We start from the raw sequence: 57,671 nt of genomic DNA on the forward strand, positions 1-57,671 counted from the left end.
CCGGACTGGATTTAGGAGAAGTCTGCCTGTTGATCGGGAATAACGGTGTTGGAAAAACCACTTTAATTAAATCTATTTTACGCCAGGTTCCGCTCCTTAAAGGTAACATTTTCATCAATCATAAAAATATTAAAGAATTTTCGGCAAAAGAAATTGCAGAGCAAGTTGCTGTTGTTTTTTCAAATTCGGTGGTTTCGCAGAATTACACCGTTGAGGATTTAATTTCACTGGGAAAATATATTTATTATCCTTTTTATTTTGAGCTTAAAAAAGAAGACCGGGACGAAGTCGCACATATTATCGAAGCACTGGATTTGGTTCAGTATAAAAATACGCCCCTCAAAAATCTTTCAGATGGAAACCTTCAAAAAACATTTATCGGGAGGGCCATTACCCAAAACGCACCCATTATTATTCTTGATGAACCGACCACCCATCTTGATGAAAAAAATAAAATTATCATTCTTAAAACCCTCCGTTCTTTAGCCAAAGAATATCGTAAAATTATTCTCTTTTCTTCTCACGACTGGAGGCTTGCTAAAGAATTTGCCGATAAAATATGGTATGTAAAAGAGGAAAATTTGTATGCCGGTATGGTGGAAGATATTCTTTTGCAGCATGAAGAATTGACGCGTGCTACGCTTTTTGAGATCAATCCGGATTATATCCCGCCCCATATTATAGCTCCCGAAGTTTACAAGGAAATGCTGTTTTCATTACTTCAGAAAAATTTCAGGAAAGATCTTTCTTATCTTACTTTTGAGTGGAATGATAAACAATGGACTTTATCCGGACTTGGCAATATTTACCAATGCGAATCTTTTGAGGAAATTATTATTCTATTGAAAACCATTCATTAACAAATAGGGTTTATTATTAAATTGATATACTATGCATGCATAATATTATGCTCGTCATATCAATTAAGTTTTTTATTATCAATCTGTTAACAAATTTTAACGTAAATAAATACTATGCATGCATAATATTTACTATATTTGATTAAACCTTGATATAAAAAATGATGGATAATAAGAAAGACAAAATAGAAAATGTTGATCTGATTCTTAAACAAACCTGGCTTGCCGTTTCCAAAATGTATACTGAAATGGCTCAGGAACACGATTCTACCGCTGTTCAGGCGCTCACTCTTCTTAAAATTGATCCTAAAGAAGGAACAAGAAGCACAAATCTTGGACCTAAAATGGCTATTGAGCCTACATCTTTAACAAGAATTATTAAACTTCTTGAGGATAATGGATATATCTATAAAGAGAAAACCACGACTGATAAAAGAGAAGTAATCATCAAACTTACCGACAAAGGCTTACAGTCAAGAAATATGTCTAAAGAAGTGGTGGTGAATTTCAATAAGAAAATCATGGAAAAAATTGCTCCCGAAAAGCTTGAAACTTTCAAGGAAGTAATGAACGAAATTATGAAAATCGCTACCGATTTAAATAGAAAATAAACTGATGATAATTTAGATAAGAATTTAAATAGTTAACAGGAAGCTTTCACAATCAAATTAATAGTAGATTAAAACAATTACAAATAATAAATCAAATGAAAAGAAGAATCAAACACGTTACAGTTCTTGGTTCAGGAATTATGGGAAGCGGTATTGCTGCGCACTTTGCCAATATTGGTGTTCAGGTGTCGTTGCTGGATATTGTTCCTTTTGAACTCACTGAAGCAGAACAGAAAAAAGGTTTGACCAAAGATGATAAGGCGGTAAGAAACAGAATCGCTGCGGAAAACTTTGAAAAACTTAAGAAAGCAAGTCCGGCTCTGCTCTATTCACCGAAATTTGCAGACAGAATAAAGATCGGGAATTTTGATGATGATTTATCAAAAATAAAAAATACCGACTGGATCATTGAGGTTGTTGTTGAAAAACTTGACATTAAAAAATCTGTTTACGAAAAAATCGAACAGTTCAGAAAACCGGGAACATTAATATCTTCCAATACTTCAGGGATTCCGATTCACCTTTTAACAGAAGGAAGGAGTGAAGATTTCAAACATTATTTTGCAGGAACACACTTTTTCAATCCTGTAAGATACCTTCCGCTTTTAGAAATTATTCCAACAAAAGATACACTTCCGGAAGTTATTGACTTTTACATGAATTATGGAGCGAAATTTTTAGGAAAAACAACAGTTTTAGCAAAAGATACTCCGGCATTTATTGCTAACAGAATCGGGGTTTTCTCTATGATGGATTTGCTTCATAATGTCCAGAAATTAGGCTTAACCGTTTCTGAAGTTGATAAATTGACAGGCCCTGTAATCGGTCGTCCGAAGTCGGCAACGTTCAGAACTGCTGATGTTGTAGGTTTGGACACTCTGGTAATGGTTGCCAACGGTGTTCGTCAAAGCGGTGCGGAAGCCAATGACTTTAACAATGTTTTTGCTCTCCCGGATTACATCCAGAAAATGGTTGATAACAAATGGTTAGGTTCAAAAACGGAGCAGGGTTTCTATAAAAAAGTTAAAAATTCAGATGGAAAATCTGAAATTCATGGATTGAACCTTGATACTTTAGAATATGAGCTTCAGGGCAAATCTTCTTTCGCAACTTTAGAATTAACCAAGACTATCGACAAACCAATTGACCGGTTTAAAGTGTTAATAGGCGGAAAAGATAAAGCCGGAGAGTTATACAGAAAATCATTGGGAGCATTATTTGCTTATGTTTCCCACAAAGTTCCTGAAATCTCAGATGAAGTTTATAAAATCGATGATGCGATGAGAGCCGGTTTCGGTTGGGAAAACGGTCCGTTTGAAATCTGGGATGCCGTTGGCGTTCAGAAAGGTATTGAACTGGCTAAAGAGGCAGGGTACGAAGTTTCGGAATGGGTTAAAAATGTAGAAACTTTCTACAAAGTTAATGAAGAAGGACAAAGCATTTACGTTGATAAGAATTCCGGTGAATACAATAATATTCCTGGACAGGATGCTTTTATTATTTTAGATAATATAAGAAAAAATAAAACACTTTGGAGTAACTCCGGTGCTGCAATTGAAGATCTTGGCGACGGAATTATCAACTTTGAGATCCGTTCTAAAATGAACTCTTTAGGCGGCGAAGTTTTGGATGGTTTAAACAGAGCCATTGATTTGGCTGAAAAAGAATACGATGGCTTAGTAATCGGAAATCAGGGTTCGAATTTCTCTGTAGGCGCCAATTTAGCCATGATTCTCATGATGGCAATTGAGCAGGATTGGGATGATCTGAATATGGCCATTGCTTATTTCCAGAAATCTATGATGAGGGTTCGCTATTCCTCTATTCCTGTAGTTGTTGCTCCTCACGGAATGACTTTAGGAGGCGGTTGCGAAATGACAATGCATGCTGACCGGGTGGTTGCCGCAGCAGAAACCTATATTGGACTCGTGGAAACCGGAGTGGGTGTAATTCCGGGCGGTGGAGGAACGAAAGAACTAACGTTAAGAACTTCCAGAGAATTTCATAACGATGATGTAAAAAATAACAGACTTCGCGAAGCTTTTATGAATATTGCAATGGGTAAAGTAGCCACTTCTGCATACGAAGCCTACGACATGGGAATTCTTGAACATGGTAAAGATATCGTAGCGGTTGATAAAAGAACGCAGATTAAAACAGCAAAAATGCTGGCTAAAAGCTTAGCGGAACACGGTTATACACAGCCTATCGAACAGAAGGTAAAAGTATTGGGTAAAGATGCTTTAGGAATGTTCTACGTAGGAACCGACCAGATGCTAACCGGAAATTACATTTCCGAACACGATAAGAAAATTGCTGATAAGCTTGCCTATGTCATGGTGGGAGGAAATCTTTCCGAGCCAACCGTTGTAACTGAACAATATTTGCTGAACCTTGAAAGAGAAACGTTCTTACAGCTTTGCGGAGAGAGAAAAACGTTGGAGAGAATTCAGTATATGTTACAGAATGGTAAACCATTGAGAAACTAGTAGGAGCTCCGTAGGAGCGAACTGTTAATAGCAGAATAATCTATAATATTGTTGAGAGCTAAAGTTTTTGAGCCCTGAAAGGGCGAAATAAAATAGCATCGGGTGAAACCCGGTGCAAAATCCAAAATAATTTAAACAAATGAAAACAGCATATATCGTAAAGGGTTTCAGAACGGCCGTTGGGAAAGCACCAAAAGGAAGTTTAAGATTCACAAGACCCGATGTCATGGCGGCAACCGTAATTGAAAAATTAATGGCTGAACTTCCGCAATTAGATAAAAACAGAATCGACGACCTGATCGTAGGAAATGCAATGCCCGAAGCCGAACAAGGCTTAAACGTGGCTCGTTTGATTTCCCTGATGGGTCTTAATACAGACAAAGTTCCCGGAGTTACGGTGAACAGATACTGCGCATCTGGAAGTGAGGCGATTGCCATTGCTTCTGCAAAAATTCAGGCGGGAATGGCAGATTGTATCATTGCCGGTGGTACAGAATCCATGTCCTATATTCCAATGGGAGGTTACAAGCCGGTTCCGGAAACAGATATCGCCAAAACAAACCCAGACTATTATTGGGGAATGGGATATACCGCAGAAGAAGTTGCTAAACAATATAAAATCACAAGAGAAGAACAGGATCAGTTTGCTTTTGAATCTCATATGAAAGCCTTAAAAGCGAATCAGGAAGGAAGATTTGCCAGCCAGATTGTTCCAATTCCTGTGGAATATAATTTCCTGGATGAAAACCAAAAAATGCAGACTAAAAAATTTGATTTTTCTGTGGATGAAGGTCCAAGAGCAGACACTTCCCTGGAAGGATTAGCTAAGCTAAGACCCGTATTCGCCAACGGAGGAAGCGTAACTGCCGGAAATTCTTCTCAGATGAGTGACGGAGCCGCTTTCGTGATGGTAATGAGTGAGGAAATGGTGAAAGAATTAGGTCTTGAACCGGAAGCAAGACTGGTTGCTTATGCAGCTGCCGGACTGGAGCCAAGAATCATGGGAATGGGACCGATTTATGCGATTCCAAAAGCGTTAAAGCAGGCAGGTTTGGAATTAAAAGATATTGAATTAATTGAATTAAATGAAGCTTTCGCATCACAATCTGTGGCGATCAAAAAAGAATTAGATCTGAATCCTGAGATTCTAAATGTTAACGGAGGAGCAATTGCTTTGGGGCACCCACTTGGATGTACCGGTACAAAATTAACCGTTCAGCTTCTTGATGAAATGAAAAAACGCGGAAACAAGTACGGAATGGTTTCTATGTGTGTGGGGACAGGACAGGGAGCGGCGAGTATTTTTGAGCTTTTATAACTGATAAAAACTAAACCTTCAAGGTTTTTAAAACCTTGAAGGTTTCCTTAAATAAAAAAATCAAGTATTAAATGGGAAATATAGTAAAAGGTGGAGAATTTTTAATCAAAGAAATTCCTGCAAACGAAATCTTCAGTCTTGAAGAGCTGAATGAAGAACAGAAAATGCTTCGCGATTCTGCGAAAGAATTTATAGACAGAGAAGTGGTTCCGCAAAAAGAACGTTTCGAGAAAAAAGATTATGCGTTTACAGAAGAAGTAATGCGTAAGCTTGGCGAAATGGGAATGCTGGGAATTGCTGTTCCTGAAGAATACGGAGGCCTCGGAATGGGCTTTGTAACAACGATGCTGGCCTGCGATTATCTTTCCGGAGTTACGGGCTCCCTGGCAACAGCCTACGGAGCACATACCGGAATCGGAACCCTTCCGATTGTGTTGTACGGAACCGAAGCGCAGAAACAAAAATATCTTCCGGACTTAGCAATGGGGACAAAATTCGGGGCCTATTGCCTTACCGAGCCGGATGCAGGTTCTGATGCCAATTCTGGGAAAACACGAGCAAAGCTTTCTGAAGACGGAAAACATTACATCATTAACGGACAGAAAATGTGGATTTCAAACGCCGGTTTTGCAGATACATTTACATTATTTGCGAAAATTGATGATGATAAAAACATTACAGGTTTCGTCATCAACCGTTCGGAGCTTGAAAATACTGAAAGCTTAACTTTCGGTGAGGAAGAACATAAATTAGGTATTCGTGCCTCTTCTACCCGTCAGGTTTTCTTTAATGATATGAAAATCCCTGCGGAAAATCTTTTAGGAGAAAGAAACAACGGATTTAAAATAGCTTTAAACGCCCTAAATGTAGGACGTATTAAATTGGCTGCGGCCTGCCTTGATGCCCAGAGAAGGATTTTAAACCACTCTATTCAGTATTCAAACGAAAGAAAACAATTCGGTGTTTCAATTTCTACATTTGGAGCTATCAGAAAGAAAATTGCTGAAATGGCAACCGGGGTTTTTGTAAGCGAAGCAGGATCATATCGTGCGGCAAAAAATATTCAGGATAAAATTGATGAGCTGGTTGCCGGTGGAATGAACCATCAGGAAGCAGAATTAAAAGGTGTTGAAGAATTTGCAGTGGAATGTTCTATTCTTAAAGTTTTCGTTTCAGATTTAGCGCAGCATACCGCAGATGAAGGAATTCAGGTGTACGGCGGAATGGGATTCTCTGAAGACACCCCGATGGAAGCTGCATGGAGAGATTCAAGAATTTCAAGAATTTATGAAGGAACCAATGAGATCAACAGGTTACTTTCCGTGGGAATGCTGATCAAAAGAGCAATGAAAGGAGAATTAGACTTATTGTCTCCTGCAATGGCGATCAGCAAAGAGCTGATGGGAATTCCTTCATTCGACGTTCCGGATTATTCGGCTTTCATGAGTGAAGAAAAAGCAATTATTGCCAATCTGAAAAAAGTATTCTTAATGGTTTCCGGAGCTGCGCTTCAGAAATATATGATGGATATTGAAAAACAGCAGCACTTGCTATTGAATGCCTCAGAAATCCTTAACCAAATCTACATGGCGGAATCTACCGTATTGAGAGCTGAAAAACATTTCTCACCGGATTCTGTAGAAGCGGCGATGGCTCAGCTGAACCTATACAAAGCCGTTGAAAAAATCATTACCGCTGCCAAAGAAGGAATTGTTTCTTTCGCAGAAGGAGATGAGCAGAGAATGATGCTTTCAGGATTAAGAAGATTTACAAAATATACCAATCATCCAAATGTGGTGGCACTCACTGAAAAAATTGCTGCTCATTATATCGAAAAAGGAGCTTATTAGTCTTTTATATATAAATTTGATTTCAAAGCGTCTCGATTTTATCGGGACGTTTTTGTTTTATTTCAGAAAAATTAAATTTAAAAATGTAATAAAGCTCAGGTTTAAGTTGTTTTTTATTAAAGACTGTTCTAACCTAAAATTGTACTGATGAAAATACTAATTCCGATGATAATGATTTCTGCTACCATTTCGGCGCAGCAAAAGGAAAAACTGCCTATCCCTCAAGGTTCGGAAAAAGAGAAAAAAATTCAGTTGCCAGATAAAGAGTTGAAATTTGGCGATATGCAAAATAAAATGTATAAAATGCCTTGCGCAAAAGCAGATGAATCTGTTTATTCCAGCCTTAAAGACAAAAGAAAAGATTCTACGGATTATAAAATCCTTATGCTGTAATTCCTCAACGGCATTTTAAAAGCAAATAATTCTTTTAAATTTTAAATGATAGTTGAAAATAAAGATTAAAATATTTCAGTTAATCACCGGGTGTTACTCAAAATTATTATTAAAAATTGTCTCAGATATTGGGGCATTTTTTATTTTTGTACTCTACTTACTCAAGATGACAAAAGAAGAGCTGCTCAACAGGGCAATAAAGATAGCCGACAAGGCACATAAAGGACAGACAGATAAATACCACGCACCCTATATAGCCCACGTTATGCGTGTAATGGAATATGGAAAAACAATGGATGAAAAAATCGTAGGCGTTCTTCACGATGTCGTTGAAGATCATCCCCAGGAATTCAGCCTCGATTATCTTAGAGGCGAAGGATTTCCGGAATACATCATTTTTGCCATCAGCTGCCTTACCAAATTTGATCCCGAGGAAGAATACGATGATTTCGTAAGAAGAACCGAACGCTCTCCCCTCGCTGTAGCCGTAAAACTGAATGATTTACGAGACAATATGGATCTTCGAAGAGTAAACCGCGAACTTACACCTAAAGATATCAAAAGATTTAATAAATATCTTAAAGCCTATCATTATCTGATCGAAAAATATTGATACCAATGACTAATAACCTGCCTCCTGTTTCTAATGCTTACCAATATAAGCTTATTTCTGCAATTGCATCCATTTCTATATTTTTTATAATATATTTCCTGCTGATTCTGGTATCTCTGGGATTAATATTCCTGCTAGGGTATGGTGCTGTAAAGATTATTGCATTGCATGCCAATTATCTCACTGTGGTTCTTGCGTTAGGATTATTCAGTATCGGGCTTGTTGTATTTTATTTCCTTATAAAATTTATCTTCATCAAAAACGGTTACAGCACGCGGCACCTCATTGAGGTTGACCGTAGAAACCAGCCGGAACTATTTGCGATTATTGATGAAATTGTTGCAGAAACAGCAGTTAAAATGCCGGGAAAAGTATTTCTCTCTCCGGACGTGAACGCCAGCGTAAGCTATAATTCTCTTTTCTGGAGTATGTTTTTACCTGTTAAAAAAAATCTTACAATCGGTGTAGGATTGATCAATTCTACAACAGTGGGAGAGCTTAAAGCAGTTTTAGCCCATGAATTCGGACATTTTTCACAGAAGAGTATGAAAATCGGAGGATATGTCAATCAGGCTGAAAAAATTATTTTTGATACCGTGTACAATAACAGAGAATATGAGCAGACTATTAAAAACGGTTCCGGATACTGGGCATTTCAGCTTTCAGGAATGATTTCCGTAGGATTCATCAGTGTCTTTCAGTACATTCTTAAATTCTTTTCAGATTTTATCTTTAAAAACAATGCCTCTCTCAGAAGAGAAATGGAATTTCACGCCGATGCCGTTGCAACGTATGTTACCAATCCTAAAGAGCAGATTTCTTCCCTGCTGAGACTTGACATCAGCAATGCGGCATTCAACAGCGCTTTTCTTTTCTATACCGAAAGTAACGGGAAATATCTTCCCGAAAATCTTTTTGAAAACCAGTCTGCTTTACTGAAACTTTTCAGTGAAAGAAATAATCATCCGTATGAGAATAGTTTACCCATAATTGAAGAGGCTGATTTTACACGGTACAACAGGACTAAAATAGAAATTGAAGATCCGTGGGCATCTCATCCCGAAACACATAAAAGGATTGAAATGATTCGCAGCAATAAAACAAAAAACCGGCCTGAAAATAATGAGCTGGCAAAAACGGTAATTCGGGGTTATGATGATATCGGTAAAATACTGACGAATAAATTTCTAACGCTCAATAGTGTTAAGAATATAGGTGAAGCAATCAGTAATAATGAACGTTTTATTGAACTTTACAGTGAAAAATATCCGCTTCAGAAAGCAAGCCTCTACTTCAACAGCTATTACGAATATCATAATCCTGTTGTGGAAAAAATCGACGAACAGCTGCTTCTTAATTCACAGCCTTCAACATACGAGACCCTTTTCGGCGATGAAATGCTCTCCCTGATTCATGAAAAAAATGCTGCGGAATCAGATCTGCTAACATTGCATCAGATTGCTGCCCATCCCAAGGCCGTAAAAACATTTAAGTATAAAGGAACATTATATCAATCGAAAAATGCCGGAAATTTAATTCCAGTCCTTACAAAAGAATTAGATAGTCTGAGAGACAGGCTGAAAGAAAATGACAGGCAGATCTTCTCTTATTATTACGCTATTGCAGATGATGCCGAAAAAGAAATCCTGAAAAAGAAATATCTGACATTTGCTTCTTTAAACCATGAATATGATACATTTGAAAATGCATTAAGCCTTTTTATTCCAAATCTGCAGTTTATGATGGTTACTTTGCCCATTGAAGAAATCCGAAAACACAGATATACTTTACTAAGATGCGAAAAACCATTTAAAGACAGCGTAAAACAATTTGTAGAAGCATCCGCTTATAAAGATCTTATTACTATTGAAAATAAAGAACTGCTAAAAAACTTTATCCAATCAGAATATATCTACTTTAACAACGACCGGTATATTCAGAAAGAAGTAGATGCTATATTTGCTTTTGTTAATGAATACAGAATGATACTCAATAATATTTATACCGATTACAAAGAAAAGCTTATAGATTTTCAGGTAAAAATTAAAAGAGCAGGTTAGCATTAATCTGCTCCCGGGAAATCGTATGTCTTTTTCTGATCTTGTGTCCCATCGATATTGATGTTTAAAGCCAGGTAAACAAAATGAAAGTTTTTATTTCCTGAAGCTTCAAATTCCCTTTGCCACAAATATCCGCCCACAATTCCGAAATAATTATCAATCTGGTATCCGAAACCGCCATAAACACGGTTTCTGGCAAAGGTAGGCTTCATAGGGCTTACAAGAAAAATTTCGTCATATACATTGGCAAAAACAGTTCCTTTTTTTACTTCTTTTGCATTCATGGGAACGCTTATATTCAGACGATATCTGTAGCGGGTTCTCTCAGAACTTTTGCTGGTCTGAGGGTCGTAAAACCAGCTTTTTTCCGCTCGAAGCCTGTTTTCAAACTTCACAATGCCTTTCTTAAAATCAATGACATCCTGAAGCCATACCCTGAATTCTTCTCTGCTGATCTTCCTGTCTTTATAAGTGGCATATCTTCCCAATCCGATAAAAGGCTTATGATTTTTGGTGAGATTATATCCTAATCCACCTTTAATTTCATAATAATCAGGGTAAGTATATTCCTGGATTCCCCTCAATTGTCCTTCGGCGTAAAGAAAAAACTTAGGATGAAATTTATACGTGACCGTCAGTGCATTGAAGCTGGAAATATGTTCCTGATGTTCCTGTGCTTTGAAAAATGATACACTTAAAAATAGCCCCAAACCTACTGACAATTTCATCTGAAAAAATTTTTGCAAAAGTAAATGAATTAACAATTTGTTAATATTAACTTTAGTTAGTTAATTAATAATTAACAATTATTTAATATTAAAATTATAAGATAACCCGATATGAAACCATCTTTTCGGCATTTCAACCCCAAATGTCTCTGTATATGAAGTATTTGTTATATTATTGATTAAAATATATACGGAAAAATCTCTTTTAACAAAACTTAATTTATCATCTAAAAGATTATAGCTGCCATTGTTGAGTCTTTCATTATAGCGATAAACAATTTCATTGGTAAAGCTTTTCAGGAAGCGGGTTTCCAGCTTGGCAACAAACTGATGCTTTAAATTATCCAGCAGATATCTCGCAGAAAAATCGGCTGGCTTGTTCAGTTTATTGTCAAGATAAGTATAGCCGATGGTATATTTCAGCCAGTCTTTCAACCTGTGATTGAATTCCGCTTCAATTCCCTGTATTGTTGTTTCCCCAATGTTTTGGGCATACCAAACAGGATCTTCCGGTCTCGTTTTCGTCCAGTCGATAGCGTTGTTGGTATCCCGTAGAAAACCGCTTAGTTTTGCCAAAATATTTTTTGACTGAAACTGGTAGCCGATTTCTGCATAAACTGCATTTTCAGGTAACAAATCAGGATTCCCCTGTTCGGTTTTGCTGGTATAATAAAGATCTGTGAACGTAGGAATCCGGTGGACTTTAGCAATATTGCCATATACTTTATTATTCTGATTAAAGCTGTATCCAACATCAAGTCCCGGATAAAAAAAGTTGCCTTCATTAGAATAATTAGCCCATGATATTCCCGGACTGATGTTCAGTTTTTTATCTAAAAGTGAAAAATGATGCTCGAAAAACACTTGAGAAACAAAACGGTTCCTTTCACCTAAATTGTTGCTTGCCAGAAATTCTTTTCTCAGTTCAACGCCGATTCCTGTTGTTCCAAGTGCCCAGTCATAGCTGGAATTGATTTCCCCGCCAACATTATTTCCGATATGCATATTGCGGTAAATTTCAGGCTTTTGTCTGTTAAATAAATACATGTCCTGCCCTCTTCGCCAATAGACATTTGAATTTAATTTTAAATTTCCAAACGTCTGCTGATGCGCCAGGCTGATTATCGAAGCCTGAACTTCTTCATACTGTTCCGTTGCCGCTTTCGAGGCATAAAATCCGTTGGCCCCGAATTTCTTTTCAGAAAAACCCGCCTGGAGCCTGAGGCTTCCGTCTTTTATATTGAGCTTGCTTTGATAAAAAACATTCCTGATTTCATAATCCGTATTATACATATAACCCTGGGAACCGGAAGAATTTGCCTGTAAGGAATTTGAAAATTTTTCATTTCCCAATTGGGCATTAAATCCGAGTTCATAGGTCTCATAGTCTCCTCCTTCAACAGTTACCCTTACCCTTTTTCCCGGATTTACTTTGGTAATGATATTGATAACCCCGGCGTAGGCATTTTGCCCGAAACGCCTTGCTGCAGGGCCTTTTATCACTTCAATTCTTTCTACATCACTTAGGTCTACAGGAATGTTCATAGAATTATGCCCGGTCTGGGAATCATTCATCCGGATTCCGTTCAAAAGCAAAAGCACCTGCTCAAAAGAGCTTCCCCTGAAACCAATGTCACTCTGTACGCCGTTAGCTCCTCTCCTTCTGATATCCATTCCGGTTACCTGCTGAAGGATTTCATCGATGCTTTTTGCAGGATAATTAATGATTTCCTCTCTGGTGATTACCGAAATATTCTGGTTGGCATTTTTATACGGTGTGGAAAAAAGTTTCCCCTGAATTTCAATACCTTCAATATCAGTCGGCTTTTCCTGGGCATGTGCAAAAAATAAGGTTCCGAGAAAAAAAATACTTCCTGCTTTGCGTATCATATATCAGAATTATAGTTGATTATTTGTGAGGCCAAAAGTAGTGGAGTTCATCAATACATACAAATGATAGTTATCATAAAAAAATGCAGTTCATAAAAACTGCATTTCCGGGAATTATATTAATTATCGTTTTCTCATCAGATGTGCAATCAGATCTCTTAAGAATTTTCTCATCTAATTACAATTTATCCTGCAATGTTAAATAATTTCCCAACAGTGTGCAATTTTTAGCAAATAAAATTATGTTAAATGCATACGAAAATAAACTTCAAAGCTGAAAAGAATTTGGATATAATCAAACATCAGAAATCCGTCAGAATTTCGTAATTTTGTGAGTCTTAATTGTACTATGGCCAAAACAACAGATATAGATATTAAACAACAGATATTTGTTAAGAATGCACACCTTAACAATCTGAAACACATCGATGTTCTTATCCCGAAAAATAAGCTGATTGTCATCACAGGAGTTTCCGGAAGCGGAAAATCTTCACTGGCTTTTGATACCATTTATGCGGAAGGACAAAGAAGATATGTAGAGAGTCTCAGCTCCTATGCGCGACAGTTTTTGGGTAAACTTGAAAAACCGAAAGTTGACGATATCAAAGGGCTTGCTCCTTCCATCGCCATCCAGCAGAAAGTCATTTCGTCTAATCCAAGATCAACAGTAGGAACTTCAACGGAAATTTACGATTACCTGAAGCTGCTTTTCGCAAGAATCGGAAAAACATTTTCCCCGGTTTCGGGCGAAGAAGTAAAGAAAGATTCGGTTTCTGATGTGGTGGATTTTATTAAAGCTTCCAAAAAAGATTCGTCCTTTTTATTGACTGCGCCGTTGGATTATGATGCAGAAAATTTTGCAGAAAATTTAAATGTTCTAAAGCTTGCAGGATTTACGAGGCTTGAAATCAACGGAAATGTCGCCGGAATTGAAGATCTCGAAAGCTTTGGCTTTACTCCCGAAAAAGACATGGAAATCAATCTGGTGATCGACCGTTTTTCCTATGAAGATGATGAAAGTTTCCTGCAACGTCTTGCAGATTCCATTCAGATGGCTTTTTATGAAGGACACGGATATTGTCACCTAAAGAATACAGATAGCGGAAAAATAAAAGAATTTTCCAATAAATTTGAGCTGGACGGAATAGAGTTCCTGGAACCGAATGTTCATTTTTTCAGCTTTAACAATCCTTACGGAGCATGCCCTACCTGCGAAGGCTACGGAAAGGTGATTGGAATTGATGAAGATCTGGTAATCCCGAACAAAGCACTTTCCATTTTCGAAGATGCGGTAGCTTCATGGAGAGGAGAAAGCATGAGCGAGTGGAAAAAAGATTTTATTAAAAAAGCTAAAGATTTTCCGATTCATAAACCGTATCATCAGCTCACCAAAGATCAGAAAAAATACCTCTGGAAAGGTGATGGGAAAAGTACATTTCCGTCCATCGACAATTTCTTCAGAATGCTTGAGGAAAATTTATACAAAATACAATACAGGGTAATGCTCTCCAGATACCGCGGTAAAACATTGTGTCCTACCTGCGAAGGATTAAGGCTGCGCGAAGAAACCAGCTGGGTAAAAATCGACGGACATAATATCCAGTCCATGATTGAATTACCCCTTGACGAATTATTTCCATTAATCAAAAGCTTAAAATTATCGGATCATGATCAGGAAGTTGCCAAAAGATTGTTGTACGAAATCACGACAAGGATTGAATTTTTATTAAAAGTAGGATTGGGATATTTAACCCTGAATCGTACTTCCAATACACTTTCTGGCGGAGAAAGCCAGAGGATTAATCTTGCAACAAGTCTGGGAAGTTCGCTGGTAGGTTCCATTTATATTTTGGATGAACCTTCTATCGGACTGCATTCCAGAGATACGGAAAATCTTATCGGGGTTTTGAAAAATCTCCGGGATCTCGGAAATACCGTAATCGTTGTTGAACATGATGAAGATGTAATGAGGGCAGCAGATTATATTATTGATATTGGCCCGGAAGCAGGATATCTTGGTGGAGAGCTGGTATTTGCAGGAGATTATAAAGAACTGAAAAGTGCAGATACATTAACATCCAAATATCTCACCGGAAGGCTTGAAATAGAAATCCCGAAAGAACGAAGAAAAGCCAAAGAATGGATTCATATCAAAGGAGCACGCCAGAATAATCTTAAAAATGTTGATGTAGATGTCCCGTTGGAAAATCTTGTGGTAATTTCCGGAGTTTCAGGAAGCGGAAAATCTACTTTGATGAAGGAAATTCTTACGAATGACATCCAGATTCAGCTGGGAATGGGCGGTAAAAAAGGAGATTACGATTCGGTTGATTTTCCAAAAAAGCTCATCAAACATATTGAACTGATCGACCAGAACCCGATCGGAAAATCTTCACGTTCCAACCCGGTAACATACCTGAAAGCGTATGACGACATCAGGGATCTTTTTGCGAAACAGAAAGTAGCGAAAATGATGGGGTATAAGCCAAAGCATTTCTCTTTTAACGTTGATGGAGGAAGATGTGATGAATGCAAAGGAGAAGGCGTAATCAATGTTTCCATGCAGTTCATGGCAGATATTGAGCTGGAATGTGAAGTCTGTAAAGGAACGCGCTTTAAAAGCGAAATTCTGGAAGTAAGATTCGATGAAAAGAATATATCGGACATTCTTCACATGACGGTAGATGATGCGCTGGAATTTTTTAAAGATAATGGTGAAGATAAAATTGTAACCAAACTGAGGCCTCTACAAGAAGTAGGATTGGGTTACCTGCAGCTGGGACAAAGCTCTTCTACCCTTTCAGGCGGAGAAGCGCAGCGGGTAAAGCTTGCGTCTTTCTTGGTAAAAGGAGTAACGACGGATAAAACGCTTTTCATTTTTGATGAGCCATCCACAGGTCTCCATTTCCATGATATTCAGAAATTGCTGAAATCTTTACAAGCTTTGATTGATCTTGGACATTCGGTGATTGTAATCGAACATCAGCCGGATATTATCAAATGTGCAGATTATATCATCGACATTGGTCCGGAAGCCGGAAAGCATGGCGGCGAAGTCGTATTTACGGGAACTCCTGAAGATCTCGCCAAAAATAAAAAATCGCACACCGCAAAATACATTAAAGAAAAGCTGGAGCAATAATACAAAGAGAGTCTTGAAGGCTCTCTTTTTTATGGTAAATAATAACTAACCGTTCTAAAAGGCCTGCTTCAAAATATCCGATACCCTATCAATTTCATCAACGGTATTAAAATAATGCGGTGACAAACGCACGATTCCATTGATGTTTTTCTTTGTAAAATCTATTAAAGCAGAGTTTTTCTGGGTAACAGAGAAAAATATATTATTTTCTTTCAGGACATTCTGAATCCTTCCCAAATCACCATCCGGACCGGAAAAAGTGACAATGCTGCTCAGGTTTTTGCCCCAATCCCAGACATTAAATCCGCTGTTTTTCAGTTTTTCCCTTAATCTTTCAGATAAGCCTTTATTGTAATTTTCAATAGCATGTAATCCAATATGATTTGCGTATTGTAAAGCATGTGTAAAACCCATCAGCGAAGCATAAGACATTTCCCAGCTTTCGAATCTTTTTGCGGTTTTAAATAATTCATAATTATTAAATTCCGTCCAGTCTGCTCCTCTCATATCCAACAGAAGCGGCGCATAATTCTGTTCTAAAATTTTATCTGATACATATAAAAATCCGGTTCCTCTTGGTCCTCTCATGAATTTTCTTCCGGTTGCCGATAAAAAATCACATCCTATTTTTTCAACATCCACGACAAGTTGTCCAACAGACTGGCAGGCGTCAACCAGATATAAAACATCATATTGCCTACAGAGCTTTCCAACCGCTTCAACATTCTGTATCAATCCAGAATTTGTCGGAATATGGGTTACGGCAATTAATTTCGGATTGTGCTTTTTAATTAAATGTTCCAGATCTTCAAGATCCAGTTCATTATCAGAAAGATTTTTAGTTCTGATGATATTTACCTTTAATTTTTTTTGCAGCGAAATAAAAGTAATCTGGTTGGAAATATAATCGTCTGCAGTGGTAATGATCACATCTCCTTCGTTAAACACGATGCTTGATAAAGCTTTAGCATAGGCTTCCGTAGCACTTGTAGCGAAAGCGATATTGGAAGGTTTTGCGTTAATCAGCCGTGCCGTTTCATCGTAGAATTCTTCAAGAACTTCTGCATTTTTAGCAGCCACTTCATAGCCTCCAAGTTGTTCTTCCAGCTCAAGATAATCGATTATTGAATCGACTACAAAGGATGGCATTAAGGACGATCCTGCATTATTCAGAAAAATTTTTCCGTCTGAAAGTCCGCGGGTGTCCTGTCTTATGGTGTCTATATTCATTTTAATTTAATTATAGTTTTATTTAAATTGATTAGATTAAATAATTATGACATAAAGCAGTAAATCCGTATGATATTTGCAATTTTATAACAAACAATGTTAAATAAAAAATCCCGAATAACAAATTTCGGGATCATTATTTTAAAGAATTATTTGAGTTTTAATCTAAAACGCTCCAGCCTCTTTTCGGATTGTTATTGTTGGAAACTTCCTGTTCATTAACGATGATATTTTCTTTTCTTTGACCGATGTAATCAAGCTCGCTTAATTTAGAAAAGATCGTTTCTAGGCTTTTCAGCATCTGTTGAATATAAATTAGCGGTTCTCCGCAATTGTGATGGTCATAATTCGTTTCTGCTACGATCGACAGCTGATTCAGTAATGTGTGAGGCGCAATTTCGCTCCATTCCAGGCTGTAGTTCAGCATTTCTTCCAGTTCAGCCGGAACCAGAACCTGTGTGGCGTTGTATAAACGAAGGGCAAGTTTAGCAAAAGCTTCAATTAAAAATACGGGCGGCTGATAGGGCGTGATATTCCTGAACGGGAAATACATATCTCCGAACGTATTGATCATAGTGTTACATAAAAGCTTGACGTTTTGTGCAAGAGCTGTATTCTGATTTTTATGGGAAGATTTCTGAATGATTTTAAATGCATACTGCTGAAGATTTCCGATGGATTTTGCAAACATATTGTAATAATCCAGCAAAGCAGGATGACTCTGAACCGATGTACAGGGCGGAATAAAATTAGAATCTACCTGAGCAATATTTCCTTTAAAGTCCACTTTACCGATTATAAGATAATTTCCACCGGAATAGCTGCTGTTCAGTGATGTTACAGGAAGAAGCTCAATGTGATGGTTCGGCTGTGCATTAGGGTGGCGTGGCGGGATCTCTTCAGGATCAATATCTCCGAAAGGCACTTTATCAAAAGGATTAACGGAAATTAAAATATAATATTCTCCGTTTGCCTGCTCTTCGTTCATGAGCTTTGCAAGAGATTTTACACTTACCCTCCTGTCCGTTAGTTCAATCCTGTAGCCTGCAAGCGTTACGGCACTACAACGTTTAATAACCAATTGTACATCGTTCGTTGCCGTGTTATGTACATCAAAAATGGTACGGTCTGTAAATTCATTGGAAATAGGCAGTAGCCCGTAGTTATATGCTGTAATCCCCAATGAGCTGGAATCTCTGATGGTATCGATTAAAAAATTATCCTGATCGTTAAGATGTCTCTGGGAAACCTTCATCCCGTCAACCCAATTGATGGCAAAATGCTTAATAGGCTGTATCATATTCAATAGTTTTAGATGGTGTGAGATTGTGTTCTTCTTATTCCTTCTTCTTCATGCTGAATGACTCTTTTACAGATCACCACGTCATTTTCAGAAATTCTGTTTTCTGTAATGTTCTGGTCAAAATCAATATATTTTCTAAAGCTGAAGAATGATTTTTTCGTATAGAAAATCCAATAATACGGTTCTTTTTCCTGATCAGATAAATGTATAACCGAATTCGGGTTTTTGTGATTGTAATCATCCACTACCCTGTAGAACCAGTCGCCGAAAGTGATTCCCGTCGGTAATGTTTTGGCTTTAATTCTGAACCTGTTGGAGTCTTCAAGATTTTTGCTGAGTTCAACATTTAGTACCATTAACCTGTCGAAATCCGCTCCTTCAAAATCCGGAAGTTTCTGATCCGGAGAATAGCGCCAAGTCTTGTAGATATCAACCGGAATGCTGATTAACTGAACATAACAGTAATGAAAAACCAGCGGAACCAGGAATGTTAGAACACTTGTGGCTGCCATGATCGGATAGCCCGTTCCCTTGCTCATCCAGTTAAATATCAGGTAAAAAAGATAACCCCCAAAACCGATGCATGTAATGGATAAGATAGATTCAAATAATATGCTTTTTGTTAAAGAACTGAAATGTTTCTTAAAATACCTGTCTGAAAGGTTAACATGAATTATTCCCAGAATCAGATAAATGATCTGTGCAATAAGATACCAGTAAGGATTGAAAAGATTTCCTGCAAAGCCGAAAAATCCGGGGATTGCAAGGCATAAGCTGCACAGGAGAACATAAATGATAATGGTTTTTATTTTTATCGCAGGTTTATTTCTTCTGATAATTCCGAGGATTACCATCATAATAACTACAAATAAAGGCATGAGAATATACCTTAAAAAGATTCCCTTTACTGAAGAAATTTCCATGTGTCTTTTTCGAATTAATATTTTTAATTGGTTTAGTAAATATAGTTAAAAATTTTCAGAGAAATGTGGAGTATCCGAGCCGGTTTGAATTTCTTTCATCATCTTCAAGAGCAAATGAAAATTCTTCTTTTTCGGTGATAAAATTTTCTTCAATATCCACACTTACCGGAAGGAAATAATCGTACATCGCATGGAGTACTTTCCGGAACGGGCTGCCTTCGATATATTTTTTCATTTGAGCATAAGGAATCGGCCCGATATTGACCACCCAGTTTCTCTGTCCGTCCATATGTTTTCCACTGGGAATATACGTAACGCCGAGCCTGGAATTTCCCAGCAGCATCGAGTCGTCTTCTTTTTCAATACGATCAATGACATTGGGTGCAAAGGTCACCTGCACCGGGATTTGCAGAAAAGCAGTCATGCATCTTTCAAACCATGCCTTATCTCCCCGGATCTGGTGAAAAAAAGGTAAAATATGGATGAATATATAAGCATTTTGCTTATCCATCATTTTCACAAGAGGCCAGAGTTCGCTAACAGTTTTTAGGAGGGCATCGGTATCACTGGCAATTTCAAAATCAAATTCTTTCAGCAGTGCGCTTACTTCCGTAAAGAAAATCTCCAGCTCAAAAGGCCTGAAAAACTTTCTTGCATCTTCTTCCACCCTTTTCTGTTTACGGATTTCCTTTACGACATTTTCTACGTTTTTCCTTGTTGCTCCCAAAGAAGGCGGATGAAAAAGGCCTTCCGGTAAATAATCGTAGATCCCTTCCCTATACGTTTCTATGATAAAAACTTCTTCGTCGAAACCAAGGTAGTCGCTTGTTATGCTTTTAATATCTTTAAGATAGGCCCGGTCATTAATGCCGATCCGCTGAATAAATATATTGCTTACTGCTCTGTGATATTTCAAGAGGTTTACTGCTACAGCTTCCGCTTTGAAATCGGTCTGCAGCTTATTGTAATGCATTTCTACAATATTAGTCTCATACATAGTGTCTGCTGTGATTTGGGCTTATAAAAATAGTATATCTCAAATTATTGAAAAAATAACTTATAATTAATTTTATTCTAAAAATACTAAATAATTATGAGTAAAAAAACAAACGGTAAGAAAATAAGGTTGTGGGTAAGTCTAAGATTAAATTACATGATAAATTAACTAACCACTGTCTTAGCCTAAACTTTAGATTAATCTAAAATTGAAATTAAGATTTGATTAAATTTTCCCAATCCATCTTTCAAGCTTATCTTAACCTTAAAATTAACTGTATCTTTGCCTCCTGAAAATGTATTTACAATGAAAAGTATTTATTTTAAGATGCTGGTTTTAGCATTCATGGCATCTTCGCTGTATTCATATGCATGGGGATTAACAGGACACAGGATTATTGCGGAAATTGCAGAAAATCACCTTTCCGGGAAAGCAAGAAAAGAGATTAAAAAAATGATGGGTAAAGAACGCCTTGCATACTGGGCTAACTGGCCGGATTTTATCAAATCCGATACAACTGGTGTCTGGAAGCAGGCATCGTCTTGGCATTATGTTAATATCGATCCGCAGACGGATTTTAAAGTTTTTGAAGAGAAACTGAAAGGTCAGGCCGGCCCGAGTTTATATACCCAGGTGAATGTTCTTTCGAGTCAGATTAAAGATGAAAAAACTTCTGAAAAAGACAGAAAAATTGCTTTGATTTTCCTTATCCACATCATGGGTGACCTTTCACAGCCGTTACACGTAGGAAGAGCTGAAGATTTGGGTGGAAATAAAATTAATGTCACTTACTTCGGAGACAAAACCAATTTACATTCTGTATGGGATGGCAAACTGGTAGATTCTCAAAAATACAGCTATACCGAATATGCAGCATTATTGGATATTAAATCTGATGCAGAAGTGAAAGAGATCCAGAAAGGCACGCTGGAAGATTGGCTGTATGATTCCCATAAAATTGCCAATAAAATCTACGCACAGACGCCAAACGATTCCAAACTGTCTTATGATTACCAGTATAAATTTAACGATACAATGGAAAGACAGCTTTTATACGGAGGTTTAAGGCTTGCCAAATGGCTGAATGATCTTTTTTAAATCAAGTGAAAAGTGAATTTAATATTTGTTAAATGATAATAGCGGAACTTCGGTTTCGCTTTTTTGTTGACAAGGATTGATGAATTGCCAACAATCAATAGTGACTCCGATTGGAAATAAATAAATTAATTGTTAAGCGGGATTAAAAATTCCCCTCCTCTGGAGGGGTGGCGAAAGTTCTGCAAGAATTTTTGTCGGGGTGGTTTAATAAAGTGAATATTGCTGCGCAATTGAATGGTGAATTTTTTTATAATGTCTAATCAAGTATTTTTGACCTCTATCCTAGCCCCGATTGCAGTGAAAATCCTTTTTGCGGTTGAAAGTCCCTCTCCTCGGGAGAGGGATTTAGGGTGAGGAAAAAAAGATTGCAACGGAAAGCGGGAATAAGCTCCTAAAATATACTTATAAATTCAGAGAATTTTCATCGTAATAATCTGTTTCCAATACCAAAAGGCATAATTTACAATTAATTTTCCAAATGTAATTTAATTCAATAAAAAATAATTGAAACATTTGTAACCTTTTATGAATCTCCAGCGTATAATACTATAGAAACTCTTTATCGAGGAAAAAATAGATGAGACAATTAAAAATCACTAAGCAGGTAACCAACAGGGAAACTGCTTCATTAGACAAGTACTTGCAGGAAATTGGTAAAGTAGAATTGATTACTGCGGACGAAGAAGTAGAATTAGCACAAAGGATCAGAGCCGGCGACAGAGCCGCACTGGAAAAATTAATCAAGGCTAACCTTCGTTTCGTAGTTTCGGTGTCTAAACAATACCAAAATCAGGGTCTTTCTTTACCGGATTTGATTAATGAAGGTAACCTGGGACTTATGAAAGCGGCAAAAAGGTACGATGAGACTAGAGGTTTCAAATTTATCTCTTACGCAGTTTGGTGGATCCGTCAGTCGATTTTACAGGCTTTGGCAGAACAGTCGAGAATTGTAAGATTGCCATTGAACAAAATCGGGTCTATCAATAAGATCAATAAAGCTTATGCTCACCTTGAACAGGAAAATGAAAGGCCGCCTTCACCGGAGGAATTGGCGGAAGTTCTTGATATGAGCGAGGAAGATATCAAGGAATCGATGAAAAATTCCGGAAGACATTTGTCTATGGATGCACCTTTGGTAGAAGGAGAAGATTCTAATCTTTATGATGTATTACGTTCAGGAGAATCGCCGAGCCCGGATAAGGATCTGATGCTTGAATCGCTACAGATTGAGATCGAAAGAGCATTGAATACGCTGACTCCGAGAGAGGCTGATTTGGTAAGATTATATTTCGGACTGAACGGAAAACATCCGATGACTCTGGAAGAAATCGGTGAAACTTTCGACCTTACGAGAGAAAGAGTTCGTCAGATTAAAGAAAAAGCGATCAAGAGATTGAAACATAACACCAGAAGTAAGATTCTAAAATCTTATCTGGGTAAATAATTTTTAAGTTAAAATATAGTGACGGAGCTTGATTTTCAGGCTCCGTTTTTTATTTTTGCAACCATGGAAATGTATTTCATTCTAAGCGCTATGGTTTGCTTTTTCATTTTTGGAAACTTGGCAATTCATCTACATTACAAGAAAAAGCATCAAACTTTTTTACAATCCTTAAAAGGAAAACAGTACATGCTATTTAAGAAACTTGATATGGAAATGGAATCTGTTGGCAAACTCGGTTACAGATACCAATTTAATAAGGCAGATATTGTTATTTTAGATCAGGAAATATTTATTCTGCTTTTTACAAAGCCCTTTGGTATGGCTCAGCCGATTTTACACATCAGCAATAGTGACAAAGTTTTTCAACATATTCCCAAAAAGATCCGTTTTGATTCTAAATTTAGGGTAAATGGAAAATTAAGAATAAAAGGTAGTTTCGGACAAGGATTTATGTGTGCCCAGTATAAAATACTTATTGATTTTAATAAAGTAGATTTTGATTTGAATTCAATTATATAGTTGAAGGTGTTTCAACACTAATCATTATAAAACATTGAAATACAAAAAAATCACTGTTTATTTTAGCTATTGCATTATTTAATCGTTAACTTCACATTCCCACAAGTCAGCATCGATTTTTCCATAATACGGATTGATAATCTTTGAGTCATTGCTCAGCCAGCTTCCTTCAGCCATCGGGCAATACTGAATATAAACCGGATTTTGAGATACCTTAAATTCTTTTATTAAAGCAATCATATGATCAGATAATTGATAAAAAGATTTTCTCTGTACTGAAATATTTTTAGAAGCTGCAATGATTTTTGCGTCTTCTCTAAGCGTATTTAATTCTTTTTCAGAAATAATTTTACTATTGACACCTGAAGATGATTTAATAAACTGGGATGCTGCTCTTGAAGCTTTTTCCGCATCATCGGAAGCAAGGGCTGTTTTAATGGCAATATAATCCTGATAAAGCACTGACACCTGAGCATTCTTCTTAGACTGCGCCGAAGCAGAAAGTATGGAAAATACAGTGAATATGGCTGTAATGATATATTTTTTCATTCCTTACATGATAAATTAATTGATGAACAAATTTAAAAATAGATGTGGTACAGTTGTTATAAAATTTTGTAAGGTTGTTACAAAATTCAAAATAAAAGAACCTCTTACCAGAAGTTCTTTTATATTATTTATTTAATTCTAAATTCAAGCTTTACGTTGAAAAATCTACCTGTAAGCCTTACCGGAACCGGATACATAAAATTGGTATTGGCATCTGTTATCCATTGGTTAGAGACAGTATTTCTGATATTGAAAGCATTAAATACCTGAACACCTAACGTCAGTTCTTCAAAATTTTCCCAGAATCCGTAGGTGTTTTTCTTTTCTTTAGGATCAATAAATGCATACGAAAGTCCAAGATCTACCCTTTTATAAGAAGGCAATGTTCTCTGATATTGATACGGATCCGTAAACACAGGAGCTCCGGTTGGTAAACCCAACGCATACACTAAAGTCAGGTTGACACGCATTGCCGGAAATCTCGGCATATAATCCTGGTAAAACATCGCAAACCTGAATCGCTGATCAGTCGGCCTTGGAATATTACCTTTTCCATCGATATTTTCATACACCCTTGCATAACTTGCAGAAAGCCAAGAATCTACACCCGGTACAAATTCCCCGAAAAGACGGGTATCAATTCCATACGCATATCCTGAAGCATTATTTTTCCCGGTATATCGGATTCTTACGTTATCCATATAGTATGGAATCAGGTCATTCATTTTTTTATAATACAACTCTGTGGTCAGCTTAAATGGCCTGTCGTACATATAAAATTCAAAGTCGTTGGCCAAAATAGCCTGTATGGATCTCTGAGATTGAATGGAGGAATTGAAATTCCCTTCAAGGTCTTTAATTTCTTTATAGAAAGGTGCCTGATAATAGACTCCTCCCGAAAGCCTGAATAACATATCCGTATCCCAATCCGGCTTAATCGCAAACTGGGCTCTTGGTGAAAATATGGTTTCATTATTAAAGCTCCAATGGGCAACCCTCGCTCCGGCATTTACAAATACTTTGTTGCTGCCCCAGAAGAATTTCTGGGAATACTGCGCATACGCAGACATCCTTGTCGGCTGGATGTGGTTTTTGCCTGCAATATTGTACATGAGGTTTAAATCTGCTGCATTTCTGGGATCAATAAACGCTTCGTGAGGAAGGCTGTATCCCGCAGAATCTACAAGCCGCCATTCATTGGTAAGATCTTTAAGGTTTTCTTTCTCATATTTAAATCCCACCTCAATGTCTGTATTTACATTTGGTGAAAAACGTGTCCTGAATTGTGCGCCGTATGTTTTTACGAATAAATCATTTCGCGCATGTTCAATCTGCCCTCCTGAATCATACGAAGTTACAGGATCTCCGGTTACCGGATCATAAGTCTGCAGCACATATGCCGAAGCAATGCTGTAATATTCTCTTTCCCGGTTTTGGTAGGCAAATGCATCAAGCGTAAACCTCCATTTGTCAGAAGGTTTAAAATTCAATGATGCGGTTCCCATCATATTTTTATACTTGTCGTTTTCACGGCCTCCGTAAGCTACATTCAGTTTAAGAGGCTGCTGCAGGCTTCCGAAATCTACTTCCCTTGCTTTAGGAATCATCTCGTAATCATTATTGGAGTAAAATCCTATAAAAGATAACGTTAATTTCGGACTGAAATGGTAATTGAGATAGGTCTGGAAATCGGTGTATTTCGGGTTGAAATCGGTATCTTCATTCAATGTATTGAGAACAAGATTGGTGTTTCTGTATCTTCCTGAAAATAATGCGGTTAATTTTCTGTTTCCTTCCTTATCTTTTCCAGCAGCAAAACCGGTAGTAAGCCTTCCGCCGATTAAGCTTGCTTCTCCTGAAACCTCAAATTTTTCAGGTTCACGGTAATAAATATTTAATGCTGAAGACATCTTGTCGCCGTATCTGGGCTCGAAACCTCCGGCAGAGAAATTCACCGTAGAAACCATATCCGGGTTGATGATACTCAATCCTTCCTGCTGAGAATTTCTGATCAGGAAAGGCCTGTATATTTCAATATCATTGATGTAGATCAGGTTTTCATCGTAGTTTCCGCCACGAACCATATACTGTGAAGAAAGCTCCGTATTGGAGTTTACAGATGGTAATGTTTTGATAATGCCTTCAATACCTCCTGAAATGCTCGCAACATTCTGAGCATCTTTGGCTGAAATTTTCACAGTGGTAAGGTCGTTGGTTCTCCCTGTCACTTTTTTCTGAAACACCACCTCTTCAATATTGGCGGTTTTCATTGTATCCTTCTTTTTTCTTACCTGAGAGAATACTAATGCAGGAACCATAAGGCTCAATGGTAAAACTAGTTTTTTCAAAAGAAATGTTTTAAAATTTCAAACGGTTAATTTATAACTTTTATTTTATAATTTGACTTTGTAGGAAAACTTTTGACCATTCTTCCACAAATTCTTTAGGTAAATTCTTTTCTTTTATTGCGGCAATACATATGAATACATCATTTTCACCTTTTGTAAAATATTGTATCTGAGATTCGGTAGTTTGCGAATCTATATAAGAATCGGCTTCAGCTGTAAAAAGAATATATTCTCGCTCACCTTTTTTATTTCTTGATATTTCTTTAATTCTAAGATTTTTAGTTTTAGATTTAAGCAAATTTTTATTATTGTCAAAAAAAGTCTGTAACGGAATTTGTGCTAAATTTTTGCTAACAATTTTTGTTACAATTATATTGTAATTATCCCAATTTTGTCCTTTAGGAATATATTCCATCATAACCATCTTATCATTCTCCTGTTTTTCTTCCAAATGAAGATTATATTTTTCAGGTAACGAAAACTGCAATGAATCTTTTTTTTGTTAATAAAAAATGGCTGAAAAAGACAGCATTAATACTATTGAAAGTTTTTTCATTATAATATTGCTTCTCTTACACGGGTTAATTTTTGCAGCAGATCTTCCAATAGGTCAAGTCTCAACATATTGGCGCCATCAGACAAAGCGGTTTCCGGTGTAGGATGTGTTTCAATGAAAATTCCGTCTGCACCTACGGCAATTCCGGCTTTTGCAACGGTTTCGATAAGATCGGGGCGTCCTCCCGTAACCCCTGAGCTCTGGTTGGGCTGCTGTAAAGAATGCGTTACGTCAAGAATTACCGGGGCATAATTTCTCATTGTTGGAATTCCTCTGTAATCTACGATAAGATCGGTATATCCAAATGAATTTCCTCTTTCAATGATCGCCACTTTCTGGTTGTCTGAATCCGTAATTTTCTGAACCGCAAACTTCATCGATTCCGGGGAAAGAAACTGTCCTTTTTTTAGGGTCACACATTTACCGGTTTCTGCAGCAGCAACCAGCAGGTCTGTCTGGCGAACCAGAAATGCAGGAATCTGCAATACATCAACATACTGAGCTGCCAACGCAGCATGCTCATTTTCATGAATATCCGTTGTGGTTGGAATGTTGAAAGTCTCCCCTACTTTTTTAAGAATTTCCAGTGATTTTTCTTCCCCGATGGTTGTGAAAGAATCTACCCTGCTTCGGTTGGCTTTTTTAAAGCTTCCTTTAAAAATGTACGGAATATTGTATTTATTGGTAAGCTCCACTACTTTTTCTGCAATGTTAAGCGCCATATCTTCGCCTTCAATAATACAAGGACCGGCAATGAGAAAAAAGTTTTTGGAATCTTTGTGATGAATATTATCTAAATACTGAATCATTTTTATATTTAATTAAAAAGTTCAGTAAAAATACTGAGAAAGTTTCAGAATCAGAAATTATTTAGAGCAAATGCTGAATTCACCTATTTTTGGTAAAAATTCGCGCACCTTTTAGGCAAAACTTAATAACGGAGGTCTTATGCAACCTGTGGGAAACCAAATGCAGTTACAGGAAGTTCCAAACAGGTGTGTTTGTGACAAATGCAATTGCAGGAATTCCTGCGCAAGTTGCGGGAAACCAAATGCAGGTTTCAGAGAGTTCTATTTCGCCACAGTGATCGTGAGTTTGTTCTTATTCTGTTTGATATTTACGATTTTTCCCTTTTCAAAACCGAGCTTCTCAAGCCATTTTCCTTTAAGCCGAATTTCAGATACCATTATCATGCGGTGGCTGCTTTTTTGATAGGTTGTGTTGATTTTAAGTTTATCATCGTCAAGTCTGTGTTTTATTAGTTTTAAAATCTCAGTTTATATTTAATTTTAAAACATAATTGTATTATTAAACTATGATTGTATACTTAGCATGTTAAGTACAAATATACTGTAATTTTTCAGATATGGTGATATATCACCATGCAATTTATAATTGAAATTCCAAAATTGCTATCAATTATAAAAGAAATGAATAGTAAGCACGTTTTAAAGTTGTATATGAAAGCTTTTTCTGAACATCTCAAAGAGATCAGGAAGAATAAGTATAATTCTATGGATGCCGTTGCGCAAAATTCTGATTTTGATTCCAGCAATTATAATAAGTATGAAAATGGAAAAGGCAATCCAACAATAGAAACCCTTCTTAAAATGGCTTCTGCATTTAATATTCCGCCGAAAGAACTATTTGATTTCGAGTTCGATATAGAAAAGTATAAAATTGATGAATAACTTAGTTGTTTTTTTATAAGCCGTTATTATATGGATGTTTGCAAGATGAATTATTAAGAAATTCAGGGAGTATTTCAAATAATTAAGACTCAGATCCGGACTTACCCAAGATGATTTGGTTTTAAACAGCTCAAAAATTACATGTCTTCTGTAATCATTTAATAAATATACCTGATTTTATGCATTGTCTGTAATTTTTAAACATAAGGTTCATTATGGTCGGATTTTTGAATAGTAAAGAGTAATTTTTATTTATCAAATCACTAAAATATACAATTATGTCAACAGAAAATCTTACCCACCAGGACGCTGTTAAAAAAATTAAAGAATTATCAGAAAATGCTAAAATTTGTATGTTCTGTACAGAATTGGAAACACTTCCTATCCATTCAAGACCGATGACACTTCAGGAAACGGATGACGAAGGAAACCTATGGTTTATCAGCGGGGATACAAGCAACAAAAACTTTGAAATTAAAGATGATAAAAGGGTTCAGCTGTTTTTCATGAACAATGGCGATTATCAGTACCTTTCGATTTTCGGAGATGCTACGATTTACAAAGACCGTTCAACCATTGAAGATAAATGGTCGCCAATGGCAAAAGCATGGTTTGAAGAAGGAAAAGATGACCCGAATGTTTCCATCATCCGTGTTGAGCCCACAGAATCATATTACTGGGATACCAAAGCCGGGAAGCTGGTAAGCCTTATCAATTTTGTAACGGCGGCAGTTACCGGAAATACCACCGATAATTCAGATGGTGTTGAAGGAAAGGCCCAAGTTTAAATAAACCTCATAAATGGTTAAAAAAACAATATAAAAAAGGCTGTATCAAAGTGATACAGCCTTTTTTAATTTAATTGAGGAAACTAAGGTGTTTCACTGTGCGGCATATCCACCGGCTTGGATTCCGGGGAGCCTTTTTCCCGAAGCCATATGGATAAGATTACCAGCGAAGCTACGGCGAGAAATTCACTTTGCCAGTTCTGGAAAGATTCAAACCAGAAACGGGATTCGGTGATATATTCTATTGCAGTAGTCGTAGGTCTTTCTTTTGAAATCTGCTCTTCATTATAATCTTTCAGGCTTCCGTAAAAATGGAGTAAGAAACTAATAGTAAACAATAATGCAAAGGCCAGCGACAAAGAATGTTTGTAGATTTTTAGCCAGATTCCGCCTTTTTTAACGGGCCACGGCGCATTAGCGTGAGCAACAGGCTCTTTGTCTACATCTTCCTCTTTTTCCAATGATTTGGATTCGCTTGAGCCTTTCTGACGGAGAGAGATCGTTAACACAACGTACAGCATCATCTGAAGGAATTCACTTTCCCAGTTTTCGAAAGTAGCCTGGATAAAGTGCCCGCTATGAAGATATTGTCCTAACGTCAGCGCCTGATCTCCGTTTTCAATCAATTCTTTATTTTCCGTTTTCCAGCCTGTAAAAAACTGTGCTGCAAGACATGAAATCATAAAGATTATCAAAACAATGCTCAGACTGTTTCGATAAAAGAAACCTTTTTTAGACATAACCCCCAATTATTACAGTTAAGAATCGGTATCTACTCGCGGAAGATCTTTCACAGTAGGCCCGGTAAGAAGCTTTCCATTAATACTAAAGCGCGATCCGTGGCATGGACAATCCCAGCTGAGCTCGGCACTGTTCCAGCGCACTTCACATTTGGCATGAGGACAGGTACTTTTTACCAAATGTACTTTTCCGTTGGTTTCCTTGTATAAAGCATAGGATTCACCTTCATATTTCACAACTTTTGCTTCTCCTTCTTTTACTTCTGCAAGTGAATTGATTTTTTCTGCAAAAAGCTTGTCTTTAATGAAATCATAAGCCACCACCGCATTTTCTTTTACAAAATCTGCAAAGCCAGCAATAGGTTTTATTCTTGACGGGCTGAAAACATTCTCATATTTACTGCTTCCTGCAATAATGAGATCTGATAAAATCTGCGAAGAAATCGTTCCTAATATCATTCCGTTTCCTCTGAAGCCGGTTGCAGTGAAAATCTTTCCGTTGCTTCCGGGAAGCTTTCCTATATAAGGAAATCCATCAGTTGGCTCATAATATTGACTGGACCAGCTGTAATAGGCTGTTTCCACATCAAAATACTTTCTGACATAATTTTCTAAACGTGAAAAACATTCTCCCGTATCTTCTTCATGACCGGTTTTATGATCTTCACCTCCTGCAATAAGAAGCGTCTGTCCGTCAATTTCCTGGGTTCTGTAATAATGGTAAGGATCAATAAGATCATAACCGAGATCTGTAGGATAGTTCCCATTTTTCAGGCTGAAGGCAATTGCGTAACTTCTGTAAGGAGCATTGGTGATATGAAGAATACTCAATCCTGGCGGAATATGGGTGGCATAGACCACATTTTTAGCTTTAATCTCTCCTTTAGAAGTTTTCAAAATAACCACATTTTCCTGTTCATCATGGCTTTCGCAACGACATTCTTCCATGATAATTCCGCCTAAACTGATGAATGCTTCACAAAGCCCTTTGATATATTTTATCGGATGAAACTGTGCCTGGTCAGGAATACTCACCGCTTTTTTGAAAGGTATCGGGAAAGGAATTTCTTCTGTATAAGTCATGGTATGACCTACCTTTTGTGCTCCTTCTACAATATCAGTGAGCTGTTTTTCCTGTTTTTCATCTAAAGCGAATAAATAGGCCGTTTTTCTCTGAAAATCACAGTCGATTCCATATTGCTGTATATTGCTTTCGATAATGCTGATGGCTTCCTGGCCTGTATCTGCAAACAGTTGTGCATTGTCCTGTCCGAAATCACTAATGGTCTGGTTGAAGGTGGTATCAAAAAAATCATTAAGATGTGCGGTGGTTCCGCCTGTTGTTCCGAATCCGATATTGGCAGCTTCCAGAAGGATGCATCTCTTTCCGGACTGCTGCAGCTTTAAGGCAGTAGAAACGCCGGTAATTCCTCCACCAACTACTGCGACATCGTAGAGCTGTTGAAGGTTGGCTTCTAAGGAAAATTTCCTGATTTCTTCCTGCCATATACTTTTTCTTGCCCCGTCTCTGTACATGACTTAGAATTTTGGTTAAACTTACTTGATGCGCAGCGTATCATTTTCAGATGTACTGCTATTGTTTTTATGGGTACCGGAATTATTTCCGTCGTACTTGTTTTTAGGTTCGTCTTCATCAAAATCACATTTGCAGGATGATATTGCAAAAAGACTTATAATTCCCAATAGTAAAGCTGTCGTTTTCATTTGTTATTATGTTTTTTTATTATCCGTTAACGACAATTCCGCCGTTCGGGTGAAGAACCTGCCCGGTGATCTGTGCGCCGTCTTCACTTGCAAGGAATACGTAGCTGGTTGCCACTTCTTCCGGTGTCGCATTTCTTTCAAAAGGCGGCTTATTCGGATCGTCTTCTTCCTCTCCGAAGGTTTCTTTGGTTAAAGGTGTAGCCACAGGTCCAGGAGCAACTGCGTTGACACGAATGCCTTTTGGCTTCGACTGTAAAGCCAAAGAGCGGGTAAAAGAAACTATCGCTCCTTTAGTTGCCGAATAATCAAGCAGTTCTTCATGCCCCTGATAAGCTACCGCCGATGTGGTATTGATAATGGAGCTGCCCTGTTTTAAATGGGGGAAAACAAGCTTTGTTAGAAGGATCATTCCTATAATATTGGAATTGAATGTTGTTCTGATGTTTTCTTCTTCAAGATCAACAATATTGTCTGACGGAAACTGTACTCCTGCATTATTAACCAGAATATCAATTCCGCCAAATTCGTCAACTACTTTTTTTGTTGTTTCCTCACAAAACTGATAATCATTGAGGTCGCCTTTATAAAGGGAAGCTTTTCTTCCCAGGCTTTCAATTTCCGATTTTGCTTTTTCTGCATCTTCATCGTCAGAATAATAAATAATAGCAATATCTGCTCCTTCTTTTGCAAAAAGTAATGCTACGGCCTTACCGATTCCGCTGCCTGCTCCTGTGATGAGTGCTGTCTTATTTTCTAATTTCAAATTTGCCATAATAATTATTTTTCGTTTACCGGTTTTTGCATTTCTGCCATTCTGTGTGCAGCCATACTGTCTGTTGCAATATTGGACATGGCCACGGTGAGTTTGTTTTTTAATCCTGAAATTACTTTATCATCACCATTCATGAGGGCATTAAAACCGTCAATAGCTACTTCTTCCGGTGATGCAAGATTGTCTTTATCTTCCAGGATCTTGCTTTCGTTCATATCTGCTTTATTGAAAAAATCCGTATCTGTTGGGCCTGGTAATAAAGCTGTTACGGTAATTCCCGTATCTTTAAGCTCTTCCCTGATGGCTTCTGACCATGACAAAATAAATGCTTTCGTTCCGTGATACACCGAATGCCACGGACCGGGAGCCTTGCTTGCAATGGAAGCAAGGTTCAGGATCTTTCCGGATCCTTTCGGTAAACGGTCTTTCAAAAACATTTTGGTCAAAATGAGTACGGAAACAATATTCAGATTAATAATATCAACTTCCCGGTGAAGATCGGTATCCTGAAATTTTCCATACACGCCCTGTCCGGCATCATTTACCAGAATGGAAGGACTAATTCCGTTCAGCTTTAATTCAGAATATAAAGAATAGGCATCTTCTTCAATAAATAGGTTTTTAGCAATGGTAATAACATTAACTCCAAAGCTTTTAAATTCATCTGATTTTGCTTTCAGTTCGTCGTGATTCCGGGCAACCATTACGAGATCGTATCCGTTCTTGGCAAATTGTCTTGCAAGCTCATAACCGATCCCGCTGGTTGCTCCCGTAACCAGCGCATATTCGTTTTTTTTATTCATAAAACTTATTTCAGGATTAATAACTGATTGATTTCGCTCTTAAAACAGCCTAATATAAATTCAGTGTAATACAGCTGGGCGTTTAAAGCCTGAGTTTTAGGATGAAGTTCGAGCTTTTTCGTCAGTATAATTTCTCCTTTGTAAGAAAATGAAAAGAATGCAAAAATTTTATACGAAGAATTGCGTATTGGTGTACAATACCCTGTTGTTGCAATTGACCAGTCGGATTCGAAAAGTTTTGCAACATTCAGCGCCATTGTTTCGGCTATATTTTCTGAAACGCAGTCGCACTCTTCTGCTTCGTGTGCATCAACTCCCAATAGCCGTACTTTTTCCTGCAATGTGTAAGAAGTCAGTCCACCTTTGTAAAACATTGATGCGTTAGGCATTTGAGAGAAAGCAAGCTGTAAACAGCCTGAAGTAACACTTTCTGCAACTGAAATCGTTTCATCAGTAGTCATTAATGACTGGCTGATATACTCCAGAAGATTTTTTTGAAATTCCATAATACTAATATTTAGTGTGTTGTGTATAATTTTTAGATACCTGAGGCTTTCCACGGGACAACGACCACTTTCACGCATCCATCCTGCTTTTTATCGAAAACTTCGTAATCTTCGAAACATTTTCGAGGGGAAAGATGATGGGTGATAATATCATCCCGTTTTACCCTGCCGCTTTCTACATGATCCATCAATTCATCAATAATTGCGTGAACATTGCACTGGCTGGCTTTGATTGTAATACCTTTATCAAAAATCTGTCCAAGTTTGAAATTATCATAATTTAGCGGATAAACATCTGAAATTGAACAATATCTCCCCTCTTACCGCGCTCATAATTATTTTCTGGCGTTTCTTTCTATTTCAAGATCCCAGACTCTGTGATTGGCAACAGCCTTAATGAATTTATCTGAAGGATTTTCGTCCTCAGCAATAACAATAGCAGGATCGATATGGTCTTTCATGCTTACGTTGCTGTTCATATAAAGCGGTTCTGTTCCTTCACCGAAATAAATGGCTTTACAATGCTTATATGCTTCATTGATATAATTCAGTGCGTGCTGTTTGTTTTCGGGGTTTAATAATTCTTTGGTAGAATTTTCTCCAGCTGCAATATAAAGTGCATCAAAAGAAACGCTGGAATTGCTCGTTAAAGAGTGTTTCGGTGTAAGTGATGAACCATCATTTACTTTTACTGGAGCCATACTCGGTCCGATAATTTCAACCACTGCATTTTCTGCTTCCAGTTTGGTTTGTAAATCGTTAATTGCTGCTGCATCTGCTCCGTCTCCCATAATAAATCCGATTTTTCTTCCCATTATGGTATCTTTAATGGTGTTCTGCATACTTAATGCTTCGGAGATTTTGGTGTTAGGTTCCCTCTCTTCGCTTTGTAACGTTGAAGGATCTGCGTCTGCAGGAATGCTCTGGTTCGGGAATTTGAGTTCTTTTACTTCAACCCCTACTTTAGCAGCCACTTTTGAAGCAAGGTCTTTATCTACAAAGGCAAGCTGGCTTACCATTCTTTCTCTTATCTCGGGAATGGTTACTTTTGAAAGCTCAAAAATCAACGCATTCTGCAGGTGCATTTTTTCCGGCGCCGACTGGCTGTTGTAGAATAATTTAGCCTGAGAATAATGATCTACAAAACTTGTGCTTCTTTCTCTTACTTTAGCTCCGGAAACCCTTGATTCCTGGGAAACAAAACCTCCTTCTTTCATCATTGCCTGGAAAGGGCACCCTCCGCCGATTGAATTCGGTTCGTAGCTTACTTTTCCTTTGGCAATCTGCTGTCTCATATAACCATCTCTCTGGTTATTATGAACGGTATTTACAGATCTGTTGATTGGAATTTCATGGAAATTCGGGCCACCTAATCGGATAAGCTGGGTATCGGTATAAGAAAATAATCTTCCCTGAAGCAGTGGATCATTCGTGAAATCGATTCCGGGAACAATATGTCCCGGGTGGAAAGCAATCTGTTCCGTTTCAGCGAAAAAGTTTTCCGGGTTTTTATTTAAGGTTAATGTTCCGACAAGCTGAACCGGCACTTCTTCTTCGGGAACAATTTTGGTAGGATCGAGAAGGTCGAAATCATATTTGAATTCATCTTCTTCAGGAATCAGCTGTACTCCGAAATCCCATTCCGGGAACATCCCGTTTTCAATAGATTCCCAGAGATCTCTTTTGTGAAAATCAGGATCTACTCCTGAGATTCTCTGTGCTTCGTCCCAGGCAACGGAGTGTACTCCCAATTTCGGCTTAAAATGGAATTTCACAAAGTGTGCTTTTCCTTCATCATTGATTAATTTAAAGGTATGAACTCCAAATCCTTCCATTCTTGAAAAGCTTCTCGGGATTGCCCTGTCGCTCATCAGCCACATAATCATATGCGTGCTTTCCGGCATTAAGGAGATAAAATCCCAGAAGGTATCGTGTGCAGATTGTGCCTGCGGTATTTCATTGTGAGGTTCCGGTTTTACGGCATGTACCAAATCAGGGAATTTAATGGCATCCTGAATAAAAAATACTGGCATATTATTAGCGACAAGGTCGTAATTTCCTTCATCTGTGTAAAATTTCACAGCAAAGCCTCTTACATCTCTTGCAAGGTCGGTACTTCCTCTGCTTCCGGCAACGGTTGAAAATCTTACGAAAACCGGAGTTTCTTTCCCTACTTCAGACAAAAAGTTGGCTCTGGTATATTCTGCAAGGCTTTTGGTAAGCTTAAATACACCGTGTGCTCCTGATCCGCGGGCATGAACTACCCTTTCAGGAATTCTTTCATGATCAAAATGCGTAATTTTTTCTCTGAGAATGAAATCTTCAAGCAAAGTTGGGCCTCTGTCGCCTGCTTTCAGGGAATCCTGATTGTTATTGATTTTCAGTCCCTGATTGGTCGTCAATTTTTCATTTTCATTGGAAGTCATGTGTTCTTCCAGCTGGTTCAGTTTTTCGTTGGTCGGTTTGTTGTCTTTCATAATTCTTTGTATTGGTGTAATGTTTAGTTTAAAAACTATTTAGAAATAATAAAATTTTATCATTCGGTATTTTAATTTTTATTGAAAAAGCCATACAGAAAGCTCTATATGGCTTTATATTGAAGGGTTAATCTTCCTGTTCCGCATCAAAATTGATGAAGGTTTCGGCGATTTCCGTCAGTTCATAATCGGTATCTTCTTCTTCCTGTAATGTTTTTTCGAGAAGATCAGCCGCTTTATCGTGTCCCATGGTAATGGCAAGCTGCGCCAGTCCGCCGTAGGTTGCAATTTCGTAGTGTTCTACTTTTTGTGCAGCGATAATTAAGGCAGCATCTCTTGTCATGGAACCATCTTCGGTAGACTTAATGATTTCTTCACCTTCTTCGATAATCCCTTTAATAGCCTTACATTCTTTTTGCTCAGGCGTTTCATTAATCAGCTTGAAGACTTTTTCAAGCCTTTTTACATGCTTCTGTGTAACCAACTGATGGTCTTCGAAGGCTTCTTTAAGCTCATCGGTAGTGGCTGCTTCCTGCATTTTTTCCAAGGCTTCAAGGATTGCATTCTCTGCATAATACACATCTTTCAGTGCGGAAACGAAGAATTTATGTAATGGAGAATTCTTCATTTCGCTTTGATCTACGGTAGCATTATCCACCGAAGCTGTTTTTTTGGTTGACCCCGTTGATTCTGTTGTGGATGGTGATGAAGTACCGGTGGTACCATTATCTTTATTTTCTGATGTTTTTGTTGCCATAATGTAAATTGGTGTTTGATTTTAAAAGATTACCCCTTTACAAATAATAAAGAGGTAATCGTGGAAAAAGAATTATGAATTATTACGTCTGCCTCCAAATCCGGATCTGCCCGAACCTGATGATCTTCCGCCGCCATGAGAGGCTTGTCCGCCCATACGAGCAATTCTCGTACGTTCTTCCTTGCTCATTGAAGCGAAACCTCTTCTTGATGATCCTGAACCTGATCCTGAATTAGAACCCCGACCTGAACCGCTGTTATTTCCTGATCTTGATCCGCCTCTGCTGTTTCCGGATCCTGAACCCGATCTGCCGGAATTTGAACTGGAATTTGAGCCAGATCCTGATCCTGAAGATCTTCCGCCTCCGTTCCTGCTACCTCTTGGCCTGCCTGGATTGTCATGTCTGCGATCATAATTATCGCTGTTTGAGTTTGATGAGCTTGAAGACCTGCCTCTTCCTCCGGATCTTGATCCACCGGAACCTCCGGAGTTTCTTCCTCTTCCTGATGAGCCCGATCCTGATCCCGAACCACGCCCTGATCCTCCACGAGAACCGCCTCTACCGCTTCCGGAAGTGAATCTTCCCTGGCTGTCTCTCTGTTGGTTTCCGTTTCCTGATCTTCCTCTTCCTCTATTGTCGTCGTCTTCGTCATCGTAGTCATCGTCATCATAATCTTCATCGTCGTAATCTTCATCATCATAGTCTTCATCGTCGTAATCTTCGTCTTCATCATCATAATCTTCGTCAAAGTAATCTTCATACTCTGAGAAATCATCGTCATATTCTTCGTCCTGAGACGCATCGTTATAACCGTGGTCATACCCTAATTGATAAATTTCTTCGAGATTGCTTGATGAACCGGAGTTTCCTCTACGATTTCTTGAATTTCTAGTGTTCATAACTGAATTTTTTATATTAATATTATAGTGATGGTATTGCCGGCCGTGACTAGTATTAGACAGCAATGAGTTTTTGGTTAATTTGCATGAACATAAAAGCTAAAAAGCTTAATACGCACCCCAGGTATGAGGCTTTAAGAATATGGATGAATTAATAACTCAAATGTACGTTAGAATAAGTCACTTTTTTATGACCCAAGTCATGTTGGAGGATATTAATATAAAATTTTTCGGTCTTTTATGGTTAGCTTTCCCTGTTTTTCCATTTTTTTCAGGGTTCTGATGACGGTTTCAACACGAAGTCCGGTAAGATTGGCAATTTGCTGCCTGGTAAGTTCTACAGGAAAACATTGCTCACATTCGCCTTCGTGGTAGCTTTTAAGGTAGTTGAGCAAACCTTCCAGACGGATAATGGGATTTTGTGAAGACATGTTTTGCAACATTATGGCTTTGAAATATAATCGCTGCGATAGGCATGCATTCATTTCAAGAGATACATCGGGATTATTTTTAAGAAGATCGAGAAAATTGTTTTTGGAAAGTCTTATGAGCTCTGCTTCTGCGATACAAACGGCATTCATGACATAGAAATTTTCAACAAAAATCATGGAATCTCCAAAGCTTTGCTTTTCACCGACGATGTTGTGGATGAATTCTTTTCCTTCGTCGTTATAGCTGTTCAGTTTAACCTTTCCCTTTACAACCTGATAGTAATAGGCAGCATGATCGCCTTCTCTGTAAATAATCTCATTAGGCCTGTACAATTTCTTTTCGGCACCGTATGAGAAAAGGAGCTCCGGCTCGATATTCATGCAGCTGATTGTTTTCATTTTTCAAAGTTTTTAAGACAGGATTAAATTAAAAAAAATTCAATTTAATACAAAATTTTCCTGTCCTTTATCTTTACAATCTTATTTTTTTCCATTACTTTAATAGTTCTGATTGCGGTTTCTACGCAAAGGCCTGTGAGACTTGCCATCTGTTGTCTTGTGAGCGGGATCATGAAAGAGTATGGTGATTGGTTTTCCTGAAAACTTTTCAGATAATCCATTAATACTTTGAGTTTTGCTGTGGGATTTTGTGAGGAAAGGTTCTGTGCCATAATCAGCTTGAAATAAAGCTTGTGAGAAAGCGTCTTATTCATATTGATTGATATTTCAGGATAAAGCTTTAACAGATCAAGAAAAACCTTTTTAGGAAGCCTTTGAACAGCACATTTTGTAATGGCTACAGCATTTACAGGATACACCTTGTCGATAAAAAGTAATGATTCTCCCATGCTTTGGCCTTCGTCCAAAAGGGTCTGTATAATCTCTTTGCCGTCTTCGCTGTAATTATTCAGTTTTGCCTGTCCTGTGATGATCTGATAATAATATTTGGGTACGTCTCCTTCGTTAAAAATAATTTCGCCAGGTTGGTAATGTCTGATAATTGCACCTACTGAATGCAGAACTTCTTCTTTAATAACCATGTTAGCTGTTTTAAATGTTTAAGTGGTGAGCATTCCTAGTAAATATTATTGATTGGTTCACATTATGTGATACAAATTCTAAACCTTACTGCGTTTTATTTAATAAATTTAATTTATCAATATTTATATTTTTATTTTTTATATCTATTTTTCAATCTAATGATATTACTTGTTAATATCATTAACGAGTTGATATTACTATAAAGATTTCTTATATATTGTGATCATAAAAAAGACCGGTAGCTTAACTACGGTCCACCATATTTTAAATTTTAATGTATCATCTATTTGCTGTCCGGAACAAAATTCTTTCTTGCAAGCTCCTTTCGTACGCGGCTCAAACTTTCGGGAGTAATTCCCAGGTAAGAAGCAATCATCCATTGTGGAACTCTCATCAACAGATCCGGATACATCTTTATAAATTTCATATACCGTTCTTCAGCGGTTTCTCCCAATAAAGAATTGATTCTGTCCTGCAGGCTTTTTATATGTTTCTGGAGAAGAATATCACTTTTTTCAAGACTGTTTGGGAACTCACCAATCAGCTTATTGATAAAATCAGGATGGAGCAGCAAAACTTCCGAATCTTCTACCGCTTCTATATAATAAATGGATTTTTCATTGAAATAAAGGCTGCTGCGGTCTGAAATAAGCCAGCTTTCCGGAGCAAACTGAATAATATGCTCTTTACCATTTTTGTCGATAGAATACATTTTAAGTAGCCCCTTTTCAACAAAGTAAATGTATCTGCAAATTTCGCCGTACTGCAAAAGAAACTGATTTTTATGGATCTTTTTTACTTCATAATGCAGACTGCATAAATTCACTTTTTCTAAAGGAACGTCCAGTACTTTCGATAAATAATTATTGATATTCTTCATTATACAATTTGGTCTGCCGAAATATGTTGATGCGAAGCGCTGCTGATTACTTTTCCGTTTTCAATCACCAGTAACTGGGGACTTTCATGTCTTACTTCAAGATCCGTTGCAATTTTGTTGGATATTGCCCTGTGTGCAAGCAAATCCAGAAAATACAGTTCAGGTTTCTGGTCTGAGCTTTCTATTTCTTTTTCAAAATTCTTCAAAACCGTTTTGCTGATAAAACAGCTTGTGGAATGTTTAAAGATCGCAATCTTCCGGATAAATGAATCCTCAATTGCTTTGTGCAGATCTTCTTCAGATTCTATATACTTCCATAGCCGATTCTTTTCAGAACTGTCTTTCCCCCCGAATATGTTGTCAAAAAAACTCATACGTTAAATTGTTTTAAGTGATGATGAAGATGCTTGTATTCCAGGAATCCCCAGTCTTTTTCTTCCATTGTACCAAAAAGCACGTGGCGCTTGGGAAGATTTTTATTTTCGAAACACGTTCTGTATTCTTCAAGCGTTTTCAGAAGATTTTCTTTTTCTTCTTCAAAATCACACTCAAAATTAATAATAAGTTTTTGAAAAGTGGGCATATTTCTGGGAATTCCGTTATTAAAGATCTGAATCTCGCGTTTTGTTATTTTTCCAATCAACGCAAAAAACGGATTGATTTCCGGAAGTTCTATTTTCCTGAGCGGTACCTGAAGCACATGATTACAATGTCTCATCATCTGGCAGACATCCATTTTGCCCCATTCTGGCTGCAATTTTGGTTTCAGCCGAAGGATTCGTTCTGTAATTTCTTTAAAACATTCAGGTTTATGCAGACTTTTTTTCACCAGCCTTTTTCTTTCTTAAGATTTTCGATATGGGCAAAATGGTGGTTGCAGTGCCACACATATAATGCAAGGGAATGTCTTAAATCGTAGTTTTTATGATGCTCTGGATGATGGAATGTTCTTTCAAACTGTTTATTAGTCATGCTTTTTAGTAAAGTTGTCCATCTTTGGTGGGTACCTCTGATTATTCTCAAAGCAGGTTTTACAGGCATATTCAGGCTGTCCTGAAGCTCCGCCCATTTTGCTTCGTCATAAGGTTTTATCGTCGGGTTATCTTCGGTAAGCGCCAGTTTGAAACGGATAAAGCTGTTCATATGGCTGTCTGCGATATGGTTTACCAGCTGTCGCACGGTCCATCCTCCCAGCCTGTATTGAGTATCCAGCTGATCGTCTGAGAAGTCTTCAATCAGGTTTTTTAATTTTCCGGGAAAATCTTTGATAACTTTTATATATTCATCGAGTGTGATATCGCAGATGTTTTCAGGTTCTTCAAAGGCTCCTATCGGAAACTTTTTTTGCTCTATATCGTTCATGTATTTGCTTTAATTTTGATGCTTTAATAATTTTAATCGTCTGATTTTACTGAAATCCCGGGACATAAAAATTCCCTCAATGTCTATTTGTCCGATAAATCTGATTTGGATGATTATTTGCTGTTTGTTTTTGTAAATTTATCAAAAAATTCGAGAACTTTAAATATGAAAAAAGCGTTAATAATCGTAGATGTGCAGAATGATTTTTGTGAAGGCGGCGCACTGGCAGTTCCGGGAGCCAACGAAGTGATTCCGTACATCAATGCTCTGATGGAAGAGAATGAATATGATCAGATTGTTTTGACCCAGGACTGGCATCCGGCTAATCATAAAAGTTTTGCCAGCAACAATGACAGAAAAGTAGGTGAAAGCATTATTTTAAACGGTGTTCCGCAGTTTATGTGGCCGGATCACTGTATCCAGGGAACTTTTGGTGCAGAATTTCACAAAGATCTTAACAGAGAAAGGGCAACCCATGTTATCCAGAAAGGAAAAAATGTTGAGATTGACAGCTACAGCGGTTTCCAGGACAATAATCATTTCATGAAAACGGGGCTTGATGATTTTTTAAAATATCATGATATTCAGCTGCTGGAGATTGTGGGACTGGCAATGGATTATTGTGTAAAATATACGTGTATTGATGCGGTAAACAGCGGATATGTCACCTGTCTTCATTTTAATGGAACCAGAGCAGTAAATGTAAAGCCGGATAATGGAAGAGATGCGATCTATGATATGATTCAGAAGGGAGTAACGGTTCTGGGATAATAATTTCAAATTAAACTTTTAAACATAAAAAACCGGAACAAAATTGTTCCGGTTTTTTATTGATTTATTTTGGCTGTTTTGCCTGAAGTTCAGCCTCTTTAGCTTTCATTTCAGTGGCTTTGGCCGTGTTTCTTGTTGTATTATAAACATCCCTCATGGTCTGTACAGCAGTAAGGTCATTCGGCATTGCCTGAAGCCATTTTTCACCGTATGGCAATGCTTTATTGAATCTTTCTTTTCTTGCTTCAATAAGCTTGGTAGCTTCGTCCGGCTTTGTTTTCCTTAATGCGTTGATTTCATTTACCGCTTTTTCATCATCACCAATTACGGTGTATACTAAATTCTGATAAGCGTTTGCAAAATCAGGTTTTAGCTCAATTGCTTTCTGGAATGAAGCAATGGCATCATTTTCAGTTTGCGGATTTTTAGACTGCAGCACTCCTAAATTGTACCAATTAGTAGCATCATTAGGATTTTTTGCCAGCTGATCCTTCAGATTCTGCATAAACAGATCGGTTTTTCCCGATGCGTACAGAGCAGTTCCCTGATATTCTTTTAATTTAGCACTGTTAGGATATTTTGCAAGGCCTTTTTCAATGATTGCTAAAGCTTCGTCATTTTTCTTATCATTTAAAAGAATTGTTACTAAGGTTTCATAAAGATCTGCTTCAACGCTTTTTGTCTGTTCCGTTTTAAAATCTGAATAATCCTTGGATGAAGTCTTTTTTAATAGTTCCCATGTATTCTTGTCATAGCTGGAAACCTGGCCTGTTTTATTATCTTTGGCTGTGTAGGTAGTTTCAACCCCTGTATATCCTGCATTGATAAGATCTGTATATATTTTTGTAGCCTGCGGATAATCATTTGCCAAAGCATAATTAAGACCTGCATAATACATATATACTTTATTGTCCTGTCCATTCGATTTAAGCAAGTTATAAACTTCCATAAACTTGGGAGCCGCCACAGCATAGTTTTTAGCATTGTATGCATCCATTGCTGCTTTGTTAGCTTCTTGTAGCTGAGCGTTCACATCGGTTTTTTGCCCGAAAGCAAAAGCTGATGCTACGATAGCCATCCCTAAAATTAGCTTTTTCATAATCACTATTTATATTAATTATACAATTTTATTCTTCCGAATCAGAATTCTCATTGTCCTCAGCAGCATTATCTGTCTGTGGTGTTTCTGCATCGTTTTCGTGGTTATCGGCTACAGTTCCTTCTATTTCTTCGCTTTCTTCAGAATCTTCTACTTCTTTGTCCATTTCTACTTTCGCAATGGCTGCAATTTCGTCATTTTTCTTAAGATTGATGAGTCGTACACCCTGAGTATTTCTTCCCATCACTCTCATCTCGTCCATTCCCATTCTGATGGCAACTCCGGATTTGTTGATGATCATCAGGCCGTCTTCATCTGTTACATTTTGGATAGCAATCAGGTTTCCGGTTTTTTCCGTAATATTAAGGGTAATAACTCCTTTTCCGCCTCTGTTGGTAATTCTATAGTCTTCTACTGCAGTTCTTTTTCCATATCCTTTTTCAGATACTACAAGAACGGTTTCTTTTTCTACATCATTTACAACAATCATTCCGATTACCTCGTCATCATCTTCCATTGCAATTCCACGAACCCCGATAGACCCCCTACCAACTTCTCTTACTTTTTCTTCAGGGAAACGGATACATTTACCATTTTTCGTGGCAATCATGATCTGGGATGTGCCATTGGTAAGATATGCTCCTAATAACTGGTCATTATCACGAATTTCAATTGCATTTACCCCGTTTACTCTCGGTCTTGAATACGCTTCCAGAGACGTTTTCTTAATGGTTCCGTTTTTAGTGACCATCACTACGCTCATCTGGTTTACGTATTCAGAATCTTTAAGATTATTGGTTCTGATGTATGCTTTGATTTTGTCATCCGGCTCTATATTGATCAAATTCTGAACCGCTCTTCCTTTTGAAGTTTTGGAACCTTCAGGAATTTCAAATACTCTCAGCCAGTAACATCTTCCTTTTTCAGTGAAGAACAGCATATACTGGTGATTAGTGGCAGATACAATATATTCCAGGAAGTCGGAGTCTCTTGTTGTGGCAGCTTTATTGCCTACTCCTCCCCTGCTTTGAATTTTATATTCTGAAAGTGAGGTTCTTTTGATATATCCGGCATGTGAAATGGTAAGCACTACAGATTCGTTCGGGATAATATCTTCAATAGACATTTCACCTCCAGAATAATCGATTTCTGTTCTTCTTTCGTCGCCGTATTTTTCTTTAACTTCAATCAATTCATCTTTAATGATCTGGAACCTTCTCGGCTCATTAGCCAGGATATCTTCCAAATCAGCAATTTCTTTCATGATCGTATCATATTCGTCACGGATCTTATCAAGCTCCATTCCGGTAAGACGGGCAAGACGTAAATCAAGAATTGCCTGAGCCTGGATTTCAGAAAGTTCGAAAGCTTCGATCAATCCTTCTTTTGCAGCCTGCGGATTGGCTGAGTGCCGGATGATGGAAATGGCTTTATCTAAAGAATCCTGCGTTCCGATTACCTTCATGAAACCTTCCAGAATATGAGCTCTTTCTTTTGCTTTTCTAAGCTCAAATTGGGTTCTTCTTACGATAACTTCATGTCTGTGTTCCACAAAATGGTGGATAATGTCTTTCAGGTTCAGCTGCTCTGGTCTTCCATGCACCAAAGCAATATTATTAACGCTGAAAGAAGTCTGAAGTGAAGTATATTTATATAATAAGTTAAGAACTACATTCGGAATTGCATCATTTTTCAGTTCATAAACAATACGAAGCCCTCTTCTGTCCGATTCGTCCCTGATCTCGTAAATTCCGGGAATTTTTTCATCTTTTACCAGCTCGGCTGTTCTGGCAATCATTTCTGCTTTGTTTACCTGATAAGGAATTTCATTAACGATGATAGCATTTCTGTTTCCTATTTCTTCAAAAGCAACTTTAGCACGGAGAACCACCCTTCCTCTTCCGGTGTGGAATGCATCTCTTACGCCATCGTATCCGTAAATGATACCGCCTGTTGGGAAATCCGGAGCAATAATATGCTGCATCAGCTCATCAATGGTGATTTCTCTGTTGTCGATGTATGCGCAAATAGCGTCTACTGATTCCGACAAATTGTGCGGAGCCATGTTGGTGGCCATCCCTACAGCAATCCCGGAGGTTCCGTTTACTAAAAGATTGGGGATTTTCGATGGTAATACCGTCGGTTCCTGTAAGCTGTCGTCGAAGTTATTCTGGAAATCAACCGTTTCTTTGTCTAAGTCTGAAAGTACTTCATCAGAAATCTTTTTTAATCTTGCTTCGGTATAACGCATGGCCGCCGGCGGATCTCCATCCATCGAACCAAAGTTACCCTGCCCGTCTACCTGGGGATAGCGAAGGCTCCAGTCCTGAGCCATCCTTACCATTGCATCGTATACAGAAGAATCTCCGTGAGGGTGGTATTTACCTAAAACGTCTCCAACAATTCTAGCAGATTTTAAATATTTTCTATTAGAAAAAACCCCTAATCCATACATACCGTAAAGTACTCTTCTATGAACGGGTTTCAAGCCGTCTCTTACATCAGGTAACGCCCTTGAAACGATAACAGACATCGAATAATCGATATAAGACGACTTCATTTCATCAACAATGTTGATGGGAATCAGTCTTTCTCCTTCTTTTTGCATAAACAAATTTTATTATAATGACAGTCAGACCCTTAGCTGTATGTCTGAAAATTATTTTTTTTGAATTTTTATTAACGGGCTAATTTACGAAAAATTTGCCGATTTTTGCGGTAGAATTTTATTCAATCTATTAAAAAAATCATAAAATATGAGCGTATTAAGCATAACGTTCCACTGTACGAAAAACAGCCTGGAAGAATGGGAAAATTATATCGACGGTACATTGGTTTTGATGACTGAAAATTTAATGGACGTTAATAAATATATCCTTTCTGAGGTGCACAGTGATTATATTGACGAAGGAAAAAACTATAATCTCCTGCTGGTTTTTGATAATGATGATCTGCGTGAAGATTTTGTACAAAGTGAACTGCAGAATATTACAGAGCGTGTAGAAGCAAAGTTCGGAACAGAAGTGATGATTTTCAATACCCTTCTTAATCCTAAAAAAACAAGATTTTAAAATTAATGCTAAAGCCCGAAATTGCTTCGGGCTTTGTTTTTTATCTTCTGTGTGGTGGCTCGGGCGGTCTTGGCGGAGCCGGCGGCCGCGGAAGACATGAAGAAAGCGCTGCAAACAAAGCTAACGCCAGTAACATTTTGGATAAATTTTTCATAAAAACAGTTTTTGTGATTGATAATTAGGTATCAAGCCGAATGCCAAATCATGATAAACGGTAAAACCAATAAACGAAAGCACCGGAATATCCAATGCTTTTCTATTTTTTAAATTTCACCTGTGACGTCCATATCCCTTGTGATGCCCGTGACCGTGGCCATGTCCTCTTTTTTCGTAGATATAGACTTTCTTTGCATGTCCCGGAGGCATTCTTCTTCCGTGATGTTCATGAACAATGCATGAAGTTATCATCATCATCACTGTTGTAACTCCAACAATTTTAATAAGTCCTTTCATTTTTTTTCTCTTTCAAATTCCTGATTGATGCAACAATGTTGATGCCAGAAAAAATAGTTTGAAAATATTAAGCGTAATTTAGATTTTATCTTAAAAAATTTTTGATTATAATTAAAAGTAAGTTAATCAAATTACAATATGTTTGATATAAAATAAAAACCGCTTTTCAGCGGTTTTAAAAGTTAAGGACATTGTGAGATTTGAGCTTCACTGCAAACAAGCCTGTTTATTCTTTCGCAGAACACACAGTACTCTTTTGGCTTTCCTCCATACACTGATTTGAGCTCTGTCTTTGTGAGTTTCTTTAAATTTTTCATATCGTTTTAATTTTGTTGGTTCAATATAAAATAAAATCCATTCTAAATTATTACAGTTTTTCGCTTTATTTTTTCATGATTTTCATTTATAAAGAAAATTTATAAATCATTTTAAAAGTGCTTTCTTTTAAATTCTTCAAATTCAGAATAATGATAATCAGGGCATGCGCCACTTTTGGAAGTGATAAATGCACCAAGCGAAACAGCATTCTTAAGAATCTCTTCCGGGCTTTCATTAAAGATTCTTTTTGAAATAAATCCCGAAAGAAAAGCATCTCCGCTTCCCACCGTATCGGCAACTGTAACCGGAACGGCCGGAAGGGTATAGCTTTGCTCATCGACAAAATAGGTTGCGCCTTCACTGCCTTTGGTTAATATGACCTCTTTAACAGCAAAATTCTTTTGAATAGCCTTAACAGCTTGTTCTTCAGTTGAATATTCTATTCCCGTAAGCTGTATAACTTGCCTAAGCTCAGATGCATTTATTTTAACAATATCCGATTTATGGAAAAGTGTTTTTATTACTTCAGTATCTATAAACGGAGGCCGGAAATTAACATCGAAAATTTTAAGTTTTGCTGTATCAAGAAGTTTCAATAAAGTTTTTCTTGTCTTTTCATTTCTTGAAGAAAGGCTTCCGAACACAAATGCTTCAGCATTGGCTACCAATTGATTATATTCAGGAATATTCTCAATATAATCCCAGGCTACATTATTGGTGATTTCATAAGTTGCTTCATTGCAATCATCAATTTTTGCGATAACAGTACTCGTTGGATGTTGCTTATCAATCTGAATCATTTCAGTCGAAATTCCCCAGTTTTCGATTTGCTTACGAAGTTTTTCTCCGAGATCATCATTTCCGGTTTTGCTGATAACTTTTACATCAATACCCGCTTTATGAAAGTTATATGCTACATTGAAAGGTGCACCTCCTGCTCGGGAGCCTTCAGGAAAAATGTCCCATAAAACTTCACCGAAACACACTATATATGGTTGTTTATATTTCATTAATCAATATTTTCATTTTATTCTACAGAATTGCGCTCTACAAATTCTGCGTGAAAAGTTGCCCTTTTGCCATGCTTAGTATAGCTGTTAATCTGGCTGTCAAGCAGCTTCACCGATTCGCGGGCCATTTCTTCCAATGGCTGGCGGACAAAACTTACTTCGGTTGGGAAAAGATAATACGCTTCCGTTTCATCAAACGCAACCAGGGAAACATTTTCGGGGACTTTAATATTATTATCGATAAGATAGCGTAATCCCGCGATTCCCAGCTTGTTGCTCGAAAAATATATGGCCGTTTTTTTAGAAAGGTCAAGATTATCGTGAAGCTGCCGGTGAACTTCTTCGGTAATGTTATGAATTCCTGTTAAAATCCGTTTGATGGTAATATCAGATTGTTCAGCACATTTATCAAAACCGTATTGCCGGTCAAGCAGATGTGGAAGCTCGGTTTCATACCCTACATAAATCAGCTCATTGAAATTCTTGCCGAGTAAATGATTGCATATATTTTCTGATATTTCAAAGTTATTGATCATCACGCCGGGAAGGTCTATGTTTTTGAGGTATCTGTCAATGGTTACAATGGGATATTCTTCTCGGACAAGCCTGCCAATAGCCTCATCGGAGCCCGTTACCGGTGCAAGAATCATCCCGTCTACCTGCTGTTCAGAAAACAGTTCGGTAAGCTTCCCGAATTTTTCAGGATTTTCATCGCAGCTGCCGATCAGGAGAGTATACCCCATTTTCATTGCTTCATCTTCAATGCTTCTGGCAATGTTTGAGTAAAAATCGTTGGAAATATCAGCTACGATAAGACCAATCAATTTACTTTTACTCATTTTGAGGCTTTTGGCAATTTTATTAGGTGTGTAATTAATCTCCTTCGCAACGTTCTGAATTTTATTCCGCGTTGCCTCACTAATGCGGCTTCCTTCTTTCCGGTTAAGAACATAGGATACGGTTGCTACAGAAACTCCTGCAATTCTTGCTATATCTTTTATAGAAGCTCGTTTCATTATTATTGGCTTTGCCGCAAAAATATTTTATAATAGACATACAATACAATAGTTTTATTTTTTGGATGTATCGAAAATAATTGTAGTTTCGCAGATTTTAAAATAATAAGATTGAATTGATACAAGTAATTAATTAACAGTAGTTTAATATTAATTTAAATTTTATTTCTATGCTTATATTTTTTTATTAAATTATAAAATTTGCAATGTTCTGATTATTTTTGGTTAAACGTTTAGGCTTAATATAATTAAAATTTATGAAATTTCAAAGCCGCAAAGAGAATTAAACTATCAATTTTTGTCCCTATCTCTATATTTTTCATTTTGTCTCTTGCATCATAATTCTTACTTTAGCTTTACAAATTATTTTTATGATAGACAAAATAAACGTTAGGGTGTATGCCTGTGCAGTGAAGGATAAAAGAGTTTTGACTTTATTTGAGGAATATGCAGGTGAACCTTTAATGAAATTTCCCGGTGGCGGGCTCGAATTTGGAGAAGGGCTGATTGAGTGTCTGCATCGGGAGTTTGACGAAGAACTGAATGTAAAAATAGAGATTTTAGAACATTTCTATACACAGGAAGATTTTTTAGTCTCGCGTTTTAGAGAGAATGAGCAGCTGCTTACTGTTTATTACCTTGTAAAAATCCTTAATGAAGATGATTTCCTTATTCTGGACCCATGTATTGAAAAAACGGAATGGATTGATATTGACAGAGCAGACAATCCTTTTGTTCTTCCCATTGATAAAATTGTTTTTGACAAGCTGAAAGAAAAATTCCTGTAAAGAAAAAATTTACAGGAATTTATTTTTATATTGATTTATTATTTGTAGACTTTAAAATCTGAGGCTCCCGGGTAAGGTTGCAAATACCCTGAATTCCAGTTAGACTGAAGCAGTGATTCAAGATATTCATCCGTTCTGTTAACATGCGGGTTATATTTATCTTTAAGGTCTATGTCTGCCATTTTTCCTTTCACATTCCACCAGAAGGCGCTCCACCCTCCTCTTAATTCTTTTATGATTTCATACACATTTTTGCCGGTTGCCCTGTTCATTAGCTTTGCAAAAATCTGGCCTTCAGTTGTGGTAAGATCTCTCAGCTGTTTTTCATACTGGTCGGCAAGCATATTCTGCCGGTCTTTGATGTATTTTCTTTTCGCCTTGCTGTCCAGATTGTTCATTTCCCCCTGAATATCTCTGTATTGCTGCAATGCAGTTAAGAACAAAGGATATACCCGATACAATTTTTTATTGAGAAAGTAGTAGTAGTTTCTGTCTAACTGATTGTTGAATCTCGGCTTATTAAGTAAAACGAGCTCATCCATTACAACTACCGTTTCACCGTTAATCTCGTAAATCTTCGCCTTCTGCCTTTCATCATAAAAATATTTATTTCCAAATTCGTCTACCTTTAACAGTTCCTGGGGATATTGGCTTAACGGTTTTGCGATAACGGAGTCTCTCTGCCCGAAAACACCCACCCCAAAAAAGAGAAGAGAAAGACAAATAATCTTGCTAAATTTCATTATTTTTACACCTATTAGAAAGAAAACAGAACGCAAAAATCATTCCTTTTTATGAAATTTGATAAGAAATCCCTAAAGTTTTTAGAAAAATATTTAAATACATCATCGCCTACCGGTTATGAACATGAAGGCCAGAAAGTCTGGATGGATTATATCAAGTCTTACGTAGACAAAATTGAGGTGGATCATTACGGTACATGCTACGGAATTATCAATCCTGAAGCAGAATTTAAAGTCGTTATTGAAGCACATGCCGATGAAATTTCCTGGTATGTAAATTATATTACCGATGACGGACTTATTTATGTGATCCGGAACGGGGGTTCAGACCAGACGATCGCTCCTTCCAAAGTGGTACATATTCATGGAGAGAACGGAATTGTAAAAGGCGTTTTCGGATGGCCGGCAATCCATACAAGAACGAATCAGAATGAACCAACCCCGAAAATTGAAAACATATTCATTGATTGCGGGGCAACCACAAAAAAAGAAGTGGAAGATATGGGAATTTACGTGGGCTGCATGATTACCTATCCGGACGAATTCTTTGAAATGAACAGCCGTTATTTTGTTTGCCGTGCTTTAGATAACAGAATCGGAGGATTTATGATTGCTGAAGTTGCCCGTCTCTTAAAGGAAAATAAAAAGATGCTCCCTTTTGGGCTGTATATTACCAATTCCGTGCAGGAGGAAGTAGGCTTGTACGGCGCAGATATGATTGCTGATACCATAAAACCCAATATTGCGATTGTAACAGATGTCACCCACGATACTACCACTCCCATGATTGAAAAGAAAAAAGAAGGCGACCAGAAATGTGGCGGCGGTCCGGTAGTGTTTTTTGCACCAAGCGTTCATCACACGATAAGAGAGCTGATTATTGAAACGGCAAAAGCCAAAGAAATTCCTTTTCAGAGAGCAGCCGCAAGTAGAATGACGGGTACCGATACCGATGCTTTTGCACACTCCAACGGTGGTGTTCCGAGTGCATTGATTTCTCTTCCTCTTCGTTATATGCATACAACGGTAGAAATGGTTTCTAAAGAAGATGTCGGAAATGTGATTCAACTGATTTACGAGACGCTGTTAAAAATTCAGCCTGAAATGAAGCTGAAATACCATTAAAAATGAGCATTTTTTTAAACCATCTTGTCCGAAAACCGACTTTTATATCTGTTCTGGTAACTCTATATTTTGCTTACCTTATTTTTGGAATTGTTTATAAATGGTCCTATCCTCCAAAAATTGGATCCGGCTATAAAATGGTTCTTGAAACGCTTCTTATCTTCAGTGTAGTGCCTTTGGGCTTATATATAATTGACCGATTGTTAGTGCTTAAAATTAATAATGTTAAATTAGCAATTATTGAAACCATTATTTTTGGTGCCTTTTTCCTGTATTTGTATTAATTTTTTTGCAAATAAGAATAAAAATAAAGTAAAGTATAAAAGAAAAATGAAAACGAAGCTTATTGCTCCTTCCCTTCTCGCTGCAGATTTCGGAAATTTACAGAGAGATATCGAAATGGTGAACAACTCCCAAGCCGACTGGTTTCATGTGGATGTAATGGACGGAAGATTTGTCCCGAATATTTCATTCGGATTTCCGGTGATGAAAACCGTTCAGCAGCACGCCAAAAAATTTGTAGATGTGCATCTTATGATTGTTGAACCTGAAAAGTATGTCGAAGAGTTTATCAATCAGGGCGCTGATCTTGTATCTGTACATTATGAAGCCTGTACACATCTTCACAGAACAATTCATCATATTCAGAACCTGGGCGCAAAAGCAGGCGTAGTACTGAATCCTTCTACTCCTGTGCTCATGCTGGAAGATATTATCGCAGATGTTGATTTGGTGTTGCTGATGAGCGTAAACCCAGGTTTTGGCGGACAAAAATTTATCGAAAACACGTATAAAAAAATTGCCGAGACAAAGGATCTGATTCTTAGCAACAATTCTACAGCACTTATCGAAATCGATGGCGGCGTGAATGCAGACAATGCCGCAAAACTTTTTGAAGCGGGCGCAGATGTTTTGGTGGCAGGAAATGCTGTCTTTTCGGCAGAAAGTCCGGAAAGAACGATTGAACTTTTGAAAATTTAATTCTTTTAAAACTCAAATATGACAAAAAGGCAGCTTTATGGCTGCCTTTCTTCTTTGCTAAAAATCAGAGTCTTTATGGTTATTAGTGTAAGACTTTTTTACTATGAAATTCTGTTTGAATTATGATGTAAAATTGATGAAATTTTATCTAAAAACCATCCGTATAAATACGTAATTTACTGTTACGTATTTATACTGAATTTCCTTTATTGATAAATGTTTGAGATTGATTTTCAGAGTTATAATTTCAGGTAACAAAAAATCCGGAGAACAGCATTCCCCGGATCCATATTTTTAATGGCTTACTGATTAGAAAATTTCTCTTCCTGAAAAGTGGAATCTTGCTTCAATAAGAGCATTTTCATCAGAATCTGAACCGTGTACGGCATTTTCCCCGATGCTTCTTGCAAACATTTTTCTAATGGTTCCTTCTGCAGCTTCAGCAGGGTTTGTAGCACCTATTAATGTTCTGAAATCTTCTACAGCATTATCTTTTTCAAGTACTGCAGCAACGATTGGCCCTGAGCTCATGAATTCAACCAATTCTCCGTAGAAAGGTCTTTCAGCATGTACTTCATAGAATTTTTTTGCATCAGCTACAGTAAGCTGTGTAAGCTTTAATGCTTTAATTTTGAAACCTCCTTCAGCGATTTTACCTAATATAGCACCAATATGTCCGTCTGCAACTGCATCAGGCTTAATCATGGTGAATGTAATGTTAGACATAAATGTATATTTTTTAATGCCGCAAAAATACAAAAAAAATCAATTAGTTGAATTTTAAACAAATTTTAACATTAAAATAACATTTGTTAAGAAATTGTGAATAGAATTTTGGCACAGTAATTGCTTCTTATATTCCGATTCTCATGTTTAATTTGAGTTTTCATGGTTATTAGTTTTTACCCAGCTTAGGCTGGGTTTTTTGTTTATGGTACTTACAGCGATTTTTTATCACTGAAGCATAACGATTAAACGTAATAACAATAAAATCAATTATTTATTGCTTCATTTTAAATCAATGAAGGATAAAATTAATTATTTTTTAAAAAATAATTAATTATTTTTGAACGGCTTCTTCCGCTTCTTCCATTAACTTAATATACGTTGCATATCTTGAATGTTGGATCTCCCCTGTCTCAAGACCCGCAACAACGGCACATTTCGGCTCGTTAATATGAAGGCAGTTGTGAAATTTGCACTCTTCCCTTTTTTTAAATATTTCAGGAAAATAGTGCTGTACTTCTTCTTTTTCAATATCAATCATGGCAAATTCGCGCACGCCGGGTGTATCAATTACATTACCGCCAAAATCCCAGAAATGCATCTGCGCAAAAGTTGTAGTGTGCTTTCCTTTGAGATGAGTATCTGAAATTTCCGACGTTTTTAAATTAAGACCAGGCTGCAATGCATTTACCAATGTAGATTTGCCACAACCTGAATGGCCAAAAAACACGGAAGTTTTGTCCTTTAATATTTCCTGAAGCTGGTCTAAGTTTAATCTGGAATATGATGAGATTCCAAGCGTTTTATATCCTATTTCATTGTAAAGAAATTCTATATCTTTTACAACTTCAATTTCTTCCTCGTGAAGAACGTCAATTTTATTAAATAAAATAATCGGAGTAATGTTGTACGCTTCGCAGCAGGCAAGAAACCTGTCCAGAAAACCAAGAGAAGTTTCCGGGTGTTTCAATGTAAAAATAAAACATGCGAGATCAATATTGGAAGCAATAATATGGGCTTCTTTTGAAAGGTTTACAGACTTCCTGATCAGGTAATTTCTGCGGGATTCTATTTTTGTGATCCATGCAATATCATCCTGTTCCAGCTGAAATTCAACAAAATCTCCTACAGCAAGAGGATTGGTAAGCCTTGTTTTAATAAGCTTGAATTTACCGCGGATTCTTGCTTCAAAGATTCTCCCGGTTTCCATTTCCAGAACCTGGTACCAGCTTCCTGTAGATTTAATGATTTTTCCTTTCATATTTTAACTTACTGCAAATATAAGAAAATAGGGCTAAGAATTCAGGCTAATGTTTATGCCACTTCCTGAACTCCCAGCCCCTGAATCACCTGATAATAATTATCTGTTGATCATAATGTTATTCTGAACTTCTATTGATTCTTCGTGAATTGTTTTGAATACTTTTTCTATAAATTCTTTAGACATACCTGTTTCCACTGCTTTTTGTGTTGCATACTCCGTGATTACTTTCCAGCGCTCCGGCTGAAATATAGCGATGTCATTTTCTTTCTTCAGTTTTCCTATCTTTTCTGAGATTTTCATACGTTGTGAAAGCAGTTCGATCAATTGGAAGTCAATATCGGAAATTAATGTCCTGTGTCTTCCCATATCTCCTTCAAAGCCCGCAAGATCGGCACTTCTTACTTTAAGGTTGCCGATAAGCTCTGCCAAAACTTCCGGTGTAATCTGCTGTGCTGCATCGCTCCAGGCTTCATCCGGTTTAGAATGGGTTTCTATGATGGCTCCCTGATAGCCAACGTTCAAAGCTTCTTGTGTAATATCTGCCAAACCGGTTCTGTTTCCGCAGATATGTGACGGATCAATCAGCATCGGGATATCGGGAAACTGGCTTTTAAAATCCAAAGCAATCTGCCAGTTCGGGTTATTCCTGTATTTTGTTTTCTGGTAGGTGGAAAAGCCTCTGTGAATCACACCAAGGTTTTTAATATCCTGACCTAAAAGCCTTTCTAAAGCACCAATCCACAGGGCAAGATCAGGGTTCACCGGGTTTTTTACAAGCACCGTTTTTTGGGTTCCTTTGAGCGCTACTGCAATTTCCTGTACGGTAAAAGGATTAACGGTAGAACGCGCCCCGATCCATAAAATATCGACATCAGCTTCTAGGGCGGCGAAAACATGGTGTGCATTGGCAACTTCAGTAGCTGTCTTAAATCCGTATTCTTCCTTTACTTTCTTTAGCCAGTTGAGTCCTATCACTCCTACTCCTTCAAATCCGTTCGGTTTTGTACGCGGTTTCCAAATTCCTGCACGGAAAATGGGAACATTGGCCTGTGTTTCTCTTATTCTTCTTGCTGTTTCCAGCATCTGGGATTCGCTCTCTGCACTGCATGGCCCTGCAATCATCATCGGTTGAGGGAAGGTTTCAATCCAGTCGTTCTTCAATTCTTTTAAATTCATTATTCTTACTTATTTTCATTTTTTGTAGATATACAGCCACAGCAATTGCATCATAAAGTTACTTTATAATTCTTTCAAAAAAATGCCGTTAAAAAAATATTAATGGAATCAGGAAGTCAGGCTGTCGTTTTCCTGTGATTTTTTGGAAAGAAATTCAGTTAGCAATACCAATAATAAAATTGATACTTTTTTTCTGAACTTCTGTAATGTACAGTAGAAAAGCTAAAATAACCGCTAAAAAAAGTAGCGGGTATAAAAACAGATAGAAATGGTTTTACTATATTTTCCAATTGCTGATCGTCTATTCGTAAGCTTTCCTTACAATTTTATCCTTCGCCGAAAATGTTTTTCAGGACGAATATTGAGCAAATATATAAAATTTATTTAAATGAGGTACTCGGAATTATTAAATTCTCTTCAATTTTTAAGTAAGATCAAATCGCATAAGATCATCCAGATCTTTAAGAAGCGGATTTTTCTGGGCAAATTTTTCGAAAATCTTTCTTTTGGTCATCACTTCTATTTTGAGATTTTCAACATCACGCTGGTATACGATTTCAATGGAAAAATTATGAACCTTTGTTTTGAAATGATTAAAAAATTCCCTGCTTACCTTATCAAATTCTACCTTTGCAGAATCGGAAGGGAAGAAAACGGTAATCTGGTTTTCGCCTGATTTTACAAGCTTAAATGATTTAATGGCGTTAAAAACAAATGTATCTTTCTTTTGTAATTGTTTCAGCAAAAGATTCCATTCTGCCTGCAGATCTGTTTCCGTAAAATGGTTTTGGGGAAGTGTTTCTGTTTTTACCGCAACGGTTTCCTCTTCCTCAGCTTTATCTTCTTTATTTAAAAGTGCATTAATGCTGAATCCTGAAGAGATAACCTGCCTGGATAAAGGTTTTGTTGTTTTTTTAATTTCAGCTTCCTGTGGTTTAATAACTTCATGTACCTGAGCTAATGCCGGCTCTTTTTTCTCAATAAGTTTTGGAGAAATTTGTACTTCCTGTTTTTCATTGAGGAAAGGGGCTAATATTATAAACTTTTTTTTTTTGAAATGTCTGCACCTGCTGTGAGAGAAGCCAGCTGCATAAGGGCAATTTCTACCGTAAGCCTCGGATTTTTAGAATTTTTATAGTTGATATCTGCATGGTTGCATATTTCTATGGCATCAATCAGCTGTTGTGGATTCCAGTTTTGGGCCTGCTGAACAAATTTGGATTTTGTTTGTTCGCCAACTTCGATCAGGTCAATTGTTGAAGCGTTCTGAGCCATCATAAGGTCTCTGAAATGATTTCCAAGTCCTGCAATAAAGATGTGAGGATCAAAACCTTTT

59 protein-coding genes (2 of these 59 running past the window's edge) are annotated in these 57,671 nt (G+C 37.4%); 20 read left to right on the forward strand and 39 right to left on the reverse strand.

What is annotated here, in order from left to right; genetic code table 11:
- From SOP96_RS11360 to SOP96_RS11395, 8 genes are all read left to right on the forward strand, one after another.
- Positions 1-860, forward strand: the 3' portion of a protein-coding gene (locus SOP96_RS11360; protein WP_326321053.1) for an ABC transporter ATP-binding protein. Its footprint begins 64 nt before the window's first position; only the last 860 of its 924 coding nucleotides appear in the window; the start codon falls outside the window, past its left edge; the stop codon is at positions 858-860.
- Between the two features lie 164 nt (positions 861-1,024).
- Positions 1,025-1,471, forward strand: a complete 447-nt coding sequence (locus SOP96_RS11365; RefSeq protein ID WP_326321144.1) for a MarR family winged helix-turn-helix transcriptional regulator — start codon at positions 1,025-1,027, stop codon at positions 1,469-1,471.
- 95 nt (positions 1,472-1,566) lie between these two features.
- Positions 1,567-3,960, forward strand: coding sequence for a 3-hydroxyacyl-CoA dehydrogenase/enoyl-CoA hydratase family protein (locus SOP96_RS11370; protein ID WP_326321054.1), 2,394 nt, complete (start codon positions 1,567-1,569; stop codon positions 3,958-3,960).
- Positions 3,961-4,099: 139 nt separating this feature from the next.
- A complete protein-coding gene (locus SOP96_RS11375; RefSeq protein ID WP_326321055.1) occupies positions 4,100-5,278 on the forward strand; it encodes a thiolase family protein in 1,179 nt (392 codons plus the stop codon).
- 71 nt (positions 5,279-5,349) lie between these two features.
- Positions 5,350-7,128, forward strand: coding sequence for an acyl-CoA dehydrogenase family protein (locus SOP96_RS11380; RefSeq protein ID WP_326321056.1), 1,779 nt, complete (start codon positions 5,350-5,352; stop codon positions 7,126-7,128).
- A gap of 147 nt (positions 7,129-7,275) precedes the next feature.
- Positions 7,276-7,521 (forward strand): hypothetical protein, encoded by a 246-nt coding sequence (locus SOP96_RS11385; RefSeq protein WP_326321057.1) that lies wholly within the window; start codon positions 7,276-7,278, stop codon positions 7,519-7,521.
- A gap of 166 nt (positions 7,522-7,687) precedes the next feature.
- The gene (locus tag SOP96_RS11390) at positions 7,688-8,134 is read left to right on the forward strand and encodes a phosphohydrolase (RefSeq protein ID WP_326321058.1); all 447 of its coding nucleotides are present in this window, start codon (positions 7,688-7,690) and stop codon (positions 8,132-8,134) included.
- A 5-nt stretch (positions 8,135-8,139) separates the two neighbouring features.
- Positions 8,140-10,194 (forward strand): M48 family metallopeptidase, encoded by a 2,055-nt coding sequence (locus SOP96_RS11395; protein ID WP_326321059.1) that lies wholly within the window; start codon positions 8,140-8,142, stop codon positions 10,192-10,194.
- Between the two features lie 2 nt (positions 10,195-10,196).
- On the opposite strand, the gene SOP96_RS11400 is transcribed toward SOP96_RS11395, so the two are convergent.
- Both SOP96_RS11400 and SOP96_RS11405 read right to left on the reverse strand, forming a co-directional pair.
- Positions 10,197-10,922 (reverse strand): DUF2490 domain-containing protein, encoded by a 726-nt coding sequence (locus SOP96_RS11400; protein WP_326321060.1) that lies wholly within the window; start codon positions 10,920-10,922, stop codon positions 10,197-10,199.
- A 78-nt stretch (positions 10,923-11,000) separates the two neighbouring features.
- Positions 11,001-12,812: a TonB-dependent receptor plug domain-containing protein gene (locus tag SOP96_RS11405; protein ID WP_326321061.1), complete on the reverse strand. Its 1,812-nt coding sequence runs from the start codon at positions 12,810-12,812 to the stop codon at positions 11,001-11,003.
- Between the two features lie 349 nt (positions 12,813-13,161).
- Between SOP96_RS11405 and uvrA the strand changes: the two genes are divergently transcribed.
- On the forward strand, positions 13,162-15,954 hold the full coding sequence (gene uvrA / locus SOP96_RS11410; RefSeq protein WP_326321062.1) for an excinuclease ABC subunit UvrA: 2,793 nt from the start codon (positions 13,162-13,164) through the stop codon (positions 15,952-15,954).
- Between the two features lie 54 nt (positions 15,955-16,008).
- Here the strand turns inward: uvrA and SOP96_RS11415 are convergent, their stop codons facing one another.
- The 4 genes from SOP96_RS11415 to SOP96_RS11430 all read right to left on the reverse strand — a co-directional run bounded on the left by SOP96_RS11415 (position 16,009) and on the right by SOP96_RS11430 (position 20,407).
- Positions 16,009-17,184 carry an aminotransferase class V-fold PLP-dependent enzyme gene (locus SOP96_RS11415; protein WP_326321063.1) on the reverse strand — a complete coding sequence of 392 codons (1,176 nt, stop codon included), beginning with the start codon at positions 17,182-17,184 and terminating at the stop codon, positions 16,009-16,011.
- A gap of 160 nt (positions 17,185-17,344) precedes the next feature.
- Positions 17,345-18,484 (reverse strand): hypothetical protein, encoded by a 1,140-nt coding sequence (locus tag SOP96_RS11420; RefSeq protein WP_326321064.1) that lies wholly within the window; start codon positions 18,482-18,484, stop codon positions 17,345-17,347.
- An 11-nt stretch (positions 18,485-18,495) separates the two neighbouring features.
- A complete protein-coding gene (locus SOP96_RS11425) occupies positions 18,496-19,410 on the reverse strand; it encodes a TssN family type VI secretion system protein (protein ID WP_326321065.1) in 915 nt (304 codons plus the stop codon).
- 55 nt (positions 19,411-19,465) lie between these two features.
- Positions 19,466-20,407 (reverse strand): type VI secretion system baseplate subunit TssG, encoded by a 942-nt coding sequence (locus SOP96_RS11430; protein WP_326321066.1) that lies wholly within the window; start codon positions 20,405-20,407, stop codon positions 19,466-19,468.
- Between the two features lie 306 nt (positions 20,408-20,713).
- Between SOP96_RS11430 and SOP96_RS11435 the strand changes: the two genes are divergently transcribed.
- From SOP96_RS11435 to SOP96_RS11445, 3 genes are all read left to right on the forward strand, one after another.
- A complete protein-coding gene (locus SOP96_RS11435) occupies positions 20,714-21,505 on the forward strand; it encodes a S1/P1 nuclease (protein WP_326321067.1) in 792 nt (263 codons plus the stop codon).
- Between the two features lie 577 nt (positions 21,506-22,082).
- A complete protein-coding gene (locus SOP96_RS11440; protein WP_002979276.1) occupies positions 22,083-22,949 on the forward strand; it encodes a sigma-70 family RNA polymerase sigma factor in 867 nt (288 codons plus the stop codon).
- Between the two features lie 18 nt (positions 22,950-22,967).
- A complete protein-coding gene (locus tag SOP96_RS11445) occupies positions 22,968-23,468 on the forward strand; it encodes a hypothetical protein (protein ID WP_326321068.1) in 501 nt (166 codons plus the stop codon).
- A gap of 78 nt (positions 23,469-23,546) precedes the next feature.
- On the opposite strand, the gene SOP96_RS11450 is transcribed toward SOP96_RS11445, so the two are convergent.
- The 5 genes from SOP96_RS11450 to SOP96_RS11470 form a co-directional block, all read right to left on the reverse strand.
- Positions 23,547-24,017 carry a DUF3347 domain-containing protein gene (locus SOP96_RS11450; protein ID WP_326321069.1) on the reverse strand — a complete coding sequence of 157 codons (471 nt, stop codon included), beginning with the start codon at positions 24,015-24,017 and terminating at the stop codon, positions 23,547-23,549.
- A 128-nt stretch (positions 24,018-24,145) separates the two neighbouring features.
- Complete coding sequence (locus tag SOP96_RS11455) at positions 24,146-26,365, reverse strand: TonB-dependent receptor plug domain-containing protein (RefSeq protein WP_326321070.1); 2,220 nt, start codon at positions 26,363-26,365, stop codon at positions 24,146-24,148.
- 40 nt (positions 26,366-26,405) lie between these two features.
- Positions 26,406-26,816 (reverse strand): hypothetical protein, encoded by a 411-nt coding sequence (locus SOP96_RS11460; protein WP_326321071.1) that lies wholly within the window; start codon positions 26,814-26,816, stop codon positions 26,406-26,408.
- 104 nt (positions 26,817-26,920) lie between these two features.
- Positions 26,921-27,730: a 3-deoxy-8-phosphooctulonate synthase gene (gene kdsA / locus SOP96_RS11465; RefSeq protein ID WP_326321072.1), complete on the reverse strand. Its 810-nt coding sequence runs from the start codon at positions 27,728-27,730 to the stop codon at positions 26,921-26,923.
- 261 nt (positions 27,731-27,991) lie between these two features.
- Positions 27,992-28,192, reverse strand: a complete 201-nt coding sequence (locus SOP96_RS11470; protein WP_326321145.1) for a SymE family type I addiction module toxin — start codon at positions 28,190-28,192, stop codon at positions 27,992-27,994.
- 189 nt (positions 28,193-28,381) lie between these two features.
- Between SOP96_RS11470 and SOP96_RS11475 the strand changes: the two genes are divergently transcribed.
- Both SOP96_RS11475 and SOP96_RS11480 read left to right on the forward strand, forming a co-directional pair.
- Entirely contained in the window at positions 28,382-28,612 is a 231-nt protein-coding gene (locus SOP96_RS11475) for a helix-turn-helix domain-containing protein (protein ID WP_326321073.1), read from the forward strand.
- Positions 28,613-28,890: 278 nt separating this feature from the next.
- Positions 28,891-29,400: a pyridoxamine 5'-phosphate oxidase family protein gene (locus tag SOP96_RS11480; protein ID WP_326321074.1), complete on the forward strand. Its 510-nt coding sequence runs from the start codon at positions 28,891-28,893 to the stop codon at positions 29,398-29,400.
- An 83-nt stretch (positions 29,401-29,483) separates the two neighbouring features.
- On the opposite strand, the gene SOP96_RS11485 is transcribed toward SOP96_RS11480, so the two are convergent.
- The 16 genes from SOP96_RS11485 to SOP96_RS11560 form a co-directional block, all read right to left on the reverse strand.
- Positions 29,484-30,140, reverse strand: coding sequence for a DUF6766 family protein (locus SOP96_RS11485; RefSeq protein ID WP_326321075.1), 657 nt, complete (start codon positions 30,138-30,140; stop codon positions 29,484-29,486).
- Between the two features lie 18 nt (positions 30,141-30,158).
- Positions 30,159-31,676, reverse strand: a complete 1,518-nt coding sequence (locus SOP96_RS11490; RefSeq protein ID WP_326321076.1) for an FAD-dependent oxidoreductase — start codon at positions 31,674-31,676, stop codon at positions 30,159-30,161.
- 21 nt (positions 31,677-31,697) lie between these two features.
- The gene (locus SOP96_RS11495; protein WP_326321077.1) at positions 31,698-31,865 is read right to left on the reverse strand and encodes a hypothetical protein; all 168 of its coding nucleotides are present in this window, start codon (positions 31,863-31,865) and stop codon (positions 31,698-31,700) included.
- A 19-nt stretch (positions 31,866-31,884) separates the two neighbouring features.
- Positions 31,885-32,637: an SDR family oxidoreductase gene (locus SOP96_RS11500; RefSeq protein ID WP_326321078.1), complete on the reverse strand. Its 753-nt coding sequence runs from the start codon at positions 32,635-32,637 to the stop codon at positions 31,885-31,887.
- 5 nt (positions 32,638-32,642) lie between these two features.
- Positions 32,643-33,440: an SDR family NAD(P)-dependent oxidoreductase gene (locus tag SOP96_RS11505; RefSeq protein ID WP_326321079.1), complete on the reverse strand. Its 798-nt coding sequence runs from the start codon at positions 33,438-33,440 to the stop codon at positions 32,643-32,645.
- A 5-nt stretch (positions 33,441-33,445) separates the two neighbouring features.
- On the reverse strand, positions 33,446-33,946 hold the full coding sequence (locus tag SOP96_RS11510) for a CinA family protein (protein ID WP_248393402.1): 501 nt from the start codon (positions 33,944-33,946) through the stop codon (positions 33,446-33,448).
- 32 nt (positions 33,947-33,978) lie between these two features.
- Complete coding sequence (locus SOP96_RS11515; RefSeq protein WP_326321080.1) at positions 33,979-34,134, reverse strand: hypothetical protein; 156 nt, start codon at positions 34,132-34,134, stop codon at positions 33,979-33,981.
- A 147-nt stretch (positions 34,135-34,281) separates the two neighbouring features.
- A complete protein-coding gene (locus SOP96_RS11520; RefSeq protein WP_326321081.1) occupies positions 34,282-36,423 on the reverse strand; it encodes a catalase in 2,142 nt (713 codons plus the stop codon).
- A gap of 127 nt (positions 36,424-36,550) precedes the next feature.
- Positions 36,551-37,180 (reverse strand): YciE/YciF ferroxidase family protein, encoded by a 630-nt coding sequence (locus tag SOP96_RS11525; RefSeq protein WP_326321082.1) that lies wholly within the window; start codon positions 37,178-37,180, stop codon positions 36,551-36,553.
- 72 nt (positions 37,181-37,252) lie between these two features.
- The gene (locus SOP96_RS11530; RefSeq protein WP_326321083.1) at positions 37,253-38,080 is read right to left on the reverse strand and encodes a KGG domain-containing protein; all 828 of its coding nucleotides are present in this window, start codon (positions 38,078-38,080) and stop codon (positions 37,253-37,255) included.
- A gap of 215 nt (positions 38,081-38,295) precedes the next feature.
- On the reverse strand, positions 38,296-38,910 hold the full coding sequence (locus SOP96_RS11535; RefSeq protein ID WP_326321084.1) for a Crp/Fnr family transcriptional regulator: 615 nt from the start codon (positions 38,908-38,910) through the stop codon (positions 38,296-38,298).
- 44 nt (positions 38,911-38,954) lie between these two features.
- A complete protein-coding gene (locus SOP96_RS11540; protein WP_326321085.1) occupies positions 38,955-39,551 on the reverse strand; it encodes a Crp/Fnr family transcriptional regulator in 597 nt (198 codons plus the stop codon).
- A 284-nt stretch (positions 39,552-39,835) separates the two neighbouring features.
- The gene (locus tag SOP96_RS11545; protein ID WP_326321086.1) at positions 39,836-40,432 is read right to left on the reverse strand and encodes a Crp/Fnr family transcriptional regulator; all 597 of its coding nucleotides are present in this window, start codon (positions 40,430-40,432) and stop codon (positions 39,836-39,838) included.
- Positions 40,432-40,806, reverse strand: coding sequence for a bacillithiol system redox-active protein YtxJ (ytxJ, locus tag SOP96_RS11550; protein ID WP_326321087.1), 375 nt, complete (start codon positions 40,804-40,806; stop codon positions 40,432-40,434). Before ytxJ ends, SOP96_RS11545 begins: the two co-directional genes overlap by 1 nt.
- Entirely contained in the window at positions 40,803-41,261 is a 459-nt protein-coding gene (locus tag SOP96_RS11555; RefSeq protein ID WP_326321088.1) for a hypothetical protein, read from the reverse strand. Before SOP96_RS11555 ends, ytxJ begins: the two co-directional genes overlap by 4 nt.
- Positions 41,258-41,794 carry a YfiT family bacillithiol transferase gene (locus SOP96_RS11560; protein ID WP_326321089.1) on the reverse strand — a complete coding sequence of 179 codons (537 nt, stop codon included), beginning with the start codon at positions 41,792-41,794 and terminating at the stop codon, positions 41,258-41,260. The genes SOP96_RS11555 and SOP96_RS11560 overlap by 4 nt, the downstream gene beginning before the upstream one ends.
- A 165-nt stretch (positions 41,795-41,959) precedes the next feature.
- Here SOP96_RS11560 and pncA point away from each other — a divergent pair, with 165 nt between their 5' ends.
- Entirely contained in the window at positions 41,960-42,565 is a 606-nt protein-coding gene (gene pncA / locus SOP96_RS11565; protein WP_326321090.1) for a bifunctional nicotinamidase/pyrazinamidase, read from the forward strand.
- Between the two features lie 64 nt (positions 42,566-42,629).
- Here pncA and SOP96_RS11570 read toward each other — a convergent pair whose 3' ends face one another.
- Positions 42,630-43,664, reverse strand: a complete 1,035-nt coding sequence (locus SOP96_RS11570) for a tetratricopeptide repeat protein (protein WP_326321091.1) — start codon at positions 43,662-43,664, stop codon at positions 42,630-42,632.
- 28 nt (positions 43,665-43,692) lie between these two features.
- Complete coding sequence (gyrA, locus tag SOP96_RS11575) at positions 43,693-46,272, reverse strand: DNA gyrase subunit A (protein ID WP_326321092.1); 2,580 nt, start codon at positions 46,270-46,272, stop codon at positions 43,693-43,695.
- A 148-nt stretch (positions 46,273-46,420) separates the two neighbouring features.
- On the opposite strand from gyrA, the gene SOP96_RS11580 reads away from it, so the two are divergent.
- Entirely contained in the window at positions 46,421-46,735 is a 315-nt protein-coding gene (locus SOP96_RS11580; RefSeq protein WP_326321093.1) for a DUF4286 family protein, read from the forward strand.
- A 5-nt stretch (positions 46,736-46,740) separates the two neighbouring features.
- Positions 46,741-46,917, forward strand: a complete 177-nt coding sequence (locus SOP96_RS11585) for a hypothetical protein (protein ID WP_326321094.1) — start codon at positions 46,741-46,743, stop codon at positions 46,915-46,917.
- A gap of 88 nt (positions 46,918-47,005) precedes the next feature.
- Here the strand turns inward: SOP96_RS11585 and SOP96_RS11590 are convergent, their stop codons facing one another.
- From SOP96_RS11590 to SOP96_RS11605, 4 genes are all read right to left on the reverse strand, one after another.
- On the reverse strand, positions 47,006-47,188 hold the full coding sequence (locus tag SOP96_RS11590; RefSeq protein ID WP_326321095.1) for a hypothetical protein: 183 nt from the start codon (positions 47,186-47,188) through the stop codon (positions 47,006-47,008).
- 182 nt (positions 47,189-47,370) lie between these two features.
- On the reverse strand, positions 47,371-47,505 hold the full coding sequence (locus tag SOP96_RS11595) for a bacteriocin-like protein (RefSeq protein ID WP_326321096.1): 135 nt from the start codon (positions 47,503-47,505) through the stop codon (positions 47,371-47,373).
- A 111-nt stretch (positions 47,506-47,616) separates the two neighbouring features.
- Positions 47,617-48,516 (reverse strand): carbohydrate kinase family protein, encoded by a 900-nt coding sequence (locus tag SOP96_RS11600; RefSeq protein WP_326321097.1) that lies wholly within the window; start codon positions 48,514-48,516, stop codon positions 47,617-47,619.
- Positions 48,517-48,533: 17 nt separating this feature from the next.
- Positions 48,534-49,532, reverse strand: coding sequence for a LacI family DNA-binding transcriptional regulator (locus tag SOP96_RS11605; RefSeq protein WP_326321098.1), 999 nt, complete (start codon positions 49,530-49,532; stop codon positions 48,534-48,536).
- Positions 49,533-49,903: 371 nt separating this feature from the next.
- On the opposite strand from SOP96_RS11605, the gene SOP96_RS11610 reads away from it, so the two are divergent.
- Positions 49,904-50,320 (forward strand): NUDIX domain-containing protein, encoded by a 417-nt coding sequence (locus SOP96_RS11610; RefSeq protein ID WP_326321099.1) that lies wholly within the window; start codon positions 49,904-49,906, stop codon positions 50,318-50,320.
- A gap of 38 nt (positions 50,321-50,358) precedes the next feature.
- On the opposite strand, the gene SOP96_RS11615 is transcribed toward SOP96_RS11610, so the two are convergent.
- Positions 50,359-51,063, reverse strand: coding sequence for a DUF4294 domain-containing protein (locus SOP96_RS11615; protein ID WP_326321100.1), 705 nt, complete (start codon positions 51,061-51,063; stop codon positions 50,359-50,361).
- Positions 51,064-51,114: 51 nt separating this feature from the next.
- Here SOP96_RS11615 and chrP point away from each other — a divergent pair, with 51 nt between their 5' ends.
- On the forward strand, positions 51,115-52,188 hold the full coding sequence (gene chrP, locus SOP96_RS11620; RefSeq protein WP_326321101.1) for a chryseobasin maturation metalloprotease ChrP: 1,074 nt from the start codon (positions 51,115-51,117) through the stop codon (positions 52,186-52,188).
- Between the two features lie 330 nt (positions 52,189-52,518).
- Entirely contained in the window at positions 52,519-53,169 is a 651-nt protein-coding gene (rpe, locus tag SOP96_RS11625; RefSeq protein ID WP_326321102.1) for a ribulose-phosphate 3-epimerase, read from the forward strand.
- A gap of 309 nt (positions 53,170-53,478) precedes the next feature.
- On the opposite strand, the gene SOP96_RS11630 is transcribed toward rpe, so the two are convergent.
- From SOP96_RS11630 to dnaX, 5 genes are all read right to left on the reverse strand, one after another.
- The gene (locus SOP96_RS11630) at positions 53,479-53,895 is read right to left on the reverse strand and encodes a nucleoside-diphosphate kinase (protein WP_029293064.1); all 417 of its coding nucleotides are present in this window, start codon (positions 53,893-53,895) and stop codon (positions 53,479-53,481) included.
- Between the two features lie 334 nt (positions 53,896-54,229).
- Entirely contained in the window at positions 54,230-55,156 is a 927-nt protein-coding gene (gene rsgA / locus SOP96_RS11635; protein ID WP_326321103.1) for a ribosome small subunit-dependent GTPase A, read from the reverse strand.
- 99 nt (positions 55,157-55,255) lie between these two features.
- The gene (locus SOP96_RS11640; protein WP_326321104.1) at positions 55,256-56,335 is read right to left on the reverse strand and encodes a chorismate mutase; all 1,080 of its coding nucleotides are present in this window, start codon (positions 56,333-56,335) and stop codon (positions 55,256-55,258) included.
- A gap of 424 nt (positions 56,336-56,759) precedes the next feature.
- Entirely contained in the window at positions 56,760-57,080 is a 321-nt protein-coding gene (locus SOP96_RS11645; RefSeq protein ID WP_326321105.1) for a hypothetical protein, read from the reverse strand.
- 290 nt (positions 57,081-57,370) lie between these two features.
- A protein-coding gene (gene dnaX / locus SOP96_RS11650; protein WP_326321106.1) for a DNA polymerase III subunit gamma/tau crosses the window boundary here: on the reverse strand, positions 57,371-57,671 show its final stretch. 785 nt of this gene lie beyond the right edge of the window; the window shows 301 of its 1,086 coding nt (coding positions 786-1,086); its start codon lies off the right edge, out of view; it ends in the stop codon at positions 57,371-57,373.

It is taken from the genome of Chryseobacterium salviniae (assembly GCF_035819015.1).
Classification (GTDB): Bacteria; Bacteroidota; Bacteroidia; order Flavobacteriales; family Weeksellaceae; genus Chryseobacterium; species Chryseobacterium salviniae.

Coding starts and splice junctions, on each gene's coding strand:
- SOP96_RS11440 (WP_002979276.1), top strand. CDS start 22,083: ATGAGACAATTAAAAATCACTAAGCAGGTAACCAACAGGGAAACTGCT.
- SOP96_RS11385 (WP_326321057.1), top strand. CDS start 7,276: ATGAAAATACTAATTCCGATGATAATGATTTCTGCTACCATTTCGGCG.
- SOP96_RS11545 (WP_326321086.1), bottom strand. CDS start 40,432: ATGAAGAATATCAATAATTATTTATCGAAAGTACTGGACGTTCCTTTA.
- gyrA (WP_326321092.1), bottom strand. CDS start 46,272: ATGCAAAAAGAAGGAGAAAGACTGATTCCCATCAACATTGTTGATGAA.
- SOP96_RS11590 (WP_326321095.1), bottom strand. CDS start 47,188: ATGAAAGGACTTATTAAAATTGTTGGAGTTACAACAGTGATGATGATG.
- rpe (WP_326321102.1), top strand. CDS start 52,519: ATGAAAACGAAGCTTATTGCTCCTTCCCTTCTCGCTGCAGATTTCGGA.
- SOP96_RS11475 (WP_326321073.1), top strand. CDS start 28,382: ATGAAAGCTTTTTCTGAACATCTCAAAGAGATCAGGAAGAATAAGTAT.
- SOP96_RS11570 (WP_326321091.1), bottom strand. CDS start 43,664: ATGAAAAAGCTAATTTTAGGGATGGCTATCGTAGCATCAGCTTTTGCT.
- SOP96_RS11640 (WP_326321104.1), bottom strand. CDS start 56,335: ATGAATTTAAAAGAATTGAAGAACGACTGGATTGAAACCTTCCCTCAA.
- SOP96_RS11425 (WP_326321065.1), bottom strand. CDS start 19,410: ATGGAAATTTCTTCAGTAAAGGGAATCTTTTTAAGGTATATTCTCATG.
- ytxJ (WP_326321087.1), bottom strand. CDS start 40,806: ATGAGTTTTTTTGACAACATATTCGGGGGGAAAGACAGTTCTGAAAAG.
- chrP (WP_326321101.1), top strand. CDS start 51,115: ATGAAATTTGATAAGAAATCCCTAAAGTTTTTAGAAAAATATTTAAAT.
- SOP96_RS11430 (WP_326321066.1), bottom strand. CDS start 20,407: ATGTATGAGACTAATATTGTAGAAATGCATTACAATAAGCTGCAGACC.
- SOP96_RS11480 (WP_326321074.1), top strand. CDS start 28,891: ATGTCAACAGAAAATCTTACCCACCAGGACGCTGTTAAAAAAATTAAA.
- SOP96_RS11615 (WP_326321100.1), bottom strand. CDS start 51,063: ATGAAATTTAGCAAGATTATTTGTCTTTCTCTTCTCTTTTTTGGGGTG.
- SOP96_RS11450 (WP_326321069.1), bottom strand. CDS start 24,017: ATGAAAAAATATATCATTACAGCCATATTCACTGTATTTTCCATACTT.
- SOP96_RS11595 (WP_326321096.1), bottom strand. CDS start 47,505: ATGAAAAATTTAAAGAAACTCACAAAGACAGAGCTCAAATCAGTGTAT.
- SOP96_RS11380 (WP_326321056.1), top strand. CDS start 5,350: ATGGGAAATATAGTAAAAGGTGGAGAATTTTTAATCAAAGAAATTCCT.
- SOP96_RS11390 (WP_326321058.1), top strand. CDS start 7,688: ATGACAAAAGAAGAGCTGCTCAACAGGGCAATAAAGATAGCCGACAAG.
- SOP96_RS11535 (WP_326321084.1), bottom strand. CDS start 38,910: ATGAAAACAATCAGCTGCATGAATATCGAGCCGGAGCTCCTTTTCTCA.
- SOP96_RS11530 (WP_326321083.1), bottom strand. CDS start 38,080: ATGAACACTAGAAATTCAAGAAATCGTAGAGGAAACTCCGGTTCATCA.
- SOP96_RS11540 (WP_326321085.1), bottom strand. CDS start 39,551: ATGGTTATTAAAGAAGAAGTTCTGCATTCAGTAGGTGCAATTATCAGA.
- SOP96_RS11500 (WP_326321078.1), bottom strand. CDS start 32,637: ATGGCAAATTTGAAATTAGAAAATAAGACAGCACTCATCACAGGAGCA.
- SOP96_RS11560 (WP_326321089.1), bottom strand. CDS start 41,794: ATGAACGATATAGAGCAAAAAAAGTTTCCGATAGGAGCCTTTGAAGAA.
- SOP96_RS11600 (WP_326321097.1), bottom strand. CDS start 48,516: ATGAAATATAAACAACCATATATAGTGTGTTTCGGTGAAGTTTTATGG.
- SOP96_RS11495 (WP_326321077.1), bottom strand. CDS start 31,865: ATGAAAACGACAGCTTTACTATTGGGAATTATAAGTCTTTTTGCAATA.
- SOP96_RS11515 (WP_326321080.1), bottom strand. CDS start 34,134: ATGGATCATGTAGAAAGCGGCAGGGTAAAACGGGATGATATTATCACC.
- SOP96_RS11585 (WP_326321094.1), top strand. CDS start 46,741: ATGCTAAAGCCCGAAATTGCTTCGGGCTTTGTTTTTTATCTTCTGTGT.
- SOP96_RS11435 (WP_326321067.1), top strand. CDS start 20,714: ATGAAAAGTATTTATTTTAAGATGCTGGTTTTAGCATTCATGGCATCT.
- SOP96_RS11580 (WP_326321093.1), top strand. CDS start 46,421: ATGAGCGTATTAAGCATAACGTTCCACTGTACGAAAAACAGCCTGGAA.
- SOP96_RS11405 (WP_326321061.1), bottom strand. CDS start 12,812: ATGATACGCAAAGCAGGAAGTATTTTTTTTCTCGGAACCTTATTTTTT.
- SOP96_RS11490 (WP_326321076.1), bottom strand. CDS start 31,676: ATGTACAGAGACGGGGCAAGAAAAAGTATATGGCAGGAAGAAATCAGG.
- SOP96_RS11400 (WP_326321060.1), bottom strand. CDS start 10,922: ATGAAATTGTCAGTAGGTTTGGGGCTATTTTTAAGTGTATCATTTTTC.
- rsgA (WP_326321103.1), bottom strand. CDS start 55,156: ATGAAAGGAAAAATCATTAAATCTACAGGAAGCTGGTACCAGGTTCTG.
- kdsA (WP_326321072.1), bottom strand. CDS start 27,730: ATGATTCAGTATTTAGATAATATTCATCACAAAGATTCCAAAAACTTT.
- SOP96_RS11605 (WP_326321098.1), bottom strand. CDS start 49,532: ATGAAACGAGCTTCTATAAAAGATATAGCAAGAATTGCAGGAGTTTCT.
- SOP96_RS11365 (WP_326321144.1), top strand. CDS start 1,025: ATGGATAATAAGAAAGACAAAATAGAAAATGTTGATCTGATTCTTAAA.
- SOP96_RS11485 (WP_326321075.1), bottom strand. CDS start 30,140: ATGTCTAAAAAAGGTTTCTTTTATCGAAACAGTCTGAGCATTGTTTTG.
- SOP96_RS11420 (WP_326321064.1), bottom strand. CDS start 18,484: ATGATACAGCCTATTAAGCATTTTGCCATCAATTGGGTTGACGGGATG.
- SOP96_RS11375 (WP_326321055.1), top strand. CDS start 4,100: ATGAAAACAGCATATATCGTAAAGGGTTTCAGAACGGCCGTTGGGAAA.
- SOP96_RS11525 (WP_326321082.1), bottom strand. CDS start 37,180: ATGGCAACAAAAACATCAGAAAATAAAGATAATGGTACCACCGGTACT.
- SOP96_RS11370 (WP_326321054.1), top strand. CDS start 1,567: ATGAAAAGAAGAATCAAACACGTTACAGTTCTTGGTTCAGGAATTATG.
- SOP96_RS11520 (WP_326321081.1), bottom strand. CDS start 36,423: ATGAAAGACAACAAACCGACCAACGAAAAACTGAACCAGCTGGAAGAA.
- SOP96_RS11505 (WP_326321079.1), bottom strand. CDS start 33,440: ATGAATAAAAAAAACGAATATGCGCTGGTTACGGGAGCAACCAGCGGG.
- SOP96_RS11415 (WP_326321063.1), bottom strand. CDS start 17,184: ATGAATATAGACACCATAAGACAGGACACCCGCGGACTTTCAGACGGA.
- SOP96_RS11630 (WP_029293064.1), bottom strand. CDS start 53,895: ATGTCTAACATTACATTCACCATGATTAAGCCTGATGCAGTTGCAGAC.
- SOP96_RS11510 (WP_248393402.1), bottom strand. CDS start 33,946: ATGGAATTTCAAAAAAATCTTCTGGAGTATATCAGCCAGTCATTAATG.
- SOP96_RS11395 (WP_326321059.1), top strand. CDS start 8,140: ATGACTAATAACCTGCCTCCTGTTTCTAATGCTTACCAATATAAGCTT.
- uvrA (WP_326321062.1), top strand. CDS start 13,162: ATGGCCAAAACAACAGATATAGATATTAAACAACAGATATTTGTTAAG.
- SOP96_RS11610 (WP_326321099.1), top strand. CDS start 49,904: ATGATAGACAAAATAAACGTTAGGGTGTATGCCTGTGCAGTGAAGGAT.
- pncA (WP_326321090.1), top strand. CDS start 41,960: ATGAAAAAAGCGTTAATAATCGTAGATGTGCAGAATGATTTTTGTGAA.